Annotated in this window: 39 protein-coding genes (1 of these 39 running past the window's edge); 23 read left to right on the top strand and 16 right to left on the bottom strand. The window is 37.0% G+C overall.

Features of this window, described 5'->3' with window-relative positions; genetic code table 11:
- Both MR062_RS15850 and guaB read left to right on the top strand, forming a co-directional pair.
- Positions 1 to 65, top strand: the final stretch of a protein-coding gene (locus MR062_RS15850) for a hypothetical protein (RefSeq protein ID WP_242206045.1). 430 nt of this gene lie to the left of the window's left edge; 65 of the gene's 495 nt are visible here — the last part of the coding sequence; the start codon falls outside the window, past its left edge; the stop codon is at positions 63 to 65.
- Between the two features lie 73 nt (positions 66 to 138).
- Complete coding sequence (guaB, locus tag MR062_RS15845; protein ID WP_242206042.1) at positions 139 to 1,611, top strand: IMP dehydrogenase; 1,473 nt, start codon at positions 139 to 141, stop codon at positions 1,609 to 1,611.
- A gap of 37 nt (positions 1,612 to 1,648) precedes the next feature.
- Here the strand turns inward: guaB and MR062_RS15840 are convergent, their stop codons facing one another.
- Complete coding sequence (locus MR062_RS15840; protein ID WP_242206040.1) at positions 1,649 to 1,894, bottom strand: hypothetical protein; 246 nt, start codon at positions 1,892 to 1,894, stop codon at positions 1,649 to 1,651.
- Positions 1,895 to 2,035: 141 nt separating this feature from the next.
- Here MR062_RS15840 and MR062_RS15835 point away from each other — a divergent pair, with 141 nt between their 5' ends.
- From MR062_RS15835 to mqo, 10 genes are all read left to right on the top strand, one after another.
- Complete coding sequence (locus MR062_RS15835; protein WP_242206038.1) at positions 2,036 to 3,985, top strand: peptidylprolyl isomerase; 1,950 nt, start codon at positions 2,036 to 2,038, stop codon at positions 3,983 to 3,985.
- A 186-nt stretch (positions 3,986 to 4,171) separates the two neighbouring features.
- Positions 4,172 to 5,026 carry a peptidyl-prolyl cis-trans isomerase gene (locus MR062_RS15830; RefSeq protein WP_242206036.1) on the top strand — a complete coding sequence of 285 codons (855 nt, stop codon included), beginning with the start codon at positions 4,172 to 4,174 and terminating at the stop codon, positions 5,024 to 5,026.
- Positions 4,989 to 6,440: a peptidylprolyl isomerase gene (locus tag MR062_RS15825; protein ID WP_242206034.1), complete on the top strand. Its 1,452-nt coding sequence runs from the start codon at positions 4,989 to 4,991 to the stop codon at positions 6,438 to 6,440. Before MR062_RS15830 ends, MR062_RS15825 begins: the two co-directional genes overlap by 38 nt.
- 3 nt (positions 6,441 to 6,443) lie before the next feature.
- Positions 6,444 to 7,397 (top strand): AAA family ATPase, encoded by a 954-nt coding sequence (locus tag MR062_RS15820; RefSeq protein ID WP_242206032.1) that lies wholly within the window; start codon positions 6,444 to 6,446, stop codon positions 7,395 to 7,397.
- A gap of 183 nt (positions 7,398 to 7,580) precedes the next feature.
- Entirely contained in the window at positions 7,581 to 8,744 is a 1,164-nt protein-coding gene (locus tag MR062_RS15815; RefSeq protein ID WP_242206030.1) for an acyltransferase family protein, read from the top strand.
- 250 nt (positions 8,745 to 8,994) lie between these two features.
- On the top strand, positions 8,995 to 11,772 hold the full coding sequence (locus tag MR062_RS15810) for a bifunctional aconitate hydratase 2/2-methylisocitrate dehydratase (RefSeq protein WP_242206028.1): 2,778 nt from the start codon (positions 8,995 to 8,997) through the stop codon (positions 11,770 to 11,772).
- A 236-nt stretch (positions 11,773 to 12,008) separates the two neighbouring features.
- Complete coding sequence (locus MR062_RS15805; protein WP_242206026.1) at positions 12,009 to 14,276, top strand: aconitate hydratase; 2,268 nt, start codon at positions 12,009 to 12,011, stop codon at positions 14,274 to 14,276.
- Positions 14,277 to 14,362: 86 nt separating this feature from the next.
- Positions 14,363 to 15,136, top strand: coding sequence for a nucleoside triphosphate pyrophosphohydrolase (gene mazG, locus MR062_RS15800; protein WP_242206025.1), 774 nt, complete (start codon positions 14,363 to 14,365; stop codon positions 15,134 to 15,136).
- 382 nt (positions 15,137 to 15,518) lie between these two features.
- Positions 15,519 to 17,639, top strand: a complete 2,121-nt coding sequence (locus tag MR062_RS15795; RefSeq protein WP_242206024.1) for an amino acid permease — start codon at positions 15,519 to 15,521, stop codon at positions 17,637 to 17,639.
- A 331-nt stretch (positions 17,640 to 17,970) separates the two neighbouring features.
- A complete protein-coding gene (gene mqo, locus MR062_RS15790; RefSeq protein WP_242206023.1) occupies positions 17,971 to 19,320 on the top strand; it encodes a malate dehydrogenase (quinone) in 1,350 nt (449 codons plus the stop codon).
- A gap of 54 nt (positions 19,321 to 19,374) precedes the next feature.
- Here the strand turns inward: mqo and MR062_RS15785 are convergent, their stop codons facing one another.
- From MR062_RS15785 to MR062_RS15735, 11 genes are all read right to left on the bottom strand, one after another.
- The gene (locus MR062_RS15785) at positions 19,375 to 21,711 is read right to left on the bottom strand and encodes a DUF349 domain-containing protein (RefSeq protein WP_242206022.1); all 2,337 of its coding nucleotides are present in this window, start codon (positions 21,709 to 21,711) and stop codon (positions 19,375 to 19,377) included.
- A gap of 154 nt (positions 21,712 to 21,865) precedes the next feature.
- A complete protein-coding gene (locus tag MR062_RS15780; RefSeq protein ID WP_242206021.1) occupies positions 21,866 to 22,606 on the bottom strand; it encodes a shikimate dehydrogenase family protein in 741 nt (246 codons plus the stop codon).
- The gene (locus MR062_RS15775; protein ID WP_242206020.1) at positions 22,599 to 23,618 is read right to left on the bottom strand and encodes a DUF368 domain-containing protein; all 1,020 of its coding nucleotides are present in this window, start codon (positions 23,616 to 23,618) and stop codon (positions 22,599 to 22,601) included. The genes MR062_RS15780 and MR062_RS15775 overlap by 8 nt, the downstream gene beginning before the upstream one ends.
- Entirely contained in the window at positions 23,619 to 24,539 is a 921-nt protein-coding gene (locus tag MR062_RS15770; protein WP_242206019.1) for a DUF368 domain-containing protein, read from the bottom strand. It lies immediately after the preceding gene.
- 51 nt (positions 24,540 to 24,590) lie between these two features.
- Positions 24,591 to 25,979: a tetratricopeptide repeat protein gene (locus MR062_RS15765; protein ID WP_242206018.1), complete on the bottom strand. Its 1,389-nt coding sequence runs from the start codon at positions 25,977 to 25,979 to the stop codon at positions 24,591 to 24,593.
- 153 nt (positions 25,980 to 26,132) lie between these two features.
- A complete protein-coding gene (locus tag MR062_RS15760) occupies positions 26,133 to 27,311 on the bottom strand; it encodes an aspartate aminotransferase family protein (RefSeq protein WP_242206017.1) in 1,179 nt (392 codons plus the stop codon).
- A gap of 7 nt (positions 27,312 to 27,318) precedes the next feature.
- Positions 27,319 to 29,100, bottom strand: a complete 1,782-nt coding sequence (locus MR062_RS15755) for an OstA-like protein (RefSeq protein ID WP_317235860.1) — start codon at positions 29,098 to 29,100, stop codon at positions 27,319 to 27,321.
- A 110-nt stretch (positions 29,101 to 29,210) separates the two neighbouring features.
- On the bottom strand, positions 29,211 to 30,485 hold the full coding sequence (locus MR062_RS15750) for an adenylosuccinate synthase (RefSeq protein ID WP_242206015.1): 1,275 nt from the start codon (positions 30,483 to 30,485) through the stop codon (positions 29,211 to 29,213).
- A gap of 14 nt (positions 30,486 to 30,499) precedes the next feature.
- Positions 30,500 to 30,988, bottom strand: a complete 489-nt coding sequence (locus MR062_RS15745) for a Fur family transcriptional regulator (RefSeq protein ID WP_242206013.1) — start codon at positions 30,986 to 30,988, stop codon at positions 30,500 to 30,502.
- 25 nt (positions 30,989 to 31,013) lie between these two features.
- Positions 31,014 to 33,233 carry a RelA/SpoT family protein gene (locus MR062_RS15740; RefSeq protein ID WP_242206066.1) on the bottom strand — a complete coding sequence of 740 codons (2,220 nt, stop codon included), beginning with the start codon at positions 33,231 to 33,233 and terminating at the stop codon, positions 31,014 to 31,016.
- A 52-nt stretch (positions 33,234 to 33,285) separates the two neighbouring features.
- A complete protein-coding gene (locus tag MR062_RS15735; protein WP_242206012.1) occupies positions 33,286 to 33,870 on the bottom strand; it encodes a non-canonical purine NTP diphosphatase in 585 nt (194 codons plus the stop codon).
- A 142-nt stretch (positions 33,871 to 34,012) separates the two neighbouring features.
- Between MR062_RS15735 and MR062_RS15730 the strand changes: the two genes are divergently transcribed.
- Both MR062_RS15730 and hpf read left to right on the top strand, forming a co-directional pair.
- Positions 34,013 to 35,566: a tetratricopeptide repeat protein gene (locus MR062_RS15730; protein ID WP_242206010.1), complete on the top strand. Its 1,554-nt coding sequence runs from the start codon at positions 34,013 to 34,015 to the stop codon at positions 35,564 to 35,566.
- Positions 35,567 to 35,963: 397 nt separating this feature from the next.
- The gene (gene hpf / locus MR062_RS15725) at positions 35,964 to 36,263 is read left to right on the top strand and encodes a ribosome hibernation-promoting factor, HPF/YfiA family (RefSeq protein ID WP_242206008.1); all 300 of its coding nucleotides are present in this window, start codon (positions 35,964 to 35,966) and stop codon (positions 36,261 to 36,263) included.
- Here hpf and rlmH read toward each other — a convergent pair.
- Positions 36,260 to 36,733, bottom strand: a complete 474-nt coding sequence (rlmH, locus tag MR062_RS15720) for a 23S rRNA (pseudouridine(1915)-N(3))-methyltransferase RlmH (protein WP_242206002.1) — start codon at positions 36,731 to 36,733, stop codon at positions 36,260 to 36,262. The two genes, hpf and rlmH, sit on opposite strands and share 4 nt — an antisense overlap.
- A 123-nt stretch (positions 36,734 to 36,856) precedes the next feature.
- On the opposite strand from rlmH, the gene nadC reads away from it, so the two are divergent.
- The 3 genes from nadC (at position 36,857) to priA (ending at position 41,190) form a co-directional block, all read left to right on the top strand.
- Positions 36,857 to 37,717: a carboxylating nicotinate-nucleotide diphosphorylase gene (gene nadC, locus MR062_RS15715; RefSeq protein WP_242206000.1), complete on the top strand. Its 861-nt coding sequence runs from the start codon at positions 36,857 to 36,859 to the stop codon at positions 37,715 to 37,717.
- 77 nt (positions 37,718 to 37,794) lie between these two features.
- Positions 37,795 to 38,733, top strand: a complete 939-nt coding sequence (locus MR062_RS15710) for a YihY/virulence factor BrkB family protein (RefSeq protein ID WP_242205998.1) — start codon at positions 37,795 to 37,797, stop codon at positions 38,731 to 38,733.
- A 3-nt stretch (positions 38,734 to 38,736) separates the two neighbouring features.
- A complete protein-coding gene (gene priA / locus MR062_RS15705) occupies positions 38,737 to 41,190 on the top strand; it encodes a replication restart helicase PriA (RefSeq protein WP_242205996.1) in 2,454 nt (817 codons plus the stop codon).
- Positions 41,191 to 41,215: 25 nt separating this feature from the next.
- On the opposite strand, the gene MR062_RS15700 is transcribed toward priA, so the two are convergent.
- Entirely contained in the window at positions 41,216 to 41,911 is a 696-nt protein-coding gene (locus MR062_RS15700; protein ID WP_242205994.1) for a LytR/AlgR family response regulator transcription factor, read from the bottom strand.
- Between the two features lie 195 nt (positions 41,912 to 42,106).
- On the opposite strand from MR062_RS15700, the gene rpsF reads away from it, so the two are divergent.
- The 6 genes from rpsF (at position 42,107) to hisS (ending at position 48,636) form a co-directional block, all read left to right on the top strand.
- Positions 42,107 to 42,445, top strand: coding sequence for a 30S ribosomal protein S6 (rpsF, locus tag MR062_RS15695; RefSeq protein WP_242205992.1), 339 nt, complete (start codon positions 42,107 to 42,109; stop codon positions 42,443 to 42,445).
- A 2-nt stretch (positions 42,446 to 42,447) separates the two neighbouring features.
- On the top strand, positions 42,448 to 42,744 hold the full coding sequence (gene rpsR, locus MR062_RS15690) for a 30S ribosomal protein S18 (RefSeq protein ID WP_242205990.1): 297 nt from the start codon (positions 42,448 to 42,450) through the stop codon (positions 42,742 to 42,744).
- A gap of 13 nt (positions 42,745 to 42,757) precedes the next feature.
- On the top strand, positions 42,758 to 43,210 hold the full coding sequence (gene rplI / locus MR062_RS15685) for a 50S ribosomal protein L9 (RefSeq protein ID WP_242205988.1): 453 nt from the start codon (positions 42,758 to 42,760) through the stop codon (positions 43,208 to 43,210).
- 124 nt (positions 43,211 to 43,334) lie between these two features.
- On the top strand, positions 43,335 to 46,448 hold the full coding sequence (locus MR062_RS15680; RefSeq protein ID WP_242205987.1) for a TonB-dependent receptor: 3,114 nt from the start codon (positions 43,335 to 43,337) through the stop codon (positions 46,446 to 46,448).
- A 107-nt stretch (positions 46,449 to 46,555) separates the two neighbouring features.
- Entirely contained in the window at positions 46,556 to 47,023 is a 468-nt protein-coding gene (locus MR062_RS15675) for a DUF6495 family protein (RefSeq protein ID WP_242205985.1), read from the top strand.
- Positions 47,024 to 47,265: 242 nt separating this feature from the next.
- The gene (hisS, locus tag MR062_RS15670; RefSeq protein WP_242205983.1) at positions 47,266 to 48,636 is read left to right on the top strand and encodes a histidine--tRNA ligase; all 1,371 of its coding nucleotides are present in this window, start codon (positions 47,266 to 47,268) and stop codon (positions 48,634 to 48,636) included.
- A 112-nt stretch (positions 48,637 to 48,748) separates the two neighbouring features.
- Here the strand turns inward: hisS and MR062_RS15665 are convergent, their stop codons facing one another.
- Entirely contained in the window at positions 48,749 to 49,537 is a 789-nt protein-coding gene (locus MR062_RS15665; protein WP_242205981.1) for a hypothetical protein, read from the bottom strand.
- Between the two features lie 287 nt (positions 49,538 to 49,824).
- On the bottom strand, positions 49,825 to 57,671 hold a 7,847-nt coding region (locus MR062_RS15660), incomplete at its 5' end, for an HYR domain-containing protein (RefSeq protein WP_242205980.1).

Genomic DNA, 57,671 nt, shown 5'->3' with positions numbered 1-57,671 from the left:
CGCTTACCTTTGCTCTGGCGACTTTTGTTATTTTGTACCAATTGCTTCAAAAAAAAGTGGCTTAAAATAGATTGGTTTTTAGATAAGCCAAATCAAAAAAAATATGTAAATTTGCACGCAATTATAACGTAATTGCACATGACTGCACATCAAAACAAAATAGTAGGGGAAGGCCTTACATACGACGACGTCCTTTTAGTACCAGCATTTTCTGAAGTTTTACCACGAGAAGTAAATATTCAAACAAAGTTTACACGTAACATTACCATTAATGTGCCAATAATTTCGGCTGCAATGGATACGGTTACCGAAAGTAAAATGGCCATAGCTATGGCACAAGAAGGCGGTATAGGCGTACTTCATAAAAACATGACCATTGAAGCGCAGGCGCTTAAAGTTAGGCGGGTGAAACGCGCTGAGAGTGGTATGATCATGGATCCTGTAACGCTCCCTCTTACCGCTAAGGTCATCGAAGCAAAACAATCTATGGCAGAACATGGCATTGGAGGGATTCCTATTGTAGATAATGATGGGACATTAAAAGGTATAGTGACCAATCGAGATTTACGTTTTGAGCATGATAACAAAAAACCTATTGTGGAGGTAATGACAAGTAAAAACTTGGTTACTGCTTCTGTTGGTACTTCTTTAATGGATGCTGAAGCCATTTTGCAGGCTAATAAAATTGAAAAGCTACTTATTGTTGACGATAACTTTAAATTATCAGGGCTTATCACCTTCAGGGATATTACAAAGTTAAGTCAGAAACCAAACGCCAACAAAGACGAATATGGACGTTTGCGTGTTGCCGCAGCCATAGGTGTTACGGCAGATGCAGTTGATAGGGCAGCTGCCTTGGTTAATGCAGGTGTTGATGCTGTTGTGATCGATACAGCACACGGACATACCAAAGGCGTGGTAGGTGTTTTAAAAGAGATAAAGGCTAAGTTTCCGCAGTTGGACGTTATAGTAGGAAATATAGCTACAGGCGAAGCCGCTAAATATTTGGTTGAAGCTGGAGCCGATGCCGTAAAGGTAGGTATTGGGCCAGGTTCTATTTGTACAACGCGGGTTGTTGCAGGAGTTGGATTTCCTCAATTTTCAGCAGTATTGGAAGTGGCCGCAGCGATTAAAGGAACTGGGGTGCCAGTAATTGCCGATGGAGGTATTCGTTATACAGGGGATATTCCAAAAGCAATTGCAGCAGGAGCAGATTGTGTGATGTTAGGCTCACTATTAGCAGGAACTAAAGAATCTCCGGGGGAAACCATCATTTACGAAGGACGAAAGTTTAAGTCCTACCGCGGTATGGGATCTGTAGAGGCCATGAAAGAAGGCAGCAAGGACCGTTATTTCCAAGATGTTGAAGATGATATTAAAAAATTAGTTCCCGAAGGCATTGTGGGACGCGTACCATACAAAGGAGACTTGTATGAGAGCATCCATCAGTTTATAGGTGGCTTAAGAGCGGGTATGGGCTATTGTGGTGCAAAAGATATTGAAACATTAAAAGAAAAGGGACAATTTGTAAAAATAACAGCAAGTGGTATTAACGAAAGTCACCCGCATGATGTTACTATCACTAAAGAATCGCCTAACTATTCAAGATAGAATTATTTAAGCATAACCATATAAAAGCACGACTAATTCAGTCGTGTTTTTTAGTATATACTTGTCCTCTGTGCGGTTTCAAGGCATCACGAATGGGTTTCATCATAGCTTCATCTACCACTAGATAAGCGATGGCGTGAAGGTCGTTCAAGCATTCAACTCCAGTAAGGCTTATATCCAGTTGTTCCGCGGTTATATATTCTTTTAAATGAATTTCATGGTGTACCGCTGTTTTTTGGGCATTGGGGCCACGGAAGTCCCAAATCAGTTTTAATTGTCTCATATATTGATTTTAGAATTTTAAAGATAATGGTTTATAGATTACAGAGTATACTATAAAACCAATTTAAACGTTGTGTTAAACAACTTGTATTATAGGTATATATTGCTATTTTTGTGACTCGCTTAAAAGTTGGTAATCAAAATGAAATTTAAGTATTTTTCAGTTTTAGTAGTTCTGTTTTTTATTCTAGGAAGTAAGGCCCAAACACCAAAAGAGGATATTCTTTTTTCGGTTGATGGAGAACCGGTATATGTTTCAGAGTTTTTGAGGGTTTATAACAAAAACCTTGACTTGGTTCAGGATGAATCCCAAAAAGATGTGGACGAATACCTTACTCTTTTTACCAATTATAAGTTAAAATTGAAGGAAGCTAAGGCTTTGGGTTTAGATGAAAAGGAGAGTTACAAGCGCGAGCTAGCTACCTATAAAAAGCAATTGGCCAATAGTTTTATTTCAGATGCCAAGGTTACCGAAGCATTGGTTAAAGAGGCTTACGAGCGTGTTTCCAACGATGTTAAGGCTAACCATATTTTGGTTAGGGTAGATAAAGATGCGAGTCCGCAAGATACGTTAGCGGCGTATAACCAAATACTAAAGTTAAGGGAGCGTGCTCTTAATGAAGGATTCGACACAGTGAGACAGGAGGTGCATAACGGACAAACCATTTTTGGAGAAGAACTGGGCTATTTTACTGGGTTTAAAATGGTCTATAAATTTGAGAATGCCGCTTATAATACACCTGTTGGTGAAATCTCCCAACCGTTTAGAACCCGATTTGGATATCATATCGTTAAAGTGTTCGATAAAAGAAAGTCCAGGGGAGAACGTACCGTTGCCCATATTATGATTGGACTAAATAGTCAGGATGCCAATGGAGATCCCGAGGCAAGAATTAACGATATTTATAAAAAAATAAATCAAGGCGAAGATTTTGAAGCTTTGGCAAAACAGTTTTCGGATGACAAAAGCTCGGCTCCAAATGGAGGTCGGTTAAAACCATTTTCAGGCGGACAGTTAAGTGCACCAGAATTTGAAGATGTTGCGTTTTCATTGGAACACATAGGAGATGTGTCTAAACCCTTTAAAACTAAATTCGGATGGCATATTGTTAAGCTTTATGGCAAGATCCCTGTAGCGCCTTTTGAGGTTTTAAAACCCGAACTGGAAGCCATGGTAAAACGTGATGATAGGTCTAGGCTTATTGATGAGGCTTTGTACAGTAAACTAAAAAAACAATACCAAATTAGTGATAAGCAACCAGCGTTAGATTATTTTGTATCTATACTAAACGATAACTATTTTAAAAGAACTTGGGAGCTTCCAGAAGATTTTACTCTGAACAAACCACTTGTTAAGATTGGTGATAAGCAGTTTACATATAACGATTTTGGACTGTACTTGTTAAAAAGCCAAAGAGGTTTACAAAAGCGGGAACCATTTAAAATTATGGTTGCTAAACACTATAACGCATTTTTAAATAGCTGTTTAGTTAAATATAAGGAAGATCATTTAGAGTTCGAGAATGAAGAATTTGCCCATATCGTTGACGAATACCGTGATGGTTTATTGCTATTTGATCTTATGGAATCTACCATTTGGAATGCTGCTAATGATTCTACAGAAATTCAAAACTTCTATAAAACCCATAAAGCAAACTATAGTGCACCAGAAAGAATAGACGCTTTGGTGGCATCATCATCTAAGCAAAAGCCGCTTAAAAAAGTGGGCAAGTTACTGGAGCAGGGTATGGCAGTAGACCAAATAAAAAAACTGGTGAACAGTAACGATAATATAGAGGTTATCTTTACCCAAGGTATTATGGAGGCGAGCCATCAGTCACTTCCAAAAGATTACAAGTTTAAAAAAGGATTGTCTAAAATCTATAAGCATAATTCAGGATATGTATTAGTGCAAACCAAAGAGGTGCTTCCAAAAACTTTAAAAGCATTTGAAGATGCTAAAGGAGCGGTGATTAGTGACTATCAAGAGTATAAGGAAATGCAATGGGTTAAGGAGCTGCGTAAGAAGTATAAAGTAATTATAGATGACAAGGTTTTAAATGAAGTAAAAGAGAAGGTAAGGGAAAAATAGTGATCAGTGATCAGTGAACAGTCGCAGTTAACAGTAGTGGATATGGTTGATAATAACATAAGATAATATTTGCAACTTAAGCATCTTAGCAAGAATAAAAGCAAGAAGTTGAAAATTAAATAATAATAACCCCAAATAACAAATAATTATTAGCCTATAGCTAATTAATAATAACAGGAAACATAAGTGAAATTAAGAATTTGGATCATAACGCTAATAAGTGTCGTTCTTGCATCGTGTTCTTTTTTTAAGAAAACAGACGATCGTATTCCAATTGCACGTGTAAACGATTCCTTTTTGTATGAAGACGATATAAAAGACCTAATATCAGAAGGGACCTCGAAAGCAGATAGTACACTGTTGGTGCAAAATTATATTAAAAGTTGGGCAACCCAGCAGTTATTGTTTGATGGGGCTAAACTTAATTTAAGCGAAACCAAACAAGAAACCTTCAACAGATTGGTAAACCAATATAAAAACGATCTGTATGCCAAGGCCTATTTGGAAGCTTTGGTTAGTAGAAGTGTAGATACCGCAGTAGGGTATGATGAAGCTGAAATTTATTATAACGAAAACAAGGATATTTTCAAATTAAATGAAGAACTGGTTAAGTTTAGGTACATTCATGTGGTAGAAAGTATTAATAATTTCAAAACCATAGAACAACGTTTTAAACGTTTTAATGCCGAAGACAAAAAAGAACTGGATTCCATTTCCATTCAGTTTAAATCCTATTCATTAAACGATTCTATTTGGGTAAAAGCAGGTCAGGTTATAGATAAGATACCTGTTTTAAATGCTGGGAACAAAGCCGAATTGTTAAAAAAATCTAATTTTATACAACTCAAAGATTCATTAGGAGTATATTTGATGCAAATTAACGATGTGCTTTTGCGTAATGAAACAGCACCATTGGAGTATGTGAAACCCACTATCGATCAAATCGTTATTAATAAAAGGAAATTAGAGCTAATCAAGCAAATAGAAAAAGACATTACTAAAGATGCAATTAAAAATAAGCAATTTGAGATTTATAAATAATTTAAGGTTACTAGCAGTTGTAGGTGTTGCTATATTTACTGTAAACATAACATTTGCCCAAGAAGTTATAGAAGACGAAAAGAAAGAAGAAGCAAAACCAGTAGCACAAATCGATACAGCTAATGCCACTAAGGTAGATGGTGTAGCGGCAGTTGTGGGTGACTATATTATTTTAGAGTCCGATATCCCCAAAAACAGAATACAATTGGAAGCTGGAGGTTATAATACCAAAGACATTACAGATTGTGAGTTAATGGGTAAACTTCTGGAAGATAAACTATATGCGCACCACGCTATTCAGGATAGTATCCAGGTTTCCGATGCCGAAATAAGAAGACAGGTAGATTATCAAATCGAGCAATTTTTACAGCAAGTTAATGGCTCTATGGAACGGCTTTTGGAATTCTATAAAAAGGATGACGAAAAAAGTTTTAGGGACGAAATGTTTGAAATCAATAAAGCCAATACACTGGCTGCACGTATGCAGGCCAAAGTTATTGAAGAGGTAGAGGTAACGCCAGAGGAAGTAAGAACGTTTTTTAATAACATTCCCAAGGATAAGCGGCCAACATTTGGTACCACATTAAAAGTAGCCCGAATAGTAGCTAAGCCTAAAGTTTCAGAAGAAGAAAAACAAAAAGTAATAGACAGACTTAAAGAATTTAAGGCCGATGTCGAGGAGAATGGAGCTAGTTTTCGTTCTAAGGTTATTTTATATGGTGAAGACCCAGGCTTAAAGCAATCAGGATATAAATACACCCTAAATAGAAAGCAACCAAGAATGGTTAAAGAATTTAGGCAAGTGGCTTTCTCTTTACAAGAAGGGGAAATATCGGAACCGTTTGAAACCGATTTTGGATTTCACATCATTCAATTGTTAAAAATTAGAGGACAAGAGTACGATGTAAGCCATGTTTTGTTAAGGCCCAAAGTATCCAATGAAGCAGTTCAAGAGGCAAAAGAACGATTGGAAAAAGTAAGAGAGCGTATTGTTAACGGTGATATTTCTTTTGCCGATGCGGCTCGGGAAGCTAGTGATGAAGAAGAAACCCGTGCTGAAGGTGGACTGTTGATAAATCCAGAAACACAAGATTATAATTTTGAACTAACCAAAATGGACCCAGGATTATATGCTCAAATACAAAATTTGGAAGATGGAGAAGTAAGTTTAGTGTTAACAGATCAAGAAAGGACGGGTGATATTAAATTTATCATCTTGACAGTTTCCGATAGAGTGGATGAGCATGAAGCCGATTATGCCCAGGATTTTTTGAAAATTAAAAGATTGGCCGAAGATGAAAAGAAACTTAAGGCTATAGAAAAATGGCAAGCAGAAAAGATCATGGATACCTACATTAAAATAGGTGGAGCCTATAGAGATTGTGAGTTTTCTAGTAACTGGTTAAAAAAATAATACATGTCTGATGTTGCTGCCATAGAACAATTTGTAAAACGCTACAACCATTTAAAAACAGAAATAGCCAAGGTTATTGTTGGTCAAGATGAAGTGATCGACCAAATATTAATCTCCATATTTTCTGGTGGACACTCCTTATTGATAGGCGTACCTGGTTTGGCTAAAACATTAATGGTAAATACCATAGCCCAGGCTTTAGGGCTGGACTTTAAACGTATTCAGTTTACACCAGATTTAATGCCAAGTGATATTTTAGGAAGCGAAATACTAGATGAAGACCGCCATTTTAAATTTATAAAAGGTCCCATTTTCGCAAATATCATTTTAGCCGATGAAATAAATAGAACACCGCCCAAAACCCAAGCCGCTTTATTAGAGGCCATGCAGGAACGTGCCGTAACTGTGGCAGGACATCATTATAAGTTAAGTTTGCCCTATTTTGTATTGGCCACCCAAAACCCTATCGAGCAAGAAGGGACCTATCCGTTGCCAGAAGCTCAGTTGGACCGTTTTATGTTTGCCATTAATTTGGGTTATCCTTCTTTTGAAGAAGAGGTACAGGTAGTAAAAACAACAACAGCCGATGAAGAGCAGAAAGTAAACGCCTTGTTTACAGCACAGGAAATTATTGATTTCCAACATTTAATACGCCGTATCCCAGTAGCCGATAATGTTATAGAGTATGCGGTATCCATGGTTGGAAAAACAAGACCGGATAGCCCTTCTGCTACCGATTTGGTAAAAACTTACATCGATTGGGGCGCGGGACCACGGGCATCGCAAAACCTAATATTGGCTGCTAAAACACATGCAGCCATTAATGGTAAGTTTTCTCCAGATATGGAAAACGTTCAGGCTGTAGCCCATAGTATTTTAAGGCATCGTATCATCAAAAATTATAAAGCCGAAGCCGAAGGCATTACCGAAAATCAAATTATAGAAAACTTGTTTTAAAAAAAGTAGTACATTGATGCCTGTTTTCAATGGACTCTTTTAGATTTTTTGGATTGAAGCGAAAATTAGGTATTTTTTGTACAGTTGAAGGTTTTTTTGAGTTGCATAGCAAGGCTACGGAAGAAGAAAAAGACAAAGAATGTGCAAAAAAGAGCAATTTTATAGCCAATCGAAAAAGTCTAAATGAGTTCAACATATTCAAATAAAACAAATAGAATATTTGGTCTGGACGTAATGAGGGCAATAGCAATTGCTATGGTAGTCCTGTCCCATACTACTTATATTTTTCAAGGATACCATTTGCAGGTTGTGCAGTTAATGGGAATACAAGGTGTTGAGCTTTTTTTTGTTCTCAGTGGGTTTCTCATTGGCGGCATTCTCATGCGTTTGTTTAATGCCACTTATTTTTCTAGAACAACCTTGGTTTACTTTTGGGTAAGGCGTTGGTTTAGAACATTGCCTCTGTATTTTTTAATGCTCGTGGTCAATATTCTTATAGCTGTAGTAGTGGGCTATGGATTACCCGACAGCCTTTGGAAATATGTGTTTTTTCTTCAGAATTTTAATAAATCCCATATCCCGTTTTTTCCCGAATCGTGGAGCTTGTCGGTAGAAGAATATGCTTATGTATTAGCTCCAATTGGCCTTTATATTGCTTCTAAACTATTTAAAAATAGAAAAGAAAAAGACACATTGTTTTTGAAAACTTCAATTGTTTTGGTCTTACTTTTCTTTGTTTCTAAATGTTATTATTACCTCTCAACAATTGATGTAGAGCAATCTGTATCCTTATGGAATTCCAATTTGAAAGCAATAGTGGTTTATAGGTTGGATGCTATTCTCTATGGATTTATCTTGGTGTATTACTTCAATAAGTATAAAACAAAAATAGAACGTTTAAAAGAAGTGCTTTTCTTTTTTGGAATAACTTTAAGCTTTTTTGTTTTGATGGTAATGCCTTTGTTGGGCGGAACAATAGAAAAACTGCCTTTCTTTTGGAATGTCTTGCTTTTGCCCCTTAACTCCATAGCTATTTGCCTAATGTTACCCCTGTTTTACTTTTTGAATCCTCCTAAAAAAAGATTGGCAGAGATGATAAAAAGAGTCAGTTTATATTCGTATGCGATGTACCTGCTACATTATACATTTGTGTTGTACTTAATGCAACTACTTCTAGATTTTGGCAGTTTAAATGTATTGCAACGTATTATTTCTGTGCTTGCTTATCTAATAATAACCTATGTCTTGTCCAAATGGGTGTATATTTATTTTGAAAGACCTTTAACCAATTTAAGGGATGCGTTCAGAATTAAGCAATTTTTCAAGACTAAAATTGTTAAAAAATAATTTTGAACTCCTAAAAAATAGTAAAAATTCAATCATATTAATTTATAATATAACTATAATAAATTTGTATGGTTGGCATAGCATTCTTAAGGGTTTATTTTTAAAACTTTGCATAAAATCAGTACTTTTGCTGGGCTTAAAAAACTAAATTAAAAGGGCTTTGATATAACATGTGATATCTGTTCGGGTTAACTGTACAGATAGCGTGTTAATCTTTAACGAGTCCATAAAAATCATAATAACTTCTTTTATGAACACTTATCAAGATTATCTTAAAGAAATAGAGCAAAGACAAGCTCAAGGTTTACACCCTAAACCTATAGAAGGCGCAGCATTAATCGCCGAAATTATAGAGCAAATTAAAGACACCAATAATGCATATAGAGAAGATTCACTTAAATTCTTCATTTATAATGTTGTTCCGGGAACAACAGGAGCAGCAGGTGTGAAAGCTAAGTTCTTAAAAGAAATTATTCTGGGTAATGTGGTGGTAGAGGAAATTACGCCAACATTTTCTTTTGAATTGCTATCGCACATGAAGGGAGGTCCTTCTATTGAAGTGCTTTTAGATATAGCATTGGGGACAGATGAGGTAATAGCTAAGCAAGCTGCAGAAGTTTTAAAAACACAAGTATTTTTATACGATGCAGATACGGCTCGTTTGGAAGAAGCATATAAAGCAGGGAATGCCATAGCCATAGAATTAATAGAAAGTTATGCCAAGGCAGAATTTTTTACTAAACTGCCAGAGGTTGACGAAAAAATTGATATCGTAACTTTTATTGCGGGAACAGGTGATATTTCTACCGATTTACTTTCACCGGGAGCCGATGCACACTCAAGATCGGACCGCGAGTTACATGGTCAGTGTATTTTTGAGCATAATAAGGACATGCAAAAAGCACTTTCTGAGCTTAAAGCACAACACCCAGAAAAGCGTGTGATGTTAATTGCCGAAAAAGGTACAATGGGAGTAGGTTCTTCTAGAATGTCTGGTGTAAACAACGTGGCATTATGGACAGGGGTTCAAGCCAGTCCATACGTTCCGTTTATTAATATAGCGCCTATTATTGCTGGTACTAATGGTATTTCCCCAATTTTCTTAACGACTGTTGGCGTAACTGGTGGAATCGGAATAGACCTTAAAAACTGGGTTAAGAAAACCGATGCAGAAGGCAATACCGTTGTAGATGAAAATGGAGATCCTGTTTTAGAACAAGTATATTCAGTTGAAACAGGTACAGTTTTAACCATCAATACCAAAACAAAAAAACTATACAACGGGGATGTAGAATTGAAAGACATCTCTGCAGCGCTTACGCCCCAGAAAATGGAGTTTATTAAAGCGGGTGGTTCGTATGCAGTTGTATTTGGGAAAAAATTACAAACATTTGCAGCTGGCGTTCTAGGTGTTGAAGCGCCTACAGTTTACGCCCCTTCAAAAGAAATTTCTATAGAAGGTCAAGGGCTTACTGCTGTAGAAAAAATATTCAATAAAAATGCCGTTGGAACTACACCGGGTAAAACCTTGCATGCAGGATCGGACGTTCGTGTTGAAGTGAACATTGTAGGTTCGCAAGATACTACTGGTTTAATGACTTCGCAGGAATTGGAAGCCATGGCAGCTACAACAATTTCTCCAATTGTTGATGGAGCTTACCAGTCGGGGTGTCATACCGCTTCGGTTTGGGACGATAAGTCTAAGGCTAACATTCCTAAGCTAATGAAATTTATGAATGATTTCGGTTTAATTACAGCACGAGACCCAAAAGGGGAGTACCATGCTATGACCGATGTGATTCATAAGGTACTTAACGATATTACTATTGACGATTGGGCTATCATAATTGGTGGAGACTCCCACACGCGTATGTCTAAAGGGGTTGCTTTTGGAGCCGATTCAGGAACCGTAGCCTTAGCCTTGGCTACTGGAGAGGCTACTATGCCAATTCCAGAATCTGTTAAGGTAACCTTTAAAGGAAATATGAGAAGTTACATGGACTTCCGAGATGTGGTGCATGCAACGCAACAACAAATGTTAAAGCAATTTGGTGGAGAAAACGTATTCCAGGGAAGAGTTATAGAAGTGCATATAGGTACGTTAACGTCAGACCAAGCCTTTACATTTACAGACTGGACGGCTGAAATGAAAGCCAAGGCGTCTATCTGTATTTCAGAAGATGAGACTTTAATTGAATCTTTAGAAATTGCAAGGGACCGTATCCAAATCATGATTGATAAGGGAATGGATAATGCTAAGCAAGTTCTTAAAGGCCTAGTAGATAAAGCGAACACGAGAATCCAAGAAATTAAAACAGGAATAAAATCGGCTTTAAGACCAGATGCTAATGCTAAGTATTATGCAGAGGTGGTTGTTGATTTAGATGAGATTGCAGAACCAATGATTGCAGATCCAGATGTAAACAACGATGATGTGTCTAAGCGTTATACCCACGATACTATTCGTCCGCTTTCATACTATGGAGGAACTAAAAAGGTTGACCTTGGTTTTGTAGGGTCTTGTATGGTACATAAAGGGGATATGAAAATTTTAGCCCAAATGTTGAAAAACATTGAGGCACAAGAAGGAAAAGTAGAGTTTAATGCGCCGTTGGTAGTAGCTCCTCCTACATACAATATTGTTGATGAATTAAAAGCAGAAGGTGACTGGGAAGTACTAGAGAAATACTCAGGATTTGTATTTGATGATAGCGCCCCTAAAGCAGCGGCACGTACCAAGTACGAAAACATGTTGTACTTAGAGCGTCCGGGATGTAACCTATGTATGGGGAACCAAGAAAAAGCAGAGCCAGGTGATACGGTAATGGCGACATCAACCCGTTTATTCCAAGGAAGAGTGGTAAAAGATTCCAATGAGAAGAAAGGAGAATCATTATTGTCATCTACACCTGTGGTTGTACTTTCTACTATTTTAGGAAGAACGCCAACTATGGAAGAGTATGAAACCGCTGTAGATGGTATTGTTTTAACTAGATTTGCGCCATCGCAAAAGCAATTGGTAAAATAAACCTAAGCATAATTAAAAGAGCTTCTCACTACTTGTATCGAGGGTTCCGTTGAAATTGCCATCCCCATGAAAAGGGGAGTCTAAATAGAAGTCCGAGTTTTTTAAACTCGGACTTTTTTTATGCCCTATATTGATGTATGTTTTGTTTTACAAACCAAGGAACTTTATGTTTTTCAATCGAGTAGTTATTTCGTATATTGTGGAGACAAAATAAATTGAAATAAACACAAGATTTTATGGCATTTGATATTGATATGATAAAGGGTGTTTACGACCAAATGGCCGAACGAGTGGATAAAGCACGTGAGGTGGTTGGTAAGCCATTAACACTTTCAGAAAAGATTTTATACAACCATTTATGGGATGGAAATCCAACAAAGGCTTTTGTAAGGGGCAAGGATTATGTAGACTTTGCTCCAGATAGAATTGCATGCCAAGATGCGACGGCTCAAATGGCTTTGTTACAGTTCATGCAGGCAGGTAAAAGTAAGGTGGCAGTGCCTACTACGGTACATTGCGATCACTTGATTCAAGCTAAAGAAGGCGCAGCAATAGATTTAAAACATGCTAATAATGTAAGTAGCGAAGTGTTTAACTTTTTAGAATCCGTTTCCAATAAATATGGTATAGGCTTCTGGAAACCAGGAGCAGGAATTATCCATCAGGTTGTTTTGGAAAACTATGCTTTTCCTGGAGGTATGATGATTGGTACCGACTCGCATACGGTGAATGCCGGAGGACTGGGCATGGTGGCCATTGGAGTAGGTGGTGCCGATGCCGTGGATGTTATGGCAGGTATGGCCTGGGAACTTAAATTCCCTAAGCTTATTGGGGTTAAGTTAACAGGAAAATTGTCTGGATGGACAGCCCCAAAGGATGTGATTTTAAAAGTGGCCGAAATCCTTACCGTAAAAGGGGGAACAGGAGCCATTGTAGAATATTTTGGACCAGGGGCAACGGCTATGTCATGTACGGGTAAAGGAACCATCTGTAACATGGGGGCCGAAATAGGCGCTACAACTTCTACCTTTGGTTACGACGAGTCTATGGAGCGTTACTTACGGGCTACCGACAGAACAGATGTGGCAGATGCAGCAAATAAAGTGAAAGACTATTTAACGGCAGATCCAGAGGTTTATGCTAACCCTGAGCAATATTTCGATCAAGTTATTGAAATTAATTTATCAGAGTTAAGTCCATTACTAAATGGACCGTTCACCCCAGATTTATCCACACCAGTAGGTAAAGCCATGAATGAAAAAGCAAAAGCTAATGATTGGCCAATTAAAGTGGAGTGGGGATTAATAGGGTCTTGTACCAACTCATCATATGAAGATTTATCCCGTGCCTCATCCATAGCCCAACAAGCTTTGGATAAAGGCCTTAAAACAAAAGCCGAGTTTGGTATTAACCCAGGTTCTGAGCAAGTGCGTTACACAGCCGAACGCGATGGCATTCTTGAAGTTTTTGAAAAACTGGATGCCAAGATATTCACTAATGCCTGTGGCCCATGTATAGGACAATGGGCACGTTACAGCGACCCTAAAAACGCACCTAAGAACAGTATTGTACACTCCTTTAACCGAAACTTCGCCAAGCGGGCCGATGGAAATCCTAATACACATGCCTTTGTGGCCTCACCAGAATTAACCGCTGCCATAGCTATAGCAGGGCGTTTGGATTTTAACCCTTTAACCGATAAGCTCATCAATGAAAATGGAGAAGAAGTTATGTTAGACGAACCAACAGGATGGGAATTACCGCCTAAAGGTTTTGAAGTAAAGGATAATGGTTATTTAGAACCAGAAGAAGATGGTAGCCATGTTAAGGTTGAAGTTAAGGACAATTCGGAGCGTTTACAACTGTTAACGCCGTTTGAGCCTATAGGAGATACAATTACGGGAGCGAAGCTATTAATAAAGGCTTTGGGTAAATGTACTACCGATCATATTTCTATGGCGGGACCCTGGTTACGTTTTAGAGGGCATTTAGATAATATCGCCAACAACACGTTAATAGGCGCTGTAAACGCCTTCAATCAAAAAACCAATTTCGTTAAGAACCAACTAACGGGAGAGTATGGCGGTGTGCCAGATGTACAGCGAGAATATAAAAAGGCCGGGATAAAAACCGTTGTTGTTGGGGATCATAACTACGGTGAAGGGTCTTCACGTGAGCATGCAGCTATGCAGCCAAGACACTTAGGAGTGGTGGCCGTTATTGTAAAATCGTTTGCTCGAATACATGAAACTAACCTTAAAAAGCAAGGGATGTTAGGGTTAACCTTTGCCAATGAAAACGATTACGATTTAATTCAGGAAGATGATACCTTCAACTTTTTGGATTTAAATGAATTTGCACCAGATAAGCCATTAACCCTGGAAGTGGTTCATGCCGATGGTACAAAGCATACCATCAAATTAAATCATTCGTATAACGATGCGCAAATTGCATGGTATAAAGAAGGTTCTGCATTGAACTTAATTAAAAAGCAAAACGCTTAATAAAATTAATGATTTAGATTATATTTAGGCCTGTTAGGTTTTTCCTGGCAGGCCTTTTTTTATGCAATGATTTTAAAGCACTTTTTATGAATACTAGAGCCGAACAACTTAAAGCTTTCGATAGACTTTTAACCATCATGGATGAGTTACGCGAACAATGCCCATGGGATAAAAAACAGACTATGGAGTCGCTACGTCATTTAACCATTGAAGAAACCTATGAACTTGGCGATGCTATTTTAGATAATGATTTAGATGAAGTTAAAAAGGAGTTGGGAGATGTTTTGTTGCACATCGTGTTTTATGCTAAAATAGGAAGTGAAACCCAAGATTTTGATATTGCCGATGTATGTAACAGCATATGCGACAAGTTAGTGGATAGACACCCCCATATTTATGGTGATGTGAAAGTAGAAAATGAAGAGGATGTAAAGCGTAATTGGGAAAAATTAAAATTAAAAGAAGGGAAAACCAGTGTGTTGGAAGGTGTGCCCAAAAGTTTGCCGGCCTTAGTAAAAGCCAATAGAATTCAAGATAAAGTGGCAGGTGTAGGTTTCGATTGGGAAGCACCTAACCAAGTATGGGAAAAGGTAGAGGAAGAACTCAATGAATTTAAAGCAGAGGTCAAGGCTGGAGATAAAGACGCCATAGAAAGTGAATTTGGCGATGTGTTGTTCTCTATGGTCAACTATGCTCGTTTTTTAAATATTAATCCAGAAAATGCACTGGAACGAACCAATAAGAAGTTTTCAAAACGGTTTCAATACTTGGAAAGTAAAGCCAAAAGCCTTAATAAACCTTTAAAAGAAATGACCTTGGCCGAAATGGATGTGTTTTGGGAAGAGGCCAAGACTCTATAACCGGATATGAGGCCTCTATGTTCTTTCTAAGGGGGCATTTACCTTGTGTTATTGAGGGGATTCGAAGGGAAAAAATCTTATCAACAGGATTTCCGTTTTAGCTCTTAAATAAAAATGTGCTGCGTTGAGCCTGTCGAAATGAAACGAGCAAAATACTCCATAATTTGTTTTTAGATAGTTCTTTTAAAAAAATATTTATTTAAAAAGTTGGGGTAACACAAACAACATATGTAGGATTAATGGCTTAGGTGTTTAAGTTAAAATTTAAACATACCAAGTATAATTCATTGTAAAATCTTATTCCATCAAATCAAGATAATTTCTTTTTTCTTATCTTTTAAACAGATTAGTAATAAACTATTCCAGATTGGAATGTTAGGTTATGAAAAAGAGATTAAAAAAAGAGTTAGGGTTGTTTGATGTTTTTGCTATTAGTACAGGAGCTATGTTTAGTTCAGGCTTTTTTTTACTGCCAGGAATAGCATCTCATTATACAGGGGCATCTGTATTTTTGGCCTATATGTTAGCTGGAGTTTTAATACTCCCTTCAATGTTTAGTATTGCAGAGATTTCAACAGCTTTGCCACGATCTGGTGGAGCCTATTTTTTTCTAGATAGAAGCCTCGGTCCTTTAATGGGCACTATAGGAGGTCTTGGAACCTATTTTGCCTTGATGTTAAAGACCGCCTTTGCAATTATAGGTATTGGAGCTTATGCAGCTATATTTTGGGAGGTTCCAACCAAAACTGTAGCGATAGTTGCCACACTGTTTTTTATGGTTTTAAATCTGGTCGGGGCAAAAAAAACCTCTGCATTCCAGAAGGTATTTGTAACATCGCTGCTGGTTATTTTGATTGCTTTTATTGTTGATGGTGTTTATTCAATATGCTTTGGAACCAACATAAGTAAGCAAGCTCTTAATGCTCAGTTCACACCATTTTTGTCTGATGGTGTAGGCGGATTATTTACATCGGCAGGTTTCGTTTTTGTTTCATATTTGGGGCTCACCCAAATCGTAAGTGTTGCTGAAGAAATTAAAAACCCCGAAAAAAATATTCCCTTGGGAATGGTTCTGTCTTTAATTGTAACAGGACTCATTTATGGTTTGGGTGTTTTTATTATGGTTGCCATTATCGATCCAGAAATATTTGCTAAAGAAATGGCACCAGCCGCTGTAGCTGCATCACAAATGTTTAAGTGGCTACCAGATAATGTTGGGGTATTGTTAATGTCCTTAGCAGCGCTTGCCGCATTTGCTTCTACTGGAAATGCAGGTCTTTTATCAGCTTCCCGATATCCTTTTGCAATGGGGCGGGATAAATTGTTGCCAGCCGTTTTGTCTAAAATTGGAGGTAGAGGTACACCCGTAATGGCCATATTCTTAACAACGGCATTTATTATTTTGTTTATCCTGCTTTTGTCAGAAGAAGGCATTGTTAAATTGGCCAGCACATTCCAATTACTCATTTTTATATTCATCAATTTTTCAGTCATTGTTTTTAGGAAAAGTAAAATAGAGTCATACGACCCAGGTTACTTATCACCCTTTTATCCATTTATGCAAATTATTGGAATCGTTATTTCGTTTATACTAATTATTTATTTGGGATGGATGCCTATTCTTTTTACAGCAGGCATTGTTATTATGAGTTTTATTTGGTATCATTTTCATTCTAGGGGAAAAGTAAAACGAGAAGGTGCTATATTTCATTGGTTTGCGATTTTAGGGAAATACCAGTATGATGAATTGGAAAATGAATTAATGACCATTTTAAAAGAAAAAGGGCTTCGCCAGGGAGATCCCTTTGATGAAACGGTGATTAACTCCAAAATAAGTATGCTAAAAAAACCAATAGATATTGATAAGGTTTTAGATAAAGTGTCCAATAATTTTGAAACCGAATTGCAGAAGAATAAAAAAAGTATAAAAGACAAGTTCATGCAGTCTTTATTTGATGATACAGTAATAACCTTGCCTGGGGTTTTGGTTTTTAATGCTAAATATAAAGATGTTTTACACCCTTCCATGCAAATTGTTGTTTCCAAGATGGCTATTTCTGGGGAGATACCAGTAAATAATAGAGAAGAAAAGTTGCCAATACACATTTGTTGTTTCCTAATTAATTCAGACGAAAAACCAAAGCAACAGTTGCGAATGCTGTCTAGGTTGGTTGATATTTTAGAAAGAGATGGGGTCGTAGAAGATCTGATAGCTATGGATAGTCATAGAGAAATAAAGGAATACCTATTGCAAAATGAGAACTTTGTTAGTGTGAAATTGTTAAAAGGTACGTCACAAAGTGATATGATTGGTCGTCAGTTAATGGAAGTGCAGTTGCCTAAAGATGTTTTGGTAGCTTTAATTGAAAGGAAGAATAAGACATTTACACCTAATGGATCTACTCTGTTACAGGAAGACGATATTCTTACTATCGTAGGAGAAACTAAATCCATTTCAAAATTATTTAGGGGATATATTAGTTCTGAAAAGGAAAAATGGTGAAACATTAAGTAAGTACAGGATAAAATGTAATGATTAAAATAGGACTTTACTTGGCAGGTGTAAAATAAAACAATGGTTTCTAAAGCCTTAAAAGCATTCAACTTAGAAATATAAGAATAGTATTGGGCAAAAGAGGTGTGTTTTGGTAAGAGGCTAAGCAACTCTAGTGGTTTTATAATGTTTAGTTTTTTATGCTAAGTTTTGATGGGTTTTTAATAATTTTTCAATTATTTCATTTATTCACAAATAAAATAAATAGGCATTTCTAAAATTTAAAGAACTTTGGGAAACGTTTATCTTTGCAGGCGATTTTAAATAAGCATATTTTAAAATGGCCCAGACTATAAAACATTCAGAATTTGTCTTGATTGGAGGGGGTATCATGAGTGCTACCCTCGCTATTTTACTCTTCGAAAAGTTTCCCGGAAAAAAAATTACCATAATAGAAAAGCTTCCTAAGATGGCAGAGGAAAGTTCAGAGGCATGGAACAATGCAGGAACAGGACATGCGGGTAATTGTGAGCTAAACTACACTCCAGAAAAGAAAGGGGAAATAGATATTAAGAAGGCTATTGAAATTTCGGAACAATTTAAAGAGACATTTAATTTTTGGAAGTACTGTGCCGAAAAAGGGTACATTAATAATTTGTCTAAATGTGTTAATGAGGTTCCTCACGTTAGTTTTGTACAAGGCAAAAAGAATGTTGCCTTTTTAGAGAAACGCTGGCGTATTTTAAAAGAATACCCTCATTTTAGTGGTATGGCGTTTTCTAATAACAAGGATGAAATAAAAGAGTGGTTGCCCTTAATGATGGAAGGACGATCTGATAAGGAAGATATTGCTGCAACTTATTTCAATAATGGATATGATGTAAACTTTGGTGAAATAGCAGATCAGATTTTTCGTTTTTTAGGAAAGCAAAAAAATGTTGAATTGCTAAATAATAGCAATGTTTATAACCTTCAAAAAACAGATAATAAACGTTGGCTCACTACAGTAAAAGGACAGAATGTAGGGAAGCATTGGAAAATTGTTTCCAATTATGTGTTTATAGGTGCCGGCGGAGGTACTCTACCCTTGTTGGATAAAGCAAATATAAAGGAATCTAAAGGTTATGGAGGTTTTCCTATAAGTGGTCTTTGGCTGCGTTGTACAAATCCAGAAATTATAGAAAGACATCATGCCAAAGCGTATGGAAAGGCTAAACGTGGTGCGCCACCAATGTCTGTTCCACATATGGATACACGAGTTATTAATGGACGTAAAGAGTTATTGTTTGGCCCTTTTGCAGGGTTTACGACCAAGTTTTTAAAACATGGCTCCATGTTCGATTTGCCAAGGTCTGTAGAGTTTGATAATATTATGAGTTTATTGGGAGCTGGATATCAAAATTTACCTTTGGTAAAATACTTAATTAAACAAGTACGGCTAACCTTTAAGGACAGAATGGATATGCTTAGGGAGTTTTACCCTAATGCAGATAATGATGACTGGAAAATGGTGGTTGCTGGACAACGAGTTCAAATTATAAAGCGAAACAAGAAAGGGTTTGGTAAGTTGGAGTTTGGTACAGAAATTATTGTTTCCAAAGATAAATCCATTGCAGCTTTATTGGGAGCTTCGCCAGGAGCGTCAACTTCTTATTCTGTGATGAAGCAGGTGATGGCAAAAAGCTTTTAAATAAAAAATGCCCCTATTATTAAATAGAGGCATTTTTATATTTTGATAAACTTGTTAGTAAAGTTCTTTTATCTTTTTGAATTTTTTCTTCCAAAGTTTTAACTCTTCCTTGTGCTTTTTGATGTTGCTGTGAACTTCTTTAACAAGTGGGTTGTCGTCATCTACATTTGTGAAAAACTGCAGGTTATTTTCCAACTGATTTATTTGACTTTTAACTTCAGTTATTTTCTTGCTTATAAACGCACGCTCGTTATCTAAATGCTTAGAGTTATCTTCGTTATTAAGTTGTTCCAGTTTGTTTTCAAACTTAATCATTTCAATTTCACTCTTATCCATTTTTAAGTCTAAAAACAGACTATCCAGTGCTTTATAGAACTTGCCTTCTATATAACGTTTGTCGTAAGGCACTCTACCTATGGCTTTCCAAATTGAAATTTGTTCGTTTATAGTTTCTAAATCCTTAGTTTTATCACCACTTATTTCTATACTTTTAAGGGTGTCAAGCATCTCTTGCTTTTTGCTAAAAGCTTCCAGTTCTTGTTTATTGGCAGCATTTTTATTGGCATGTATCCTATCAAAATAATAATTGCAAGCTTTCTTAAATCGCTTCCAAATCTTGTCGCTGTCCTTACGTGGTACATGGCCAATTTTTTTCCAATCGCTCTGGATTTTTTTCATTAATGGTGTAACAGTTTCAAAATCTTCACTGTCTTTATTGTCCTCGGCAATTTTAATGAGCTCTAATTTTTTTTGAAGATTATTGTATTGATCCTTTTTTAAATCTTTGTAAAAAGCATTCTTTTTTCTATTAAAGTTCCTTACAACTTCCTTAAACTTTGCCCAGGTAGCCTCGTTAACTTTTAAAGGTACTTTTCCAGCATTAAAAAAGGCTTCTCTTAATGCTTCAACTTCTTTAATTTTCTTTTGCCAGCCATTGTGTGAATTTATGTTTTCGTCTGCAATTGCACTTATTTTAGCTATAATCTCTTCTTTCTTTTCAAGATTCTTTTCATAAATCTTATCTATTTCCTTAAAATAAAGCTGTCTCTTATCATTAATCTCTTTCGTGGCTATTTTAAAGCGTTCCCAGATACTTTCACGATGTTCTTTTGCTACTGGCCCCAATTCTTCTTTCCACATTTTATGGAGCTCTTGTAGTTCCCTAAAGGCGTAAAGGATATCATCTTCTTTAGCTAAGGCTTCGGCGCGCTCAATAATTTTTAATTTCTTTTCGAGATTGTGTTTAAAATCCAAATCCCGTAAGTCTCTGTTTAAGTGCAGAAAATCATAGAACATTTCTACATGATGGTGGTAGCTATTCCATGCATTGTTGTATTTGTCTCTAGGTATAGGTCCTGTATTACGCCAGCGTTCTTGTAATTCTTTAAAGTGCTTGTAGGTTGTGTTGATATTTTCCTCAACATTGATTAACCCTTTTAGCTCTTCTATAATTTCAAGCTTTTCTGCTAAGTTCTGCTTTAGGTTTTTTTCTAGATTTTGGTAGTGCTCGTTTAGCTTGTGACGGTATTCTTTATAAGCTTGTTTGTACCTTTTTTGAACAGGTGAGCTATAATAGAAATCTATCTCGTTACCGCCATCATTTATAAATTCGGTCTTTTTTTCGTCTATTAAAGCCTGAAATTTGGACTTGAATTCATTATTTATATGCTGAACATGTGACCTTATGGCTTGAACCTTTTCGTTTCTTAACAGTCTTTCAAGTTCTATGGCCAATGCCTCTAACGACATTTTATCGTATTCTTTTACCTCGATGGTATGTCTGTCTTTGTTACCCTCATCTTCGGCATCTTCTGCATTGGATGCTTCTATTTCATCTAAAACTTCATCGTCATTTTGGGCTTCAGATTTATCGCCTGTGTTGTCTTCAGCTTTGGTAGAGTCGGTATTAGCCTCAACTTCATTTTGCTGTTGCTCTGTTTCCTTTTCTGAAGTATGGGCATCTTCGGTATTTTCGGCATTGGAAGTTTCAGTTTCACCTAAAACCTCCCCATTATCATGGGCTTCAGGTTTATCGACAGTATGGTCTTCGGCTTTAGCAGAATTGGTATTAACTTCAACTTCATTTTGCTGTTGCTCTGTTTCCTTTTCTGAAGTATCGACATCTTCGGTATTTTTGGCATTGGAAGCTTCAGTTTCACCTAGAACTTCCCCATTATCATGGGCTTCAGGTTTATCGACAGTATGGTCTTTGGCTTTAGTAGAATCGGTATTAGCCTCAACTTCATTTTGTTGTTGCTCTGTTTCCTTTTCCGAAGTTTCGGTATTTGAAATAGGGCTATCTGCAACCTCTTGGTTACTGACTTCTGTGTGGGCCTCTTTTTTAATTTCTTGTTCTCCTTCTGCTTTTTGCAGGTTATCAATCTCAGACATTTTAAAAATGTTTAGGGTCGTTAAATAAATGTTTTTAAAGTAAAAAATACCATTCTAGAGTATGGTAAATACAAACAATAATAGGTATAAATATACTAACTACCTAAGGATTTACAAAGCAAAGCATTGGATTAAGTATGTAAAACACACGATTTTAAGGCGAACTCCATATAGACCAAGATTTTTCTGCCTGTAATTCCAGCATTTTTTGACCATTACAAATGGTTGCACCATTGGCCTTGCCCCGTTTTAAAAAGGTGGTTTCTTCTGGATTATAGATTAAGTCATATAAAACATGGTCTTTGGTGATGGCATGATATGGAATACTAGGGCAGTCTTCTATATTTGGGAAAGTGCCTAAAGGGGTGCAGTTTATAATGATTAAGTGCTGTTTTATAATGGTTTCGGTTAAATCGGTATAGGTGAAACTTACATGCTCTGAAGCCTTTCTTGAAACATATTTATAAGAGATGCCTAACTTTTTTAAGCTATATGCTATCGCTTTACTGGCACCTCCTGTGCCTAAAATTAAAGCCGATTTATGTTTAGGGTTTAATAAGGGACTAAGGGATTTTTCAAAACCATAACAATCGGTATTGTGGCCAATAAGTTTGCCGTCATTGGTGATTTTGATTGTATTTACAGCCCCTATTTCTTCGGCTTTTTTGTCTAACTTATCCAAAAACGGGATGACTTCTTGTTTGTAGGGTATCGTTACGTTTAGTCCTTTTAAGTTAGGATTGGCCTTTATTGTTGAAGGCAATAAATCGATATGCTCTAAATCGAAATTTTCATAACTATAATCTGAAATGCCTTCCCTTTCAAATTTACTTTTAAAATATGCTCTTGAAAAGGAGTAAGATATGTTTTTTCCTAAAAGGCCTAATTTATGCATTGTATTTTCTTGTTTTTGCGCCATAAGCTTCCAAAGCTAGAACAATTACAATCCCCAATAGAATAAATAAAACGGCATATAGTGTTTCTTGGTTTAATTCGGGAATGTAACGTTGGTAGTTTTCAATTATTTTTTTTCCGGTTGAATCGAATATTAACTCACCACTTTCATTGTGTTTATATATGGTCTCTTTCCAGGGCCATACTACGCCTAATGAACCAATAATAAACCCAATAATCGTTGAAAGTGTAATGCTCTTATAATGCTTTAAAATATAACTTAACAGATGGGAAAATGTTACCAATCCTGTTACAGAACCTAATGTGAAGACGGCTAGAACCTTTAGCATTTTTATACGTTCATGGTTTTCTATAAAAGAAAAGTTGCCTCCTAATATTTCATAAAATGTATCGTAAAGCGCATTTACCGAGTCGACCAATAATAACACATAATTACCCAATAGAATAAGAATGAACGATCCCGAAAACCCTGGGAGCGTCATGCCCGAAACACTTATAATACCACAAAAGAACACAAACCAAAGATTGTCATTTTCTTTTGCAGGACTCAGAAAGCTAATGCTTAAACCAAGGATAATTCCAATAGTCAATGCTGTATAGGTTTTGTAGTTCCAATCTCTAAAATCTTTGTTTATGTAATAGATAGAGCCTATAATCATACCAAAAAATACGCTCCACACGTATAGTTCATAATGAAATATAAGGTAGTCTAAGAGCTTGGAAACGCTAAAATAACTCACTATCATGCCCAGGAATAGCAAGAGCAGAAAGCGTCCGTTTATATAATTGAAACAGCTTTTGTAGCGACGGTTAATGAGCAATAAAAAGGCTTTTCGGTTTATCTTTTGAAGCGAATAAATAAACTCTTCGTAAAACCCAGCAACAAATGCCACAACGCCTCCAGAAACACCAGGAACCTTATTGGCGGCACCCATGCCCAACCCTTTAAGGACGAGAAAAATTTTATCGGTAAGTGTTCTGGTACTTTCCATTTAAACGTTTTTATTGCCTAATTTTTCTAAACTAAAAATAGTTAAAAAACCAACGACCATTAATAGTATGGCAAATAGCAATTGGTTGTCTCCGTTAAATGAAAACGGGGAGATGCTTTTTTGTAATAAAGGAGCCTTTATACCTTTGGAGTTGGTGTGCCATGTAAGGGTTTCTTTCCAGGGCCAAACTTTATTTAAAGACCCAAAAATAAAACCTGTTAACAAGGCTAGGGTGATATTATGATAGTGCTTAAAGAGCCATTTTAAAACATGGCTAAAACTTAAAAGCCCTATTGCTGCCCCAGCTACAAAGACTAGAATTTTTTTTATGTCGAAATCGTGTAGAGCATCACTTAGTGTTTTATAGGCCCCTAAAATAATAAGTATAAAAGATCCAGAAATGCCTGGCAAGATCATCGCACAAATAGCTACAGCTCCAGCGAAAAACAAAAACCATAGGTGGTCGTTTGTTCCTAGCGAAGGCAATTGACTCACATAAAAGGCAATACCTGCTCCAATGATTAAAGCTACTACAACGGGGATATTCCATAGCTTTATTTGCTTGCCAACAAAATAAATACTGGCTACAATAAGCCCGAAAAAGAAAGACCAAATTAAAATGGGATGGTGTTCCAATAAGTATTTAGCAAGCCTCATAAAACTTACAAAACTTACAATGATGCCTAATAACAGGGCCAATAAAAAGTTGCCGTTCAGTGCTTTCCAAAATGGGACTAGCCCTTTTTTGAAAAGCGTTTTAAAAAGAGATGGATTTACATTGCTTATGGTTGTAATGAGTTCTTCGTAAATGCCAGAGATAAAAGCAATGGTTCCTCCTGAAACTCCTGGTACGGCATCGGCGGCACCCATGGCGATACCTTTCAGGGATATGATTAAATAGTCAGCTAATCGTCTTTGCATATTTTGGTTTTTAGCAAAAATCAAAGATATGTATTTTAGACTAAGAACAGTTTAAAGATTGGTTTTTAGCAGATTTTTAACTTGAATTTTATTAGTGACCTCTGGAAAGAGTTCGTCTATAATGAAGGCGTATTCTTTGTTGTAACGAAGTCCATTTTTAAGATGGAACGAACCTTTGTCATTTTCATTTAAAACAAAAAACAATCCTGCCAAGCGGTATTCCAATTCTGCGTTTTCTGGGTAAAATTCAATGGCTTGTTCGAAGTTGTAAACCGATGCTTCCAGTTCGCCCAATTTAATAAGCAAATCACCTCTTGAAAGCCATGTGTTTAATTCGTAATTACCAAGTTCCAAGGTTTTTTTATAGCCGCGTTCTGCTTCTTCAAAAAAGTTTAATCGATGGTTTATTTGGGCGTATAGTTTCCAATAGGTCACATTTTCAGAATCTATGTTAATGGCCTTATTGATATAGTGTAGTGCTTTTTGGTAATTTTTGTTCTTATTGTAAAATTTTGTTATTGCTATCCAGCCTTTATCCAATAAAGGGTCTTCATGGACTGTTTTATAGTAATATTGAACGGCAAGTTCGTTATTGTTCAATTTTTCATAGCAACTTCCTATTCGTAATAAAGCAAAGGATGTTGGGTCGTCCAGTTTAAGCGTTATATTGTAGTTCTCAATGGCTTCGTCGTAGCGTTTTAGTTTTTCTAAAACTTTACCGCGTTCTAAATAAGCCCCAACAAAAGTATCATCAGAAATAATGGCAAAATCGAAAGCCGCTAACGCTTTCCGGTACTTTTTGAGTTCGAGGTATTGTTTGCCCAATTGGTGCCATGCCACTTCACAATAGGGATTTTTGTCTAAGAATATGTTTAGATATTCTATGGCATCTTGGTTTTGATTAAGAAAGTCAAAACAGTAAATGATGTTATAAAGCGCCGCGTAATCTTGTAGGTCTTCTTCGAGACACTTCATAAAGTAGGTCTTGGCATTTTCAAATTCATCTAAAAATAGATACTCCATACCTATTAGCGAATAAATGTCTACCACATCGTCTGTAAGGTCCAAGGCTTTTTTTAGAACATTAATGGCTTTTTTATGTTCGTCTTTTTTCGATAAAATATTCGCTTTTTGGATATAAATTTCTTCATTAGCCGGATCTATACTGTACAATGTATTGAGTAGTTCGTCTGCTTCAATTAGCTTGTCTTCAAACACAAATACTTCAACTTTAAACAATTTCAGGTTTATGGAAGTAGGGTGTTGGTCTAACCCTAGTTTAATGGCCTTTTTGGCTAGGGCTATCTTACCGTGATTAAGGTAGTGGTGGATAATGTTTTCAAATTCTTCTGAGTCAAAAAACAACACATGGTTTGTTTTTAACATCGATTCGAATTTTGATAGTGGCAAGTTGTTGTTGTCGTCTTGACTAAACTCCATAGGCACGATAGTAAAGTTCTACCTCAATAAATTTAAGGTTCTATTCTTTTTTTTAGGGTGAATTCAACAAATGTTTTTAACAAAGTAATGAACATTTTTGAGGCTATTGCTTTAATGTGATGTGTTTTTAGTTGATATTCAATGGGTTGAAATCTATTCGATGTTGTTTAATATATCAATAATGATGCCACAGCCTTTCGTTATTTCTTCGTTTGTGATCGTTAAAGGTGGGGTAATACGTACTGCTCTGGTTTCAAAAAGTAACCAAAACAAGATAAGTCCGTGTTTTTGGGCTTCGATAATGAGTTGATCGGCAATAGCTTTTGAAGGCATGATTAAAGCCAGCATTAAACCAATGCCACGTATTTCTTTAATGAGTGGGTGCTTTAACTGCTTTCTAAACAATTTTTCTTTTTCTAGGCTTTGTGCCATTAAATCGCTATTCGTTATTTCTTGAAGCGTTGCTAATGCAGCAGCAGCAATAACAGGGTGTCCTCCAAAAGTAGTAATATGCCCCAGTTTTGGATGGTTTTGTAGCGAGTCCATTAGTACGCTAGATGCCGTAAAGGCACCAATTGGCATGCCACCGCCAAGGCCTTTGCCCGTAACCAAAATATCGGGAGCGCAATTGTAATGCTCAAAACCAAATAGTTTCCCAGTCCTGCCAATACCTGGCTGGATTTCATCCAATATAAGTAGGGTGCCCGTTTGGTCGCAACGGCTTCTAACGGCTTCTAGATACCCATCTTTGGGCTCAATAAAACCTGCACCTCCTTGTATGGTCTCTAAAATAATGCAAGCTGTATTTTGGGTGATATGCTCTAAATCGGTTTTATTATTGAACTCGATGAACCTTACATGGGGAATAAGCGGGCGAAAGGCTTGTTTGCGTTCCTCAAACCCCATCACGCTCATGGCTCCCATAGTATTGCCATGGTAGGCCTGTTTTGCAGCGATTACCTCACTTCTTCCCGTAGCACGCTTTGCTAATTTTATGGCGCCTTCTATGGCTTCTGTTCCCGAATTGGTTAAATAAGTCTTTTCTAAATGGCTGGGTAGGTTTTTAGCTAATAGTTTGGTGAGTTGTACGGCTGGTTCCTGTATGTATTCACCATATACCATAACATGCATGTAGCGGTCTAATTGATTTTTTATAGCCTGTACTACTTTGGGGTGGTTGTGCCCTAGTGGACAAGCCGAAACTCCGGAAACAAAGTCTAAATGAGCTGTATTGTTGCTGTCATAGACATAGGATCCAGAAGCATGGGAGATTTCCATGCCTATGGGGTGAGGGGTTGTTTGGGCTTGGTATTTAAAGAAATCGGATTTCATAGCTTAACTACTTGGGAACCTTTTTTAGGTCTTTGGGTTTTCTTTTGTCCTTTACATCTTGAGGCAGATTTCTAGAGGCCTTACCTTCATCTTCTGCAGTTGAGGTAGACTCTTCGTCTGCTTTTTCAATACGCTCCATCATGTCTTCATCAAAAAAGTCTTCTTGTGGCTTATAGTCTTCCAGCCCTTTTATTTTAGGTAATTCAAAAGGAAGATCGTCTTTAAACAAATCGTCTATACTTAAGGGGCGTTCTTCCTCTCGCCAATCGAAGCCTTTTAGCAATTTTTCATTTTCTGGAAACATAGATTCAGGATGGATTGTTCCATCCACTTGATTAAGCTTTCTAACTTCATCAATTTCCCTATCGGATATAAAAATTTGAATACTCCCCGATTTGGATTTGTCAATACCCACCAGCTCATTGTTTTCATTACGCATGTAATAAATAGATTGCGCATTTTTTAGGATGTCTACATGGTAAAGTTCATTGTCGTCATTAAAGAGCCCTATTAATTTTTTGCCATTTATTTGATTGTATCCAGCATCTAAGGTGTCTTTGCTTATTACAAAAGCATTATCGAACACAATAAGCGAATCTATTTTTTCGGTTTCAGGATTCGATTTTAAATGAATGGTGTCTCCTGTTATTTGATTTTTAATATTCCATAAAATGGGTTTGTGCTTAACGGCAAATGGATCGTTATTTGAAAGCTTCGAAATATTGATCATTTGTGTTAATCCTGTAGCGTGATTAACGTGAATGGAATCTGCTTTGCCACTCATATTCGATTTAAAGAGCCTTACATTTCTAAAGGCCCTGGTAATTCGTTTTTCGGGCTTTCCTGTTACCATTAAGGTGTCGGCGTGAATGTAAATGGAATCTTTTTCCTGTAGTGTTGCTACTAGGGCGCGCTTGGTTATAAATACAGAATCTTTGGCTTTGTAAACTTCGGCATAATGGCCGGTAACCACACTATTATTAATGGTGTCTGTTACTTTTATATGGTTGGTGGCCGATGCAAAGTTGGTATTGTTGTCGAAATATAAGCTGTCGCCTTCAACAATGCGGTTGTCGTAATCTATTTTAGCCTTTTTAACAGCGTAGCCTATTTTAAGTTCGGTATTGTAAAAGCCTCTTTCGCAATAGGTTTTACTTTCCGGTGTTGTGATAGTGGAGGGGCCATAAAGGTAGGCATGGCCAGTATCTTCGTAAAAGTCGAAAAAATTGGTGTTAATGGTGGATTCTTTATTAACCAGAACCACATCATCGATGAACTTATATTTTTTTAAGTTCATGTAGTACCTACCTATTTTACTGGTAATGGTTCCCGAGGTATCTTTAACCACGGTGCCACCAGTTCTATAATAGGCCTGTTGCTTTATACGGTCGAAGTAAAGTGTGTCTGTTTTTAGTTCGGAATCTGGGGTTGTTAGGATCACGTGGCCACTAGCAAAGGCGAGTTGTGTTTTGCCACTGTACTCCACATATTTAGCATCCATGGTAATGGTGTCGCTTTCTATCATTTTTACATTACCATAGGCCTCTATAAAGTTGTCGGCTTTATATTGTATGGCTCTGTCGCACCACAAAGAAATACTTTCGTGGGTAATGTGTACTTGGCCACTGTCATCTCGGGTTATAATTGTAGCACCAGGGAATTTTTCTTCATCTGTATTTAAAAATCCAGCTTGTTGAATTTCTATCCGCTTTTTTTGTTGGGCTTCTATAGAAAACATAGAAATAAGGCCAAGCAGTATGAGTATAGGAAGTTTATATGATGTATTCAAATTATAATAGTTTGTAGCAAAAATAGCGATAATATTAATGTTTCGATATACTGGAACAAAAAACGCTCCAAAATAGTTTTTGGAGCGTTCATTTATGAAATATAATAGGGTTATCCTCTAAAAATGGTCTGCTTTCTATCCGGTCCAACCGAAACAATGGTAATTGGAATCTCTAATTCTTTTTCCAAGAAATCAATATAATCGTTAAGGGCTTTTGGTAATTGTGAAGCTTCAGACATCGTTGTTAAATCTTCATCCCAACCTGAAAACTCAGTATAAATAGGTTGTACATTTTCTGGCTCGATATTATAAGGTAAGTGTTCAATAATATCACCTTTATAATTATAAGCGGTACAAATCTTTAATGTTTTAAAACCAGAAAGTACATCGCCTTTCATCATCATGAGTTGGGTAACACCATTTACTTGACAAGCGTATTTTAACGCTACTAAATCTAACCAACCACAACGTCTTGGACGTCCTGTAGTGGCGCCAAATTCATGACCTACTTTGGCCATAGTAGCACCATCTTCATCAAATAGTTCGGTAGGGAAAGGCCCAGAACCAACGCGTGTGGTATAAGCTTTAAAAATACCGAATACTTCTCCAATTTTATTAGGAGAAACACCCAGGCCAGTACATGCCCCGGCAGCTGTGGTGTTACTTGAGGTTACAAACGGATAGGTTCCAAAATCAATATCCAATAACGAACCTTGCGCACCTTCTGCCAAAATGGTTTTACCAGACTTTTGGGCCTGGTAGATGTATTCTTCAGAATCTATAAAGGTTAGTGATTTTAGAACATCTACGGCTTTAAAGAATTCAGCCTCCAGTTCTTCTAAGTTGTATTCAATCTCAACATTGTAATAAGCTATCATGGACTCGTGCTTATCGGCTAGTGCTCTGTAACGTTCTTTCCAATCGCTTAGTTCCAAATCGCCAACACGAATACCATTCCTACCGGTTTTGTCCATATAAGTTGGCCCGATACCTTTTAGGGTAGAGCCTATTTTAGCCTTTCCTTTAGAGGCTTCGCTAGCGGCATCCAATAATCTGTGGGTAGGTAAAATGATATGGGCTTTACGGGAAATAAGTAATGATTTTCTATAATCGACACCCTGCTCATCTAATTTGTCTAATTCGCCTTTAAAAATAACGGGATCGATAACCACCCCATTACCAACTAAATTGATGGCATCATCATGGAAAATGCCCGAGGGTATGGTGTGTAAAACATGTTTTTTTCCATTAAACACTAAAGTGTGACCAGCATTTGGTCCTCCTTGAAAACGTGCAATAATGTTGTAGTTGGAGGTGAGTACATCAACAATTTTTCCTTTGCCCTCGTCTCCCCATTGTAATCCTAGTAGTAAATCTACTGCCATTGTAAAGTTATTAGTTAATTAGTGGTTGTCCCGTCCTGATCCTTATCCGGTGATACGGGAGATTTTCTGTTTCCGTAAAAATAAAGTGAGTGAGTGTTAATTTCGATATCAAAAACCTCTTCAATTGTTTTTTTTATAGATTGGATCCTAGGGTCACAAAATTCTATAACTTCACCAGTATCGGTTAAGATAACATGGTCGTGTTGCTTATCGAAATAAGATTTTTCATAATGTGCTTGGTTTTGACCGAATTGGTGTTTTCTAACCAAACCACATTCTAAAAGCAGTTCAATGGTATTATAGAGTGTTGCCCTGGAAACGCGATATTTCTTATTCTTCATACTTAAGTATAAAGACTCGATATCGAAGTGTTCGTTATGATTGTATATTTCCTGAAGTATAGCGTAACGCTCCGGTGTTTTTCGGTGACCGTTAGCTTCTAAAAAGCCGGTAAAGACATTTTTTACAATGTCCTGATTTTTAGTCTCAGAATTCGTGCTCATAATTTCGTGGCAAATTTACATTTTTTTACACTCTTTTAACCTTATCGATGCCATTAATTTTTTTAAGTTTTTCTAACAACTTTTTTAACATGGTATTGTTCTTAACAACGGCATTGATTCTACCTGAAAATAAGCCGTCGTCTGTTTCGAAATTAAGGCTTTTCATATTAACATGCATGTTTGAGGAAATTATTTGTGTAATTTCATTAACAAGCCCCAAGTGATCGATACCGGAAACCTCTATTTTTACTAAGAACTCCTGTTGTGTTGAGTCTATCCATTTGGCTTGGATTATTCTGTAAGCGTAATTGGATTGTAGGCTTAACGCATTAGGGCAATTTTTTTTGTGCACCTTTATACCTTCAGAAACTGTAAGGAAACCAAACACTTCATCGCCAGGAATGGGATTACAGCAATTGGCTAATTTATAATCCAGCTTTTCTTCTTCTTTGCCAAAAACAAGTAGGTCGTATTTTGCGGTAACCTCGTCTTTTTCTATATCTTCCTTGCTAATTGTTGGCTTACGTGAAATTTTATTTTTTATATAGCTAACAAAAGCATTGCTCCTAGAGGCTGCATAATCTTTTAGCATGGTATTGTCTATGGAGCCAATACCAACACGGTAAAATAGGTCGAGACTTGTTTTAAGCTTAAAATAGCGTACCAAATCATTTACGGTTTGCTCGCTAAGGTTAATTTTAAGTTGCCTTAATTTTCGTCTTAAAATTTCTTTGCCGTCTAGGCCTATTAGTTTTTTATCTTCTTTTAAAGCCGATTTAATTTTACTTCGTGCTCTCGCCGTTGTTGCATAATCTAGCCAGTTGGCTGTTGGTTTGGCAATTTCAGAAGTTAGTATATCTACTTGGTCACCACTATGTAACATATGGCTTAAGGGAACCAATTTGCCATTAACCTTAGCGCCACGGGTTCTCATGCCCACTTCGGTATGTATGCTAAAGGCAAAGTCTAAAGCTGTTGCTCCTTTGGGTAACGATTTTAGTTCACCTTTTGGGGTAAATACAAATATTTCCTGTGAATATAGGTTGAGCTTAAATTGCTCTACAAAATCTACAGCATTAAGGTGTGGGTTTTCAAGGGCCTCTTGTAAGCGATTGATCCAGTTCTCTAGACTGTCCTCTTTTTCATCTGATTGCTTATACTTGTAGTGTGCTGCATAACCTTTTTCGGCAATTTCATTCATCCGTTCACTGCGTATCTGTACTTCAACCCATCTGCCTTTAGGGCCCATTACTGTTATGTGAAGGGCTTCATAACCAGTCGATTTTGGTGATGAAATCCAGTCGCGTAATCTGGTAGGGTTAGGACGAAAATGATCAGTTACAATTGAATAAATTTTCCAGGCCAAGAATTTTTCGTTTATTTCATCGCTGCTATAAATGATTCTAATGGCAAACTTATCGTACACCTCGTCAAAGGAAACGCCTTGTTTTACCATTTTCCTTCTAATGGAAAAAATAGATTTAGGACGTCCTTTTATGGTGTAGCTCATGTTTTCTTTGTCCAAAGAATTTTTAATGACTGAGCTAAACTGTTCTATGTACAGATCCTGTTCTTCCTTGCTTTCCTTTATTTTATTTAAAATATCATTGTAAACTTCAGGTTCGGTGTACTTTAATCCAAGGTCTTCGAGTTCTGTTTTTATATTGTAGAGCCCTATTCTGTGGGCCAGAGGGGCATAGATGTATAGTGTTTCAGAAGCTATTTTAACTTGTTTGTCCGGGCGCATGGCGTCCATGGTTTGCATGTTATGTAACCGGTCTGCTATTTTTATAATAATTACCCTAACATCGTCATTTAATGTTAAGAGCATTTTTCTGAAATTCTCGGCCTGTAAAGAAACATCCATGTCCTGTTCTTTACTTAAGGAAGAGATTTTAGTGAGCCCATTTACAATTTTAGCAATGGTTTCACCAAAAAGTTGCTCAATATCGTCAATAGAATAATCTTCATTGTCTTCAACAACATCGTGTAGTAGAGCGGCAGCAATTGAGGTGGCATCCAGACCTATTTCCTGGGCCACTATTTTAGCAACGGCAATGGGGTGGAATATGTAGGCTTCACCAGATTTCCTGCGCTGGTCTTTGTGTCCATCCAATGCAATATCAAAAGCCTTGCGTATCAATTTTTTATCGTCTCTGGATAGTGTTCGATAGCTAACCTTAAGTAATTCTTTATAAGCTTTTGTAATGGCTAAATTCTCTTTTTCTATGGCTTCTTCGGTCATCATATATTAAAGGTAGCATAAAGTTAAATAACAGGCAACCCTTTTTTGTTTTTTAAATAGTTGTTGTATTTAGAAAGGTAATGAGCTGTGAAATGGCTTTGCCACGATGGCTTATCTTGTTTTTTGTGCCTAAATCCATTTGTGCAAAAGTTTGGTCGTAACCTTTGGGTTTAAAAACTGGATCGTAACCAAAACCTTTGCTGCCTAGTTTGTTATTAATTATTTCACCTTTGCAAATACCCGTAAATATATGGGTTTGGTTGTTTAAGTGTAAGGCAATTACGGTTTTGAATTGTGCCTTTCTGTTCTCATGCTGGTTTAAGTTGAGAAGTAGTTTGTCCATATTGTCACCGTCATTGCGATGGTCGCCAGCATAACGTGCCGAAAACACGCCTGGAGCACCACTAAGAGCTTCAACTTCCAATCCAGTATCGTCTGCAAAGCAGTCGTAGTTATAGTTTGCTTTTATATAGTCTGATTTCTGTCTAGCGTTGCCCTCAATGGTGCTTTGGGTTTCGGGAATGTCCTCAAAGCATCCAATATCCTTTAGGCTTAAAAGTTTAATGTTTGACGGTAACAACGCTTGAACTTCTTTTATTTTATTCAAATTATTTGTAGCGAAAACAAGTTTTGTCAAAATTAATGGTTTTAGGTTTTAATAGTATTGTGTTTAAGATTAGGGTAAATAATCTTAATACGCTGCTAATTTCCGATAAAAATATTACGTATCTTTAAAACAACAAGATTTTTGATGTCATAAAAACTAAATATTCCAGCCAATGAAACCAATTGTCATTTTTGTTTTTCTCGTTATAATGACTTCTTGCAAAAATAAGGAAGAGTCACCAACATATTTAGGGATTGTTGATTTTGAAGTTACAGGAAAAGCACAAGCCCTTCAGCTTTTTGAAAAGGGGTTGTTGTTGCTGCATAGTTTTGAATATCAAGATGCAAGAGAGGCTTTTGTAGAGGCGCAAAAATTAGACGCTAATATGGCTATGGCCTATTGGGGGGAAGCCATGACCTATAATCATAGCCTTTGGCGGGAGCAAGACTATCAAGATGGTGTTGCTGCTGTTGAAAAGATAGATCTAATAAATGCAACTGGGTTAAATCCTGTGGAAAAAGACCTGTTGGAAGCTATAAAAATACTGTATAAGCCAAAAACCCCAAAAAATGAACGGGATAAGAGTTATATGGCGTTCATGAAATCGTTATATGATAAATATCCCGACCAGAATGAAATAGCAGCTTTTTATGCCTTATCCCTATTGGGATCGGTTTCAGAGGGAAGAAATGATTCCATTTATGGAGAAGGCGCAACGGTTGCCAATAAAATTCTAGAAAAAAATGCGAAGCACCCAGGAGCGCTACATTATTTAATACATTCTTATGATGACCCTAAGCATGCGCACTTGGCGCTAGATGCGGCGAACTCTTATGCAAAGGTAGCGCCAGATGCCAGCCATGCCTTGCATATGCCATCACATATTTATGTTGCCCTGGGAATGTGGGATAAGGTGGTTGCTTCTAATATAGATTCTTATGGAGCGAGTTTAAAAAGAATGCGCGATAAAGGGTTGGATAATGATGCCCGTGGCTATCATGCTTACCACTGGTTAGAGTATGGATATTTACAAAAGGAACAGGTGGAAGAAGCCGAAAAAATGGTCTGGGACATGCAAAAATACTGTAAAGAAAAACCATCTAAAAGGGCAAGAGCACACCTTTTGTTTTTAAAAGGAACTTTTCTTGCTGAGACAGATCTCTGGGGCCATGCTATAGCAAACGTAGAGATTGATATAACGGGGATGAACATTTCGGTTAAAGCCCAAAATTATTTTATTGAGGGCATGAAAGCTTTCAAGAATAAAGAAGTAGGAACATTAAATAAAATAATTGGCGGTTTGGAAGGTGAGATAAAGCAGGAATCGCTTTTAGTTGATAATATAAGTAATGGAGGCAGTTTATGTGCGTCGTCCGAGAGATCGCTTCCCAATAGAACGGATGTTAAACGTGCTGAAGTTATGAATACGCAGTTATTGGGACTTGCGGCCTGGTTGAAAGAAGAGCTTGATGTGGCCGAACAATTTTTCAAGACCTCTGTAGACCTAGAAGATAATGTCCCTTATAGCTACGGCCCGCCAGATATATTAATGCCAACAAAAGAATTGTATGCTAAATTCCTAAACTTACAGGGCAGGCCACAAGAGGCGTTAGCTCTTTATAAAGCGGCATTGGCAAGAGGGCCTAAAAGGTTAATTCCGTTAAAAGGAATAGAGGAAACTACAAAATTAATGGCTTCTTCAAATTTAGTTAAAAGCCAAATTTAAAACTGTAAGTAATTAGTGCGCATGGCTAACATCATCTTTGCAGATGGTTTTTAGGGCAAATGGCAAGCCACCGCGCTTTCCGCTATAGTTTTTTAAAATTTTTGGAATTTTAAAAAAGCTGCCGCTCCAATCGCTTTTGCGGTAGTTTGGTCGTTAGTTGTTAGTTGATTTCTAACCTCTAATTTTCAATCTCTATTGTTCAATATCATACAGTTCTTGGCTGGCTTTTCAATTCCTTTAATCGTAAGAATTAAATCTGTAGCTCATATCCAATAATTATAGGCTAAATCCGAGCAGCTGTAATTTTTTATATCTTTTTTATGATTTTTGTTAGAAGCCCCTTTTTTAAATTTTGCTATTTTAGAGTATTATTTTAACAGATTAAAAAGAACGAACTATGACGATTAACATTCAATACGTTCATATGCTAACCAGTGAAGCCATGAACACTTATGTAACAGAAAAATTAAATAAACTTAACCAAAAATACGATTGGATCATCAATGCCGAAGTCCATTTTGAAATAGAGCATAACGACAACGAAAATGGAAAAATCTGTAAAATTGAATTAAGTGCCCCAGGGCCTCGATTATTTGCAACTTCAAACGAAAGCACATTCGAAAATGCTGTTAAGAAAACCATTAAGGACTTAGAAATACAGTTGAAAAAGAGGAAACATGTTTTTGTAAAACATTAACGGTGGTGGTAAGGTTCATTTCGTAAAATGGTGAACCCGCGATACAATTGTTCTATAAAGAACAAACGTATCATTTGATGGGAAAACGTCATTTTAGATAAGGCTATTTTTTCGTTGGCGCGTTGGTAGATTTCTTGAGAAAAACCATAAGGGCCACCAATAACGAAAATAAGTTGCTTTATACCAGAGTTCATATGTTTCTGTAAATATTTAGAAAATGAAACGGAGCTGAATTGCTGTCCGTTTTCATCTAATAAAACTAAAACGTCTGAAGGGGTAATATGGTTTAAAATGAGTTTTCCTTCCTTATCTTTTTGTTGTTCTTCGGTTAGGTTTTTAGCATTTTTTATATCGGGAATGATGTCGAAAGAAAATTTGATATAAAAGCCCAAACGTTTGGTGTAGTCCTCTATTAAAGCGATAAGTTGCTTGTTGTCAGTTTTTCCAATGGCTATTAGTTTTATTCTCATTAGGCAAAATTAAGATTTACGTTTTCCTTTGCGGTATTAAACTATATAAAATTTAAAAAATAGCTAAATGTAAAATATTATTTCGTCAATCAATTTCTTATTTTAGCATCAAACTTTTAGATTATGATTACACAAGAACACTTTGATTCAGAAGTAAGACGCATAATTACTAGTGCTATAAATGAAGATGTAGGCGATGGAGATCATAGCTCGTTGGCGTGCATACCCGAAAATGCAAGAGGAAAAGCTAAGCTGTTGGTTAAGGACAAAGGGGTTATAGGAGGGGTTAATTTTGCTAAAAAAGTTTTTGCTTATGTAGATAAGAGTTTAAAAATTGATGTCCTTATTGAAGATGGTACAGAGGTGACCTTTGGTGATATTGTAATGTATGTTGAAGGGCCTTCACAATCCATATTAAAAGCCGAGCGCACGGTTTTAAACGCCATGCAGCGTATGAGTGCCATTGCCACAAAAACAAAGCTATATGTCGATTTGGTGAAAGGCACTAAAACAAAAATTTTGGATACCAGAAAAACCACGCCGGGTATTCGTGTTTTGGAAAAGTGGGCCGTAAAAATTGGAGGCGGTGAAAACCACAGATTTGCCTTGTACGACATGATCATGCTAAAAGACAATCATATCGATTTTGCTGGAGGTATTACCAAAGCCATTGAAACCACTAAGCAGTATTTAAAAGAAACCGAAAAGGACTTGCTTATTATGGTAGAAGCTAGAAATTTGCTAGAGGTTGAAGAGATATTGCGAAACGATGGTATTCACAGAATTTTATTAGATAATTTCGATTATGAAGATACTCGAAAAGCTGTAAAGTTAATAGGGGATAAATGCCTTATTGAATCCTCCGGAAACATTAATGAAACTACCATTAGGCATTATGCGGAGTGTGGTGTTAATTATATTTCATGCGGTGCTTTAACCCATTCGGTTTATAATATGGACTTGAGTCTAAAAGCGGTTAAATAATTGTTCGTTGAAGCATTTGTTGGTTGTTTTTTGTATAAATTGCATATATAAATTTAGCCAAAACAAATAGTATTTTAATGACTAAGCCTATAGAAGATAATCTTGATAAAATTCCTGTGTTAAATGTTTTGGTTCGCTTTTTTAAGCAAATAAAACTACCGGGTCTTGAAGGATTGTCTTTTTACGATTTGCTTGAACTGTACATAACAGGAATAGTAAAAGGGGCTTTAACAACACGGGCCAGTGCCATTGCATTTAGTTTCTTTACAGCATTGTTTCCTTTTTTGTTGTTTGTTATAATTGTTATTCCAGAAATTCCTATAGATAGTTTTCAAGAGGACTTCATGAATTTTTTAACCTCGTTTTTGCCACCTAGCACTTCCGATTTTTTCTTCGATAACATCTTTAAAAATATTGAAAACTCCAAACGGGGCGGATTGTTGTCTTCGGTTTTTGTGTTGTCCATCGCTTTAATGGCTAATGGGGTAAATGCTATTTTTTCTGGATTCGAAAACTCCTATCATGAACAATTAACCAGAAATGTGTTTAAGCAGTATTTGTATGCTTTGGGTATTGCTTTAATATTGGCCTTCTTACTTATTATTACCATTGTGGTTTTGGGATATTTTCAAATTTATGTAGTACAAGAATTGGTAGATGCGCTAAATAGTACAGGCTATGTAGAGCCAGACACTGTGTTTTGGTACGGTATCGCTAAGTATGTGTTTTTCGTTGTCATGGTTTATATGGCTACCGCCACATTATATTATTTTGGTACAAGGGAAGGAAAAGAGTCTAAATTTTTTTCAATAGGGGCTTTGTTTACCACCCTACTCATTATTTTAACGTCTTACCTGTTTGGTATTTACATTGAAAATTTTGGTCAGTATAATAAATTGTATGGATCTATTGGGGCGTTGTTAATCCTGCTATTTTATTTATGGCTCAATGCTAATATTTTATTGTTGGGCTATGAACTTAATGTGTCTTTAAATACACTTCGCAAAAGAAGATAGGTTATGGGCTATTTTATAGATGTTATCATTCCTGTTCCGCTTCAAAAGCTGTTTACCTATAGCATTACGGCTTCAGAATTTAATTTTCTTAAAAAGGGCATGCGGGTGGCTGTGCCATTTGGGAAATCTAAAATTTATACGGGTATAGTTTCCAATATCCATCAAACGGGGCCAACGGCTTACGAGGCGAAGGAAATACATCAAATTTTGGATGATAAGCCTTTGGTAAATGAATTTCAGTTACAGCTTTGGCAATGGATAGCGTCGTACTATATGTGTACATTGGGTGATGTTATGCGAGCAGCTTTACCGAGTGCTTTTATTTTGGAGAGCGAGACGAGCATAGCTAGGACCAGTGACACTGCTATTGATGAATCGCTGCTGGAAGATGATGAGTTTTTGGTTTTTGAAGCCTTGCAGCACCAGTCGTCCTTAAAGATTCAGGATGTTATGGGGATACTTGACAAAAAACAAGTGCTACCCACCATTAAAAGGTTAATAGAAAAGAAAGCCGTTTATCTGGAGGAAGAGGTTTACGAAAAGTATAAGCCTAAATTGGTGCGTTATGTGAAGTTGCATGGTTATTATACTTCAGAAGCAGCACTGCAAAATTTATTGGAAGATTTAGGGCGGGCACATAAACAAAAGGATGTTGTACTGACTTTGTTTTCGATAGCGGCAAAAACAAAAAAACCGGTTAAGGTTGCAGATTTGTCAAGCCAAAGTAATGCATCGTCAGCAATTATTAAGGCCTTAATAGATAAAGGGGTTCTCGAGGAATATCATATTCAAACCGACAGGGTTCAATATACCGGTAATGATGCATTGGAGACAAAAACGCTCAATGCAGAACAAGTCCAGGCATTGGAGGCAATAAAAAAATCGTTTGCCAGCCATAACGTAACATTGCTCCATGGAGTTACATCGTCTGGCAAAACAGAAGTCTATTCAAAATTAATAGAAGATGTTGTAGCGCAAGGCAAGCAAGTGCTTTATTTATTGCCTGAAATAGCGTTGACTACCCAGCTTATTAGTAGGCTACAACGTTATTTTGGAGAGAGTGTTTCGGTATACCATTCAAAATACACTACAAATGAGCGTGTTGAGGTTTGGAATAATGTGTTGCACAATGTGGCAAAAGCCCAGATTGTTGTGGGGGCAAGGTCGTCGGTGTTTTTGCCGTTTAGTAATTTAGGACTCATTATCATTGACGAAGAACACGAACAGTCCTTCAAGCAATTCGATCCCGCCCCGCGTTATCATGCCCGTGATACAGCTATTGTTGTGGCTAGTATGCATCAGACAAAAACCCTATTAGGGTCAGCCACGCCTAGTTTGGAAAGTTTTTTTAATGTGAAACAGGGCAAGTATGGTTTTGCCGAGATAGCCAAGCGCTTTAATAATGTGTTAATGCCAGATATTCAATTGGTAGACTTGAAAGATAAGTATAAGCGTAAGCGTATGAAAGGACATTTTAGTGATACGCTTCTTGAAACTATGGCAGAAACTCTGGAAGAAGGTTATCAAATTATATTGTTTCAAAATAGAAGGGGCTTTTCTCCCATAGTGGAGTGCATTACTTGCGGGCATTCTCCACAGTGCCCTAATTGCGATGTAAGTTTAACATACCATCAATATAGAAATCAATTGCGATGCCATTATTGCGGGTATAATGCGGTCATGCATTTAAACTGTGAAGCTTGCGGAAGTTCAGAAATAGACTCCAAGGGTTTTGGTACCGAACAGATTGAAGAGGAAGTGAAAATATTGTTTCCTAACCATAAAGTTGCCCGAATGGATTTGGATACCACGCGTGGCAAATATGGGTACGAAAAGATTATCACGGCCTTAGAGCAGCAGGAAATTGATATTTTGGTAGGCACCCAAATGCTTACTAAGGGTTTGGATTTTAGAAACGTGAAGCTGGTTGGTGTAATGAATGCAGATACCATGCTAAATTTCCCCGATTTTAGGGCGCATGAACGAAGCTTCCAGTTAATGATGCAGGTTGCTGGGAGAGCAGGGCGTACCAATGAGCGTGGCAAGGTGTTAATTCAAACGTATAACCCTCATCATAATATTTTGCAACAGGTCTCTACAAACAATTATATAGATATGTTTAAGGAGCAGTTGAACGACAGATATAATTTTAAGTACCCGCCAATTTATAAATTGATAAAGATAACCTTAAAGCATAAAGATTTTAATAGGGTAGAGCAAGCTTCAATTTGGTTGGCAAAATCGTTGCGCCAAGTTTTTGCAGATTATGTTCTTGGTCCCGAGTCGCCACCTATTTCAAGAATAAGGAACCAGTACCATAAAAACATTTTGATAAAAATACCTCAAGGGCAATCCTTATCAAAAACAAAAGAAGCTATTATTAAAATAAATAACAGCTTCTTCAGTATTAAAGAATTTAGGTCGGTTAAAACGATTTTAAATGTTGACAACTTTTAGTGAGAGATAGATTATTTCAAAATCTCTAAATGTTATTTAAGGCATCAACCAGTTGGGTTTTTTTGTTCCTGCTTAAAGGAATCTCATAAGCACCAACTTCAACATTTTTACTATTGAATCGATCGATCTTGTCCAGATTAACGATATAAGATTTATGGATTCTTAAAAACTTATTTTCTGGTAATTCTTTTTCAAAAGCTTTCATTGTAGATAAAACAACCAGGCTTGTCTCTTCGGTAACTAATTTTACATAATCACCAAGCGCTTCAATCCATTTAATATCTTTAATGTAAACTTTACGTTTTTTAAGATTACTCTTAACAAAGATGTGTTCGCCATCTTCCTCGTTAAAGTCTAATTTTAGTTTGTGTTGCTCAAGAGCTTTTTCAACAGAAGTGTTGAAACGTTCCTTGGTAATAGGTTTATGTAGGTAATCGGTAGCATCGTAGTTAAATGCTTTAAATGCATATTCGGTTTTACCGGTTACAAAAATAATTTGAGGTTTGTTATTTAATACGTCTAGAAGTTCAAACCCATTTAATACAGGCATTTCAATATCTAAAAAGATAAGGTCAACTTGGTGCGTATTTAAACCATTCTTTGTTTCTAGAGCACTACTATACTCTGCAATTAAATTTAGAGACGGGTGGTTCTCTACCAATTTAACTATCGAGAGACGCTGTATTGCCGAGTCGTCTACTACTACACAGTTTAAAGTCATAACATTTTAATATTTCGGTTAAGTATCGACAATAGTACAAAAAATTCGGTTAAAAACCAAAAATCATCGATTAAATGCTTGATTTAACAAAATTTTAACATTTGAAAAAGGCTGCGTAATAAGTTGGGTTACACTTGCAATATATGAAATATTTAGTTATTTTTGCACCCATTTTTAACAATAAATCAGATTTTTATGAATCATTATGAAACTGTTTTCATCTTAAATCCCGTTTTATCTGATGAGCAGATAAAGGAAACAGTAAAGAAATACGAAGATTTTCTTGTTTCTAAAGGGGCTAAGATGGTATCTAAAGAAGATTGGGGACTAAAAAAATTAGCCTACCCTATCCAAAACAAGAAAAGTGGTTTTTACCATTTGTTTGAGTACACTGTGGCAGGTGATGTAATTGGCCAATTGGAATTGGAGTTTAAGCGCGATGAGCGTTTTATGCGTTACTTAACCGTTAAACTGGACAAGCATGCTGTTGCTTGGGCAGAAAGAAGAAGAGAAAAACTTAAAGTAAAAGCTTAATTATGTCGTCAATAGATCAACAAGCAAAAGGAAAAAAAGACGGAGAAATCAGGTATTTAACTCCGCTTAATATAGAAACCAACAAACAAAAGAAATACTGTCGTTTTAAAAAGTCTGGTATTAAGTACATAGACTATAAAGATCCAGATTTCTTATTAAAGTTTGTAAACGAGCAAGGTAAAATTTTACCACGTCGCTTAACAGGAACCTCTTTAAAGTATCAAAGAAAGGTATCTGTAGCTGTAAAAAGAGCACGTCACTTGGCTTTAATGCCTTACGTAGCAGATTTATTAAAATAAAATACCGATAACAATGGAACTTATATTAAAACAAGACGTTGAAAACTTAGGATTTAAAGACGATGTTGTAACAGTTAAGAACGGTTATGGTAGAAATTATTTAATTCCTCAAGGGCAAGCAATTTTAGCGACGCCATCTGCTAAAAAAGTATTGGCAGAGAACTTAAAGCAAAGAGCTTTTAAAGAAAAGAAAATTGTTGACGATGCCAATAAAATAGCTGAAGCATTAAAAGCATTAGAGGTTAAGATAACTTCTAAAGTTGGTGCTGGAGATAAATTATTTGGTTCTGTAAATAATATTGATGTTGCTGCTGCTTTAGAAAAAGAAGGGCATGAGATAGACAAGAAATTCATCAATGTGATTGGTGGAAATGTAAAACGTCTAGGTAAATATACCGCTATAGTACGTTTACATAGAGAAGTGACTGTAGAGTTACCTTTTGAAGTTATTGCACAGGCAAACTAGGATTATAAATAAAGTTTTTATTAAGAAAGGCTACCCAAAAGGTAGCCTTTTTTTTATTAAATTTGATAGTCTTTTTATGCGTGCATAATAAATAACTAACTCAATTAACAAAAACTCAGCTAAAATGAAAAAAGCTATCCTTTCTATTTTTTTTTCCTTTTTTGTATTACTTACTTTTTCGCAAGTAACAACATCAAACATTAAAGGGCTTATTACAGACCAAAATTCAGAACCACTTCCAGGTGCTAATGTCTTAGCCATACATACGCCAACAGGAACAAAGTATGGTGCGGCATCTAATATCGATGGTAGATTTAATTTGCTAAACTTAAGGGTAGGGGGACCATACTCTATAACTATTAGTTTTGTGGGATATCAAGAACAAGTGTTTAATGATGTGCATTTAACATTGGGAAAAACACAAAATATAGATGTTGTATTGGTGGAAGAAAGTCAGCAATTGGATGCTGTGGTTATTCAAGGTACTGGAGGAACCGGAACTTTTGGAAGTGATAGAACAGGGGCAGAAACGAGTGTTGGAAGGAGAGAAATCACTAGACTACCTACCATAACTAGGTCCCAGGCAGATTTTACCCGAATAGAGCCAACCGCCAGTGGAGGATCTTTTGGGGGTAGAAACGATCAATTTAACAACTTTTCATTGGACGGAGCCATTTTTAATAATCCGTTTGGATTAGATGCGGCCACTCCGGGAGGACAAACTGAGGCACAGCCTATCTCGTTAGATGCAATAGACCAAATACAGGTTACTACAGCGCCATATGATGTGACCCAGTCTGGGTTTACTGGGGCTTCTGTTAATGCCGTTACAAAAAGTGGTACGAACGAATTTAAAGGAACGGTTTATGGCTTTACCCGAAATGAAAAAATGACTGGAAAAAAAATTAAGGGAGAAGAAGTTGCCAGACCAGATCTAAACCAAACGCAGTATGGCCTAAGTATTGGAGGGCCCATAGTTAAAAATAAGCTGTTCTTTTTTGCAAATTTTGAAAGAGATGAAAGAGATGATCTTGGAACTAATGGGTGGACGCCTAATACAGGATCTGGAGCAGTTAATGAATCCAGGGTTTTAGAAAGCGATTTAATTGCTGTGAGGGATGCATTATTGGCTGCTGGTTATGACCCAGGAGCATACGAAGGGTTTACACATGCATCAGAATCAACAAAAGGCATCTTTAAACTAGATTGGAATATTAATGATAATAATCGTTTAGCCATTATTTATAATTTTCTAAATGCGTCAAAAGAAAAGCCCGCACACCCAACAGCTATAGCATTTAGGGGGCCTAATGCCAATACATTGCAGTTCCAAAATTCTGGTTATGAAATTAATAATGAACTAAGGTCTGTCCAAATAGAATTGAATTCAACATTATCAGAAAGTGCTTCAAATAAATTGCAGGTAGGGTATACGCATTTTAACGATTTTAGAAACCCTTTTTCAGTTCCAGCGCCTTCAATTAATATAACAAAAGGCGGGTCTAATTATATTATTGCCGGACATGAGCCTTTTTCAGTCCACAACAGGTTGGATCAAAAAGTATTTCAGTTTACCGATAATCTGAATTTTTATAAAGGAGACCATACCTATACTGTTGGGTTTTCATTTGAGAAATTTCAGTTTGATAACTCATTTAATTTAGTAAGCTATGGTTTTGACCTCTTTGGCAGTGTAGATATAGCCGATTTTGATGCTAGTGCTTACGATTTTGATACACCTAAAGATACCTTTGAAGCTAATAATGCTGTTCCAGAAGGAACACCAGGAGGTTGGGCATTGGCAGAAACAAATGTTGGTCAATTGGCATTTTATGTGCAAGACGAATGGAATATAACGGAAAAGCTTAAACTTACCTATGGAATACGAGTAGATAAGCCATTGTTCTTTGACTCTGCTGAAAAAGCACAAGAAGTGATTGATAGAGGTTTTGTACTACCAGATGTTTCCTATTACAATCCAAATACAGGGCAACGGGTAACAATTGATAACACACAAATGCCCAACAACGATTGGCTAATTTCGCCTAGAGTTGGTTTTAATTATGATGTTAATGGAGACGATACATTTCAATTGCGTGGCGGTTCTGGGTTGTTTACAGGACGTTTCCCTTTTGTGTGGTTAGGTAACCAGATAGCAAATCCAGATGCATTTTTCTTACAAGCTGTAGATCCAAATTACCAATTCCCCCAAGTGTGGCGTACTAATTTAGGAGTAGATAAAAGATTGGAAAATGGGCTGATATTAACAGCCGATCTTTCCTGTACTAAGGATATTAATGGTCCTCATGTACAACATTGGGGAGTATTACCACCTTCAGGAACATTACAGGGCATAGACAATAGACCTATTTATAAACCAGATGATGTGGTAACTTTTGACGGTTTTGTAGGTGATGGCCCTTATGTGTTTACAAACTCAGATAAAGGACGTATCTGGAATGCCTCCTTTAAGGCGCAGAAAACATTTGATAAAGGCTTGTATGCCATGCTTGCCTACAGCTATTTAAATGCAAAAGATGTCAATTCTATAGAAGCAGAAATTACCAGTGATGCCTTTAACGGCAATCCGGTAGTTGGAAACGTTAATAATGATGTCTTAGGTTTTTCTAAATATGGAGATACTCATAGGTTTATTGGGGTTGCCACTAAAAAATGGACCTATGCGAATGATAAATTGGCCACAACCATATCCACATTCTTTGAATATGCCCAGGGCGGTCGCTTTAATTATACCTATGGAGGAGATATAAATGGCGATGGTTCCAGTTTAAACGATTTAATATATATCCCTACACCAAGCGAGATTAACCAAATGCAGTTTGAAGGTACTGGCGATGCAGCAGCTTTAGAGGCTTATATACAACAGGACGATTATTTAAACGGTCGTCGTGGGAAGTATGCCGAGCGTTACGGCGCATTGGCACCATGGCGAGGACGTTGGGATATTAAAATTTTACAGGATTTTAATTTTAAAGTGTCTAAAGACAAAACCAATACGGTTCAGTTAAGTTTGGATGTTTTAAATATTGGGAACTTAATCAATTCAGATTGGGGTGTTATTCAACAACCTAATAGTGTACAGCCTATAGGGGTGACTGTTGATGGCAATGGCGTTCCAACATATTCATTTAATGAAAATTTAACCAAAACCTTTGTATACGACTCCGGTTTGGCATCCAGATGGCAGGCACAGTTTGGTTTACGCTATATTTTCTAGAATGCTAGTTTTAATATTATTAAATTTGCGCTCTTAATTGTAAGGGCGCATTTTTTTTTTATAATAATTTGCATCAGTATGTTAAAAGACAAGAATAGACACAAGGCATGAAGTATTCCAGACTTACCAAAGAACAATTTGAAGAATTACACCAAGAGTTCATTAATTTTTTAGCAACCCAATCCATTACAGCAGATGAGTGGGACAATTTAAAGCAGAACAAACCAGAATTGGCAGAAACAGAGCTGGATGTGTTTAGTGACCTTATTTGGGAAGGTGTTTTAAACCAGGCCGAATTTTTAGAACATATCTCGGCACAGCATATGTACTTGTTCCATTTAAGAGAGGATAAAATGAGTGCTATTGTTTTAAACGTTAAAAACGATGTGGATATTACCACTAAGGAAGGGTATCAGTGGCTTCGAGAGCATTTAATGGATGATAATGTAGAGTTCTTTCAAGCCGATAAGGATTATAGCGACGATAAAAATTTAGATAAGTTTAAAATGATCGAACAAGGTGCCGTAATCACTAAAGGTGATTTGTACAAGTATTTTGATAAGCTTATTAATTAGCATCATGACGCGAGAAGAATGATTAAAGTAATTCCATTAAAATTAAGTCGCTAATTAGATTTTAGAGGTTGCCACGCTTTTTTTGTGAAAAAGCTCGCAATGATAAATCCATAAACCAAATTGTCGTTCCTGAGCAGTCAGGAATCCATTAAAACTATTATTTTTGTCATTTCTGCACAGGCAGGAATCCACTATAAATATTTTGAATAATTAAAAAGATACCTGATTTATCAGGCATTGATATGGCTCAAAAACCAAGCATTCCTAAAGGTACCCGAGATTTTAATCCAGAACAGGTAGCCAAACGTAATTATATATTCAATACCATTCGTAGCACTTTCGAAACGTTTGGATTTCAACCTATAGAAACCCCAAGTTTTGAAAATTCTGAAACTTTAATGGGCAAATATGGCGATGAAGGTGACCGACTCATTTTTAAGATTCTGAATTCGGGAGATTATTTAGCGAAAGCTAATCAAGAAGCCATTGACAATAAAGACTCAAATAAATTAACAGCCAGTATCTCCGAAAAAGCCCTACGCTACGATTTAACGGTGCCTTTTGCGCGTTATGTGGTACAACACCAAAACGAGATAGAGTTCCCGTTTAAACGTTACCAAATACAACCTGTATGGCGAGCCGATAGGCCACAAAAAGGAAGGTTTAGAGAATTTTACCAATGCGATGCCGATGTTGTAGGGAGCAAATCGCTTTGGCAAGAAGTAGAGTTTATCCAATTATACGATAGTGTTTTTACCGCATTAAAACTAGAAGGTGTTACCATAAAAATTAATAACCGTAAGATCCTTTCTGGTATCGCAGAGGTTATTGGTGCTAGTGATAAGCTTATAGATTTTACGGTAGCATTGGATAAATTGGATAAAATAGGAGAGGAAAAAGTAAAGGAGGAAATGTTGTCTAAGGGTATTTCAGAAGATGGAATTACTAAATTACAACCTTTATTTTCATTATCAGGTACTTTTGAAGCGCAAATAGAAAGCTTAAAAGCGATTTTATCAACATCTGAAGTTGGGCTAAAAGGAATAGAAGAGCTGGCATTTATAGATTCTGCTATTTCAGAATTAGGTTTAACAACTGCCAGTTTGCAATTAGACGTTACCTTGGCACGAGGTTTAAATTACTATACAGGGGCTATTTTTGAAGTGTCTGCCCCTAAAACCGTAAAAATAGGATCCATAGGAGGCGGAGGCCGTTATGATGACCTAACTGGCATTTTTGGGATGAAGGATATGAGTGGTGTAGGGATTAGCTTTGGTTTAGATCGTATTTATTTGGTGTTGGAAGAGTTGAATCTTTTCCCGAAAACGGTAACTAAAAATATTGACGTCCTGTTCATTAATTTTGGAGAAGCCGAAGCGTTGTTTTCACTTAAGGCTATTAAGCAATTGCGTTTAAATGGTGTTAATGCAGAACTATACCCAGATGCGGCTAAAATGAAAAAGCAGATGAACCATGCCAATAAACGTCATATTCCTTTTGTGGTTTTAGTGGGAGAGCAGGAAATGGCTTCAAATACATACACTTTAAAAATTATGGGATCTGGAGAACAGTTAAAGGTTTCTTTGGAGGATTTGGTTTTAAAGGTAAAATAAAAAGAGCCCAATTTGGGCTCTTTTTATTTGTAGAGTTAATGGTAGATTTGGGACTAACATGACTAACTCAAACAAAATCCAACTAAAACTTAGTGCATAGGTCTTTTAATGGTTAATTTATTATAAGTTGTTTTGAGGACACTTTTCCGTCATCGGTTTCTACTGCGACTATGCAATAACTGTTGTTCAAATGGTCTAAACTTGTTTTTACAAAACTGTCCCTTAAATTATTTAATGAAAATTGTTTTTTGCCGTTAATGTCATAAATAGTAATAGCGTTTATATTATTTCCTGTTTTGGTTTTTATAAACAGTTCTTTGGTATTTCTTAAGAAATTTATCTGGGCATGCTCTAACGTTTCATCTGGATTGGAAAGGCTACTTTTTGCAAAGCTCGATTTGGCGCTATTATTAAAGGTTACATAAAACCGATCTACATACTCGCCACTTTCCATATAAGATGCGTAATCTGAATCATTGATTTGTGTATAGGTGTCTAGCACGGCATCATAGATGAAGACATTTATTGATGAATCGAAATTATAAGTGCCTGCTAAATCTATTTTAATATTTCCTGAATTTGTTAAATATAAACCGAGAGGGTATGTTTTAGTATCATCAAAAGCTCCAACCCCTTGTATAACATAGCGTTTGTTTTCAATGGTCCAATCTAAATCATCGGTGAATGGATATACGTTTAATGAATCGTAACCATAATCATAGCCATCGGTAGCACTGTTGTCTGGTGTAAAACCTAGTAAAATATGACGAACATAACCATTGGGCGTCGTAAAGTCCAGTTGTAGTTTTTGCATCTCATCCTGGGCATGTAACCCTTGATAGCCCATCAAAGTTATAGCCAAAAGGAGAAACCATGATTTTATGTAGGTTGCTTTCATCATTAATTTGGGGTTAGATGAATGTTGGGTTAATTTATCACAGCTAAAATAAGTTTTTTAAACCAAAAAACCTATGAAATACAAAAATAATCGATGAAATGCATTTTCGTATTAAATTGTAATATTATGCTTTCTTGAAGAGGTAGGTGTTGAAGGTGTGGTTTAAGAACTAAGAATGCATACTATAATTAAAAAATTAGGACAGATTTTGAAAAAGAAAAAGGCAGAATTCTTTTTGGATTAGAATTCAGCCTTTACCATTTTTAGTTATTCCTTATTGCAATATTGCTTTATTGGCTAATTACAATTTTTTTGTTGATACTACCAAGATCGGTTTGGACTTTTACAATATAGCTACCTTCTGCAACAGAGCCTACAGGAATTTTTATTTCATTAGAAGTAAATCCTTTACTATTTGTACTATTCCACGTTTTGATGGTTTGTCCTAAAATATTCAACAAATACACCTGTTTTATTTCTGTTTGATTAACTGTAGAAATATATATTTCCCTACTGTTTCTCAAATAATTAATACTGGTTGTATTTACTAGTTCTTCATTTGCAGATAAAGAATTGTCTTTTTGGAACGTTATATAGAATCTATCCAAGTAATTTCCTGGATCGATTTCAATCTCGAAACTTTTATTGTTAATTTTAGCGTAAGTTCCCAGAAGGGCATCATAAACATAGACTTTAGTGCTTGGATCTAATCCTTCCAAAGCATTTAAGGCAATTTCTATTTTTCCTCCATTTTTTAGGTATAAGCCTAATGGAAGTAATTTGGTTTCGTCGAAATCACCAACCCCTTGGATTTCAAATTTTCTGTCGTTAATGAGCCATAATAAATCGTCAGGAAGATTATTGTGTTTTGGAGCATCGTAACCATAATCAAAATCGTCTGTCGCTTCACCACCGGAAACAAAACCTAATAACAATGGGCGTATAGCACCTTTGGGAGATATAAAATCTATACGTAAACGTTTGATGTCTTCCGAACTTTCTTTAGGCGGAGCATTGTTGTTTTTGCCTTTTTTATTTCCTGATGATTTAAAGAATACAGATCCTGAATTAGACCCAAATCCAGTTACTTCTTCTCTTTTAAATACCCGTTGGTCGTTATTAAATTCAACAAGACCTCCAATGGGAGCTTCAGAATCAGTTAAATCCTCATCAACAGCTTTTACATAGAAGCCTTGTCCAACAGGAATGTAACGTTCTGGAACTTTAGTACCTGTTCCTCCGGTAATTGTGTAGCCTTCCACGGTTGGAGGCGGAGTGGTTGCAGCAATACCCCCAACTTTGTTTAATACGGCAAAGCCTGCAAGGTAATCCCTCAAAATATGGGTGTTGTTACCTACATAATGATCCCAGAAGTATAATGATCCAGAAATGGCATTGGATCCCAATGGACCATTATCATCAATAAAAGCATTGGCATCGATGGCAGATGGATATGGATTGCCCACTAAGGCATCGTTATTCACATTTATTGGGGTCGTTATGGTATTGTTGTTGGGTTTGCCTACAAACACATAGTTTTGTGTACCAGCAACACCAGGGGTGTAGTTTACAGCACTTCCTTTCATTAAATTACCAAGACCAGCATTAATAGAACTACCACTACCTACACGATTCCATGCAGCATAAGTATTTGTTGCGTAATTCTCATAGGTGTACAGCCAGCGCGTACTTACGGTTATAGGGTCTGAATTAGAAGCTGTATGGTAGCTTATCCAGTTTATTGTTTTTGGGAGATTTGTATTGGTTCCGTCACGCAAGATACCTCCAATGGTTCTTGGGTTATTATTGCTTCCAACAATTTGTGGTCCTACAGGTGATCCCCAATCGTTATAATTATAGGGATTGTTGGTGCCTTGTTGGTCGCGTTCTAAGAAACCACTACTCATCACATCTAAAATACTTTCGTTTACTTGAGTAGGCGTATATCTTTTTTGAACCAATTGAGATTCACCTACCAAATCAATTTGGCCATCCAATCTAAGGTAGTGTGTTACCCATAATCCTGTGCCATCATTAGTTTCGTCCTGGGTTCCAGGGCCAGTAATGGTTAGCTCGTTACTATTTACTAATAAACCTAAAACAGTTACATCTTGTGTGTCTGAGGTTACATTATGTTCTGTCCTAACAATATTCCAATCAATTGGAGAGCCATCTATGCCAGTACTATTTGGGTGATCCCATACAGAGTGTCCCCATTGCCAAGGAGAGGCAGCGTCATTATTTCCTGTGTTTACTGCATTCCAATTACCATCTTCATCGGTAAAGTAAGGTACCGGTGCGGTCTCTTCTTGTGTTGTTTCAATATTACGCATTTGTCCATCAGGGCCAATTCCAAATGTAGAAAGCAAATATCCTGTTCCTGAGAGGGCAGTAGGTTGAAGCATCCTATAGTAGCCATCCAAGCTCGACCAGTTTAAACCAGGAATATCTATTGGAACAACAGTACCTCTAGTAGCCGTACCATTGCTTTCTATAGTTTGGTTCATCATATGTCGTATTTGTTCTTTGGTAAGTGCTACGTTCCATACACGAAGTTCTTGCATCCAGCCACTGTAATAATTCACAGGGTTTGGATTGCCTCCAGCTGGATTTTGATCCATTGCACCTAACATAAATTCATAGCTGTTAGATGTTGGGGCAGAGCCACTTCCTGTACCCACTTGAATGCCATCTACATAAAGTATATAGTTAGAGCCGTCGAAAGTCACTGCGATATGATACCATCTAGTGGTACTTAAAGCATTTGATGCCGTTATACCACTTCCGTTATAATTAAAGGATAAACTAGTGCCTTGTAGTCTTAAATCGTAACCATGCGTGAGGTCGGTTGCATCTCTTTTTGATAAAATCGTTTGAATGGCATTGTTGGCACCACCATCATTTTGATTTGGATCTGGCTTAATCCAAATTTCAAAACTAAAGTTAGAGCTTACATTATACTGATCGTGGAAAGTAACGTGGTCGTTATCGCCATCAAAGTCTAGTGTGTTACATCCTTCACCAAAAGTAATCTCTACAACATCTTGCGCACAATCTATTTCCCAGATTAGTTGGTATGTTGTCCCTGCTTGACCAGTAAAAATAGCATTGGGGTTGGTGTTATCCGAAAAACTACCTCCTGTCCCAGATATAATATCCCAAGCTCCCTGTAATACGTTACCATCAGAATCTGTTCCTGAGGCACTTAAAGTCGTTGTTACAACACCGCAATTCTCAACGCTTAAATCTTGGTCTGGTCCTGCACTTGCAAAAGTTTCCAATGGTTGAGTTACATCAATGGAAGCATATTCATTACATCCATTGGCGTCTGTAACTGTAACGGTATAGGTGCCAACCGCTAAATTAATAGCGGTCTGGGTGGTTTGACCATCACTCCATAAATAAGAATAAGGTGCTGTACCACCAGAAGGGTAAATTTTTGCTGTGCCACCATTGGCACCATTGTAACATTGTGGTTCATTAAATTCTGTTGATAATGTTAGTGCAGTTGGTTGGGTAATGGTGACGTTTCTTGAAATTTCACAGCCGTTAGCATCTGTTGCTATAACATTATAGGTTCCTGGTGCTAATGCTGTTGCTGTTTGCGTTGTTTGTCCGTTATCCCAAGAATATGAGTATGGAGGTGTTCCTCCAGCAACATTTATAGTTGCCGTACCATTTGCAGCTCCGTTACAGGTTACATTTGTTTTTCCTGTGCTTGCATTTAATGCAGTAGGTTGGCCAATAGTTACGCTAGCGGTTGTAGTACAATCATTGGCGTCAGTAACTATTACAGAGTAGCTTCCAGCTACTAAGCCTGTGGCTGTTTGGGTTGTTTGACCATCATTCCATAGGTATGTATACCCAGGAGTGCCTCCATTTGGTGTTACGGTTGCAGTACCATTACTGTCTCCATAACAGAGCGGTTCTTCACCTGTAGCCGCAGCTGTTAATAACGGTGGATCTGTAATAATAACAGAGTCTGAATCTGTACAACCATTAGCATCAGTAACGATTACAGTATAAGTGCCTGCGCTTAAATTAGTTGCTGTTTGTGTGGTTTGGCCATTAGACCAAGCATAGGTATATGGTTCGGTTCCACCCGTTACATTTGCCTGCGCATAGCCATTAGAGCCTCCATGACAAGGGGGTACATTAGGGTCGAAACTAACAATTGAAAGCTCTGCTGGTTCTCCAACAGTCACAGAAGTAGTAAAGGTATACGGGTCTGAAACGGTCATTTCTAAATCCTCGTCGTAATAGGTGTTGGAATCGGTAACCGTTACCGTATATGTTCCAGGGCTTAATCCTGTTTGGTCTTTGGCTGTTGTGTCTAAACCGCTACCATCTGAGGTAGTCCATAAATAGCTATAAGGAGGCGTTCCGCCAAAGGCTTCAACTGTGGCTGTTCCATCGTTTGTGCCTGCGTAGCATGAAATATCAGTTGCTGTAGCAATGGCTGTTAAAGGTGAGCTTACGGCAATATCAAATCCAGGACAAAAACACTTTGGTTCACGTTGGCCACATGGTGTTTTAGCCAACTTGGTCCAAGAAATTAAGAATTTAGAAATTTCAATCGTACTACCACAAACATAATTGTCGTCAATAAATAAATAGGCCGCCCCTGTTCCAATTTTCTCACCTTCATATAAACATTCTTCAATGGATTCTACCGTAACTTCTCCAGTTAATGGGTGAGTGGTTACATATTCTGCTACCACATTCAGGTTGTAGTTGGTATTATCGCCATGATCCAAATAAAACCATATATATATAGGTTCTGAAATTATTGTTCCAGGTGAGCCGCATGAACCGAGTTGGTTTCCGTTGGCATCTCCAATATACCAATCCAATAGCTGATAATCTTGTGAAACACAACGATCGCATGCAACATCAAACTCAATACAGGAATCAATAAAAATATTGAATGAATAACTAACGGATTGTCCAGAATCATCAGTAACTGTAAGGGCTACAGTTTTGTTACCTCCTATGGAGTATATAATTTCTTTGGTTGAGTTATCATCAGGATTGTTGCCTAGAAGACTGGAATTGGCTCCAAAACTCCAAGAATAGGTCAAGTTTCCATATCCACCAGTTATTAAAGGATTGCCGTTAACATCAAGTAATCTAATATATAAGTGTTGAAGGTCTACTGATTCATTTGGGTCGCAAGCTGCTTCATAATCTAAAACAATATCAATAATATCAGCAACAATAACATTTCCTACAACTTGACAGCCTTTGCTGTCTGTTACAGTAACTGAATAAGAACCTTGAACCAGACCTGTTGCCGTCGCAGTGGTTTGTCCGTTGCTCCAAGAATAGGAATAAGGACCAACACCGCCACTAGGGGTCGCAGTTGCAGTACCGTCCGATTGACCAACACCAGAAGTAACGGTTGTTGCCATAGAGACAGATAAAGCGGTAGGGTCTGAGTAAGTGACTGACTCTATAACATCACATCCACTTGCATCTGTAATAGTAACATTATAATTGCCAGGAGCAAGGTTTGTGGCTGTTTGTGAGGTTTGGCCATTACTCCATAAATAAGTGTATGGTCCTACGCCGCCAGTAGGGCTAACTGTAGCAGTACCACTATTTGTGTTGGCACAACCATTAGTGTCTGTTGTGAACGTGGCTGTAATTTCAGTAGATTCGGTTATAACAACATCAATTTCTTTTTCACATCCATTGGCATCAACTACGCCCATAGTATAAGTGCCGTCCGTTAAGTTTGAAAACACATTATTAGAGGTTGTAGCACCGCCATTTTTACTATATAAATAAGGGCCAACCCCACCAGTTACAGATAAAGTTATTGAGCCATCATTACCATTATAACAAGTAACATTAGTGTGGCTTTCAGATAATATAATCTCATCAGGCTCTGATATGGTTACAGTTGCTGTGACAGGACAGTTATAAAAATCTGTAACGGTTAATGTGTAGGTTCCAGCAGCCAAACCTGTAGCAGCTAAAGTGGTCTGTTCGCTCGGGTCATCCCACAAATAAGTATAAGGGGCTTTACCTCCAGAAACAACACCACTGGCGCTACCAGAAGCTTCGCTATGACATAAAGGATTTTGCCAACTTGGAATTTCTACTTTAACACGAGTTGATTCATTAATCACAACTTCAACAGGATCAGATAAACAATTTTGCGAGTCTCTTACTTGGAAATAATAAGTTCCATCAAGTAGTCCTCCAAAATCACCATCTGTTGTCCAAGACACAGTAGAATCTCCTGTCATTTGATATTCATATCCACCATTACCACCTAGACCATTAACAATAACGCCTTTAGAGCCAGGCTCAAAGCAATTTGCATCGGTTAACTGTACGTCTGCAATAAGTGCTTCGGTAGGTCCATTAAGGGTAACGGCTTGATCTGTTGTACAGCCATTGGCATCCTTTACGGTTACTGTATGGGCACCACCAATTAAATTGTTAAATGTACCACTACTTTGGTAGGCACCACCATCAATACTATAGGTATAAGGCGATGTGCCATTTGATCCAGCTACAGTAACAGTCCCTTGAGGGCTATCAAAGCAAAATAGATTAGTGGACTGCGATGTTATGGATGAGGTTAATTGTGTAGGCTGGTTAATTGTTACAGTACATGTACTGGAACATCCTTCAGCATCAGTAACCGTTACCGTATGTGTTCCTGCGTGTAGGGCGTTAGGATCCAGACTACCCCAATCGTAAGTGTAAGGGCCGTTTCCTCCAGAACCTGAAACTGTAGCTATACCATCAGACCCTCCATAACAACTAACGTGTTGTGTAACCGTTGTGTTACAAACAACAGGGTCTATAGTTATGGTTTGCGTAGCTGTTGAATCGTTACCGGCATTATCTGTGAATGTCCAGGTAATGGTTGTTGTTGATGTAATGGGAAATGCAGTGTTAGAAACACCTGATATATTACCACCTGTACAATTATCGGTTGTAGTAGGTGTGGCAGGCGTATAGGCGCATCCCCAGGTAATATCGGTTAATGTTGGTACAAATGGAGGGATATTATCGACTACAGTTACATCTGCAAAACAATCAGAGGAATTGTTATTTGAATCCGTTACGGTTAATCTAATCGAATTAGAGCCTAAATCAGAACAGTCAAATGACGTTTGGCTAGCAACGCGATTTATAATACCACAAGCATCAGTTGAACCACCATCAATATCATCAGCGGTTAGAGAACCATTTCCATTGGAATCTAAATATACGGTGTATGCTTGGCATACAGCATTGGGCTGTACATTATCTTCAACGATTACAGTAGCAGTACAGGTGTCTGTATTGCCTCCACCATCTGTAGCTGTTAAGGTAACGGTATTTGATCCTACATCTGTACAATCAAAAGTTGTTTGACTTAAAGATAAAGTGACGCCGCAGGGGTTGTCTCCATCATGACTACCATTATCTAATAATGCTGGATCTAAAACATAGTTTCCAGTATTGTCTAGTTGAACTGTTAAAGGAGTTGCTCTACATATAGCGGTTGGGGGAATGTCATCAACAACTGTAACATTGGCAGTACAAGTTGATGTGTTACCGGCATTATCGGTTACAATTAAATCCACTTGCATAACTCCAACATCATTACAAGTGATTGTGCCATTCCATCCATTGGCAAAGGAAACACTTACGCCTCCACAATTGTCGTAACTACCATCATTAATATCATTGGTATTTAATTTGTCACCTTGTGTATTGGCGCCGTCAGAATCTAAAATAATTGTGTAGTCTTTGCATTGTGCTACTGGAGGTTCAGTATCATTTACGGTTACTGTAAAACTACAACTATCAGTATTCCCTGCCGGGTCGGTAGCAGTATAGGTTACAGTAGTTGTGCCTACGTTAAAGGAATCTCCAGGATTATGAGTACTGGTTATTGTAACAGAACAGTTATCACTGGCAGTTGGTGGTGTCCAAGTGGCTGTATTGTTACATTGCCCAGGGATATTGTTAAGGGTGATATTTAAGGGGCAGTTGGAAATAACAGGAGCTGTTGTATCATCAATCACCACAGTTTGAGTTTGTGTTGAAGTATTGCCATTGCCATCATCATAGGTCCAGGTGATGGAATAGGTTCCTTGTTCGGTATATGATGTAGGATCCGTAGTTGTTC

This window comes from Aestuariivivens insulae (genome assembly GCF_022662195.1).
GTDB lineage: Bacteria > Bacteroidota > Bacteroidia > Flavobacteriales > Flavobacteriaceae > Aestuariivivens > Aestuariivivens insulae.
Note: the sequence above shows the minus strand (reverse complement) of the source record. Positions and strands in the feature narration are given on the sequence as shown.

What these genes read in the sequence shown, in the direction of transcription:
- guaB (WP_242206042.1), top strand. Translation starts at nt 139, where the DNA reads ATGACTGCACATCAAAACAAAATAGTAGGGGAAGGCCTTACATACGAC.
- MR062_RS15840 (WP_242206040.1), bottom strand. Translation starts at nt 1,894, where the DNA reads ATGAGACAATTAAAACTGATTTGGGACTTCCGTGGCCCCAATGCCCAA.
- MR062_RS15835 (WP_242206038.1), top strand. Translation starts at nt 2,036, where the DNA reads ATGAAATTTAAGTATTTTTCAGTTTTAGTAGTTCTGTTTTTTATTCTA.
- MR062_RS15825 (WP_242206034.1), top strand. Translation starts at nt 4,989, where the DNA reads ATGCAATTAAAAATAAGCAATTTGAGATTTATAAATAATTTAAGGTTA.
- MR062_RS15820 (WP_242206032.1), top strand. Translation starts at nt 6,444, where the DNA reads ATGTCTGATGTTGCTGCCATAGAACAATTTGTAAAACGCTACAACCAT.
- MR062_RS15815 (WP_242206030.1), top strand. Translation starts at nt 7,581, where the DNA reads ATGAGTTCAACATATTCAAATAAAACAAATAGAATATTTGGTCTGGAC.
- MR062_RS15810 (WP_242206028.1), top strand. Translation starts at nt 8,995, where the DNA reads ATGAACACTTATCAAGATTATCTTAAAGAAATAGAGCAAAGACAAGCT.
- MR062_RS15805 (WP_242206026.1), top strand. Translation starts at nt 12,009, where the DNA reads ATGGCATTTGATATTGATATGATAAAGGGTGTTTACGACCAAATGGCC.
- mazG (WP_242206025.1), top strand. Translation starts at nt 14,363, where the DNA reads ATGAATACTAGAGCCGAACAACTTAAAGCTTTCGATAGACTTTTAACC.
- MR062_RS15795 (WP_242206024.1), top strand. Translation starts at nt 15,519, where the DNA reads ATGAAAAAGAGATTAAAAAAAGAGTTAGGGTTGTTTGATGTTTTTGCT.
- mqo (WP_242206023.1), top strand. Translation starts at nt 17,971, where the DNA reads ATGGCCCAGACTATAAAACATTCAGAATTTGTCTTGATTGGAGGGGGT.
- MR062_RS15785 (WP_242206022.1), bottom strand. Translation starts at nt 21,711, where the DNA reads ATGTCTGAGATTGATAACCTGCAAAAAGCAGAAGGAGAACAAGAAATT.
- MR062_RS15780 (WP_242206021.1), bottom strand. Translation starts at nt 22,606, where the DNA reads ATGCATAAATTAGGCCTTTTAGGAAAAAACATATCTTACTCCTTTTCA.
- MR062_RS15775 (WP_242206020.1), bottom strand. Translation starts at nt 23,618, where the DNA reads ATGGAAAGTACCAGAACACTTACCGATAAAATTTTTCTCGTCCTTAAA.
- MR062_RS15770 (WP_242206019.1), bottom strand. Translation starts at nt 24,539, where the DNA reads ATGCAAAGACGATTAGCTGACTATTTAATCATATCCCTGAAAGGTATC.
- MR062_RS15765 (WP_242206018.1), bottom strand. Translation starts at nt 25,979, where the DNA reads ATGGAGTTTAGTCAAGACGACAACAACAACTTGCCACTATCAAAATTC.
- MR062_RS15760 (WP_242206017.1), bottom strand. Translation starts at nt 27,311, where the DNA reads ATGAAATCCGATTTCTTTAAATACCAAGCCCAAACAACCCCTCACCCC.
- MR062_RS15750 (WP_242206015.1), bottom strand. Translation starts at nt 30,485, where the DNA reads ATGGCAGTAGATTTACTACTAGGATTACAATGGGGAGACGAGGGCAAA.
- MR062_RS15745 (WP_242206013.1), bottom strand. Translation starts at nt 30,988, where the DNA reads ATGAGCACGAATTCTGAGACTAAAAATCAGGACATTGTAAAAAATGTC.
- MR062_RS15740 (WP_242206066.1), bottom strand. Translation starts at nt 33,233, where the DNA reads ATGACCGAAGAAGCCATAGAAAAAGAGAATTTAGCCATTACAAAAGCT.
- MR062_RS15730 (WP_242206010.1), top strand. Translation starts at nt 34,013, where the DNA reads ATGAAACCAATTGTCATTTTTGTTTTTCTCGTTATAATGACTTCTTGC.
- hpf (WP_242206008.1), top strand. Translation starts at nt 35,964, where the DNA reads ATGACGATTAACATTCAATACGTTCATATGCTAACCAGTGAAGCCATG.
- rlmH (WP_242206002.1), bottom strand. Translation starts at nt 36,733, where the DNA reads ATGAGAATAAAACTAATAGCCATTGGAAAAACTGACAACAAGCAACTT.
- nadC (WP_242206000.1), top strand. Translation starts at nt 36,857, where the DNA reads ATGATTACACAAGAACACTTTGATTCAGAAGTAAGACGCATAATTACT.
- MR062_RS15710 (WP_242205998.1), top strand. Translation starts at nt 37,795, where the DNA reads ATGACTAAGCCTATAGAAGATAATCTTGATAAAATTCCTGTGTTAAAT.
- priA (WP_242205996.1), top strand. Translation starts at nt 38,737, where the DNA reads ATGGGCTATTTTATAGATGTTATCATTCCTGTTCCGCTTCAAAAGCTG.
- MR062_RS15700 (WP_242205994.1), bottom strand. Translation starts at nt 41,911, where the DNA reads ATGACTTTAAACTGTGTAGTAGTAGACGACTCGGCAATACAGCGTCTC.
- rpsF (WP_242205992.1), top strand. Translation starts at nt 42,107, where the DNA reads ATGAATCATTATGAAACTGTTTTCATCTTAAATCCCGTTTTATCTGAT.
- rpsR (WP_242205990.1), top strand. Translation starts at nt 42,448, where the DNA reads ATGTCGTCAATAGATCAACAAGCAAAAGGAAAAAAAGACGGAGAAATC.
- rplI (WP_242205988.1), top strand. Translation starts at nt 42,758, where the DNA reads ATGGAACTTATATTAAAACAAGACGTTGAAAACTTAGGATTTAAAGAC.
- MR062_RS15680 (WP_242205987.1), top strand. Translation starts at nt 43,335, where the DNA reads ATGAAAAAAGCTATCCTTTCTATTTTTTTTTCCTTTTTTGTATTACTT.
- MR062_RS15675 (WP_242205985.1), top strand. Translation starts at nt 46,556, where the DNA reads ATGAAGTATTCCAGACTTACCAAAGAACAATTTGAAGAATTACACCAA.
- hisS (WP_242205983.1), top strand. Translation starts at nt 47,266, where the DNA reads ATGGCTCAAAAACCAAGCATTCCTAAAGGTACCCGAGATTTTAATCCA.
- MR062_RS15665 (WP_242205981.1), bottom strand. Translation starts at nt 49,537, where the DNA reads ATGATGAAAGCAACCTACATAAAATCATGGTTTCTCCTTTTGGCTATA.